Below are 57018 nucleotides of genomic sequence, written 5' to 3' on the forward strand. Positions count from 1 at the left end.
GCGATCCCGCTGAGCATGCTGCCGCACTCGTGGGAGGTGCCGTTCGACCCGCACTCCACCGAGACGGCGGTGCTCGGGCCGCCGACGAAGCACAAGCGCCCGTTCTGGGTCGCGGCCGCGCTGGTCCTCACCCTGCTGATCTTCGGCGGCGGCACGCTCTCGGCCTACCTGCTGCTGCGCGACGCCGAGAGCGGCAAGGGCGCGCCCGACCCGGCCACCGCGGTCAACCGGTTCATGACCGCGGTCTACACCCAGCAGGACCCGGCCGCGGCCGGGGAGGCGGTCTGCCGCGAGGCCCGCGACGAGGAGCAGCTCAAGGCCCGGGTCGACCAGATCAAGGGGTACGCGAACGAGTACGACGCGCCCTCCTTCCGCTGGAACGACCCGGCCGTCTCGGGGCAGACCGACGAGCGGGCCACGGTCGGCGTGCAGCTCACCATGACCACCGACGACGAGAAGACCGCCCAGCAGCAGCTGACCTTCACGGTGATCCGCAAGACCGGCTGGCTCGTGTGCGACGTGACCGGCTGACCGGAGGCCGTACGCTCGATCCTGTGGCTAGCAACGAGTGGCCGGCGCGCCTGCACGTCGTGACCGGCAAGGGTGGCACGGGCAAGTCCACCGTGGCGGCGGCGCTCGCCCTCGCGCTGGCGGCGGGCGGGCACCGGACGCTGCTCGTCGAGGTCGAGGGGCGCCAGGGCATCGCCCAGCTGTTCGGCACCGAGCCGCTGCCGTACGCCGAACGCCGGATCGCGACCCCGATCCGGGGCGACGGCGAGGTCCGGGCGCTGGCGGTGGACGCCGAGGAAGCCCTGCTGGAATACCTCGAGATGTTCTACCGGCTGGGTGCGGCCGGCCGCGCGCTGCGCAAGATCGGTGCGATCGACTTCGCCACCACCATCGCCCCCGGGCTGCGAGACGTCCTGCTCACCGGCAAGGTGAAGGAGGCGACCACGCGCGCGTCGGAGGGCAAGCGGGTCTACGACGCGGTCGTGCTGGACGCGCCGCCGACCGGCCGGATCGGGCGCTTCCTCAACGTCACCGCGGAGACCGCCAAGCTGGCCAAGATGGGCCCGATCAAGACCCAGAGCGACGGGGTGGCCTCACTGCTGCGCTCCCCGATGACCTCGGTGCACGTCGTCACGCTGCTGGAGGAGATGCCGGTGCAGGAGAGCCTGGACGCCATCGGCGAGCTGACCACGCTGGGTATCCCGGTGGGCCGGATCATCATCAACGGCGCCCGGCCGCCGCTGCTGGCCGCCGGCAAGGTCACCAAGGTCGAGCTCAAGCGCGGCCTGGCCGCGGCCGGCCTGCCCACCGACCCGGCCACGGTGAACGGCCTGCACGCCGAGGCCAGGGCCCACCTGACCCGGCGGGAGCTGGAGGAATCGCTGCGCGCCGAGCTGGCCGAGCTGGGCCGGCCGATGCTGGAGCTGCCGCTGCTGCCCGACGGGGTGGACCTCGACGGCCTGCACGAGCTGGCCGCGCAGCTGCTGAGTGTCTGACCCGCCACACGCGGCAGCGCTCCGCGCCGCGCCGGGAGCTACGAGTCAGTACGCTCGGATCGTGGCCGCTGATCAGACCGCCCCTCGCCTGGACGTCGACGCTCTGCTGGCCGATCCGGCCACGCGAATCGTGGTCTGCTGCGGCGCCGGCGGTGTCGGCAAGACCACCACCGCGGCGGCCCTCGGGCTGCGCGCCGCGGAGCAGCACGGCCGGCGCACGGTCGTGCTGACCATCGACCCCGCCCGCCGGCTGGCCCAGTCGATGGGCCTGACCGAGCTGGACAACACCCCGCGGCAGGTCAAGGGCATCGACACCGAGGCCACCGGCGGCGAGCTGCACGCGATGATGCTCGACATGAAGCGCACATTCGACGAGGTCGTGCAGGCGCACACCTCGCCGCAGCGCGCCGCGGAGATCTTCGCCAACCCCTTCTACCAGGCCATGAGCTCGACGTTCTCCGGCACCCAGGAGTACATGGCGATGGAGAAGCTGGGCCAGCTGCGGGCCGGCGACGAGTGGGACCTGATCGTGGTGGACACCCCGCCGTCGCGTTCGGCGCTGGACTTCCTGGACGCCCCGGCCCGGCTCTCGCGCTTCCTGGACGGCCGGATGCTGCGCCTGCTGATGGCGCCGGCGCGCGGCGGCCGCAGCATGTTCAGCCTGGTCACGGCCTCGTTCGGGATCTTCTCCCGGGCGGTGCAGAAGATCCTCGGCGCCCAGCTGCTGACCGACCTGTCCGGCTTCGTGGCGGCGCTGGACTCGATGTTCGGCGGCTTCCGGCAGCGCGCCGATGAGACGTACCGGATCCTGCAGGACCCGCAGACCGCCTTCCTGCTGGTCGCGGCGCCGGAGCGGGACGCGGTCCGGGAGGCCGCGTTCTTCGCCGAGCGGCTGGTCACGGAGCGGATGCCGCTGGCCGGCCTGGTGCTCAACCGCACCCACGAGGCCACGCTCGAGACCGTGACGGCCGCCGAGGCCGAGGCTGCGGCGGCCGCGCTGGACGCGGCCGGCGATCAGCAGACCACCGCGGACGCGCTGCGCATCCACGCGTCGCTGCTGCGGCTGATCGACCGCGAGGTACGGATGGCCGCCGAGTTCACCGACGCGTTCCCCGAGGTGCCGACGGTGGCGGTGACAGCGCAGCCCGCCGACGTCCACGACGTCGACGGGCTGCGGACAATCGGTGCTGCGCTCTCCTGACCGGACGGCAGCACTGACCGGAAATCAGCGGGTGGAGACGAGCACCTTGTCGGCGCCCTTCTCCCGCAGCGCGGCTTCGAACATCTTCCGCCAGCTCGCCACGTGCGGGTGCCGGCGCAGCAGTGCGCGCCGTTCGCGCTCGGTCATGCCTCCCCAGACGCCGAACTCGATCCGGTTGTCCAGAGCGTCGGCCAGGCATTCGTAGCGGACCGGGCAGCTGCGGCAGATCCTCTTCGCCACGTTCTGCTCGGCGCCCTGTACGAACAGTGCGTCAGGGTCGCCACTCTGACACGCCGCCATACTGGGCCAGTCGCTGATCATCCCCATCTGTCCACGTCCCCCCTTGCTTCCCCTGACGTCTGCGGACTCATGTCCCCTCAAGTCACACAGGCGTCGTGCGATAGCTCGCCGGATCATCATGCTCTGTAGTCGGGCGATTACGCAACGTTGTCCCTCAAAAACGTATACCTCGGTAGTTCCGGGCATCTCGGGCTGACCGGACAGCGAGAAATTCACAAAAATTCTGGGAAAACGCCGCGCTCGGCCGATAGAACCGGCAGGATGATTCTGGGCGAACCGTGACCTTCTCGACACCAGTCACGGGTATCTTTCGCGTACCCTGCTCAGGTGACCTCCTGGATGCGCAGACGCGATCACAACATCTTCGCCAATGCGACCTCGCTGCTGATCTGTGGCCTGCTCGCGGGCGTGGTCGTGGCCGCCGCAGCCTTCCCGGCCGTGGCGATGTCCGGCCTCGCGGCCAAGGCCGGCGGTGAGACGTTCGCCAGCCTCCCGTCCGAGCTCAAGCAGGCCAGCGCCCCGCAGATCAGCCGGGCCTTCGCGTCGGACAACAAGACGCAGCTGTCGGTCTTCTACGACGAGTTCCGCAGCGAGGTGCCGCTCAAGGACATCTCGATCAACATGCAGAACGCGATCATCTCGGCCGAGGACCACGAGTTCTACAAGCACAACGGCGTCGACATGAAGGGTGTCGCCCGGGCGTTCGTCAACAACAAGAGCGGCAAGTCCCAGCAGGGCGCCTCCACGCTGACGATGCAGTTCGTCCGGATGTCCCTGGCCTACTCGGCGACCAGCCCGCAGGAGGTCGTCGACGCCACCAAGGACACCCCCAAGCGCAAGATCAACGAAATGAAGTACGCGCTGCAGATCGAGAAGGATCTGACCAAGCAGAAGATCCTCGAGGGCTACCTCAACAAGGCGCCCTTCGGCAACGGCTCGTACGGCATCTACGCGGCCAGCCAGGTCTACTTCAGCAAGAAGCCCAAGGACCTCACGGTCGCCGAGTCCGCCCTGCTGGCCAGCATGGTGAAGGCACCGACCGCGTTCAACCCGACCACCGCCAGCGGCTACCCGCAGGCCCTGGACCGCCGCAACTACGTCATCAACGACATGCTGGAGCTCGGCTTCATCACGCCGGCGGAGGCCAAGAAGGCCACCGCGACGAAGATCAAGCGGACGGTCAAGCGCCCCGGCAACGGCTGCGTCTCGGTGTCGAAGAACAACTGGGGCTTCTTCTGCGACTACTTCTACCGCTGGTGGCTCAGCCAGGACGCCTTCGGCGCGACCACGTACGACCGTGAGCGGCGGCTGAAGAGCGGCGGCTACCGGATCCAGACGTCGATGGACGTCAAGGCCCAGCAGGCCGCCCGCGAGAACATCGGCGACAAGATCTCTCCGAACAACAAGAACGCCCTGCTGCTCGCCGCCATCCAGCCGGGCACCGGCAAGGTCCGGGCGCTGGCCGCGAACCGCAAGTTCAAGCTGGACGACCCCGACAACCCGGTGAACAAGATCTCCTCGGACCCGAAGAAGGCCAAGAAGAAGATCCGCGGCACCTACCCGAACACCACCAACCCGCTGCTCTCCGGCGGCGGTGACATCACCGGCTACCAGGCCGGCTCGGTGTTCAAGATGTTCACCATGGTCGCGGCGCTGGAGAACGGCTACCCGCTCGCATACTCGATCAACGCACCCGCCAAGTACGTCTCCAAGTACCGCATCGCCCCCGGCCCGTCGACGTGCAACGGCATCTACTACTGCCCCAGCAACTCCGGCGGCAAGGGCGGCGGCGTCACCAACATGTGGACGGGCTTCAGCCGCTCGATCAACACGTTCTTCGTGCCGCTGCAGGAACGGGTCGGCGCCGAGAAGGTCGTCGACGTCGCCCAGCGCTTCGGCGTGAAGTTCCGCACCAAGACCGACATCGACCTCGGCTCCACCCGGGCGGCCGCGCACCAGTGGGGCGCCTTCACCCTGGGCGTCTCGTCCTCGACCCCGCTGGAGATGGCGAACGCGTACGCGACCCTGGCCGGCGACGGGATGTACTGCGAGCCGACCCCGGTGCAGCAGATCACCTCGCTGCACGGCGAGAAGATCGACGTCGGCAAGCCGCACTGCACCCGCGCCACCTCGTCCGACGTGGCCCGCGCGGCGCTCGACGCGGCCCGCTGCCCGGTGGGCGACAACGCGCAGCTCGGCAGCTGCGGCGGCAGCCGTACGGCGGGCCGGGCGCACGGGATCATCGGGCACCCGATCTACGGCAAGTCCGGCACCACCGACAGCGACAAGACCGCCGCGCTGATCATCGGCAGCAGCTCGCTCACGGTGGCCGGCTACCTGGTCAACCCGGACTACCAGAACCACCGCGACCGGATGTCCCACGACATCGTCAACCCGGCGGTGTGGGACACGATGCGCGACTACCTCAAGGGCAAGCCCCGGGTCCAGTTCAAGAAGCCGGGCAGCTCCAAGATCTCGATCGGCGACCAGCGCTCGATCCCGGACGTGACCTGCGCGACCATCGCCGGCGCGAAGTCCCGGATCGAGAGCGCCGGCTTCACCGCCTCGATCGGCCAGGAAGTCGAGTCCGACTGCCCCAAGGGAACGGCCGCGGGCACCAACCCGGGCGGCCGCACCATCAAGGGCGGCTACGTGAGCATCGAGATCAGCAAGGGCAAGGCCGACGAGAAGGCCGACAAGCCGAAAAAGCCCAAACCGCCAGGACGGCGCTGACGCCCGGCGGGCGGGTCACCTCAAGGGGTGACCCGCCCGCCGCGTCAGTGGAGCTGTTGACGCCCCCGGCCGCGTCAGCCGAGCTGGTCGCGCACCAGCCGCGTCGGCTGAGCTGTTGACGCCCCGGCCGCGTCGGCTGAGCTGGTCGCGCCCCGGCCGCGTCAGCTGAGCTGGTTGCGCACCGCCGCCGCCACCCGGCCGCCGTCGGCCCGGCCGGCCACGGCCGCCTGGGCCGCCTTCATGGCAGGCCCCATCTGCGCCTTGCCGGTGAAGCCGCCCGCCGCCAGCGCCCCCGCGACCAGCTCGGCGATCTCCTCGTCGGTGAGCTGCGCCGGCAGATACCGGTCGAGGATCTCGCCCTCGGCGCTCTCCTTCGCGGCCTGCTCGCTGCGGCCCGCCCCGGCGAAGGCGGTGGCCGCCTCCCGGCGCTTCTTGGCCTCCTTGGCCAGCACGGCGAGCACCTCGTCGTCGCTGAGCACCTTGGCGGCGTCCCCGGCGGTCTCGGCGTTGCGCACGGCGGTCAACGCCATCCGCAGCGTCGAGGTGGTCAGCTCGTCCCGGCTCTTCATAGCGGCGTGCAGGTCATCGTTCAGGCGGTCTTTCAGCGTTCCCATGGTCGGTCAAACTACTCTGGCCGTCATGCGCAAGCGCCCCTTTATCGCCCTGGCCGCCGGAATCACCGCCGCCGGTGGTGCCGCCTTCGCCTACGCCTCGCTGATCGAACGCAACCTGTTCACCCTGCGCCGCTTCGACATCCCGGCCCTGGAGCCGGACGCGGAACCCCTGCGCATCCTGCACATCTCGGACCTGCACATGATGCCCGACCAGCGCCGCAAGCAGGACTGGGTGGCCGCCCTGATCGGCACCGACCCGGACCTGGTGGTGGTCACCGGCGACAACATGGCGTCACCCCAGGCGATCCCCGGCGTGCTCCGCGCCCTGGACCCGCTGCTCCACCTGCCCGGCGCCTTCGTCTTCGGCTCCAACGACTACCGCGGCCCGGTCTTCAAGAACCCGCTGGAATACCTGCTGCCGGAACGCGAATACGTCCAGGGCGTGGAACTACCGGCCGAGGACCTGCGCGCGGCCTTCGTGGACGCTGGCTGGGCGGACCTGAACAACGCCCGCACGGTGCTGAAGGCAGGCGGCCGCTCGGTGGAACTGGTCGGCGTCGACGACCCCCACGTCGACCGCGACAACTACCCGTCGGTGGCCGGCCCCACCTCCCCCGGCGCCGACCTGCACATCGGCCTGACCCACACCCCGGCCTCCCGGGTCCTGGACGCCATGGCAGCAGACGGCTTCGGCGTACTCCTGGCCGGCCACACCCACGGCGGCCAGGTCTGCGTACCGGGCTACGGCGCCCTGACCACCAACTGCGACCTCCCCCACGCCATGGCCAAGGGCCTGCACCGCTGGCCCGGCTCAGAATCCTGGCTGCACGTCTCGGCGGGCCTGGGCACCCACCCCACCGCCCCGATCCGCTTCGCGTGCCGCCCGGAAGCCACAATCCTCACCCTGATCCCGCGCTGACCTGCGGTTTCACCAACCCCGGATACCGATTTCGCGACGGCGGAAGCGTCGGCTAGTATTGCTGAGCACGCTCGGGGTGTGGCGCAGCTTGGTAGCGCGCTTCGTTCGGGACGAAGAGGCCGTCGGTTCAAATCCGGCCACCCCGACCCTTGAAACACCAGCTCAGGGCTGGTTCTCCTAGCGGAGAACCAGCCCTGAATTGCTTCCCAGCCTGCCTCTGGGAGTGATCTGGGAGTGGATCTTGATTTCTCACTCCCCAACCTCCTGCCGGCGAGCCTCAAGAAGCCGGTCCAGGACCACGACCGGGGAGTGCGACGCCATCGCGAGCCGGGCATCCAAGGCGGCCTTCCACAGCCTCGTCAGTTGGGCGAGGAACTGATGGCGCATGGCCGGCGTGATGTGTGAGTAGCGCGCCTGGACCGAGCCGTCGAAGTGCCCCATCCGGCCGTCCTGAAGTACGGCCGGCACCCCGAGTTCCTGCATCTGCGTCTTGTGACTGTGCCGCAGCCCGTGCGGCGTCAATCCCGAGGCGATCGGCACCCAGCAGGCGTCAGCTCTCTGCGCAGCACCGCGACCCCGAGCAGGTACCCCCGGCCAGGGCTCACCGAGCACCGGAACCGGCCGGGCGTCGTGCGGTGCGACACGCGGATACCGGCCTGAAGCAGCGGGATGGAACAGCCAGGTCGCGAAGCCCGTCCGTCGCCAGTGCGGCGCAAGCTCACCCAGCAGTTGCCCGCCCCGGACGTAACCCAGCTCGGCGGTCGCCTTCAATACCCGGACGCGAGTGGCTTCCGGCACCGACTCCGGACGGTTCAGCACTGCCGAAACAGTTCCGGTCGACACACCAGCGCAGCGGGCCACATCGACCAACTTCGGTCCGACCGCCCGAGCCGCGCCGTTCGCAGGACGATGACCGCTGAAGGCATACGTACGTCCATGGCAGGAGCACGGCCGCGGCTTGGTGGACGCGAGATGCCCGGCGACCAGGCGGTCCAGCCAGTCCGGGGTATCAATCGTCCGGTGAGAGTCGTCCTTCGGCGGACACCGCAGGAACTCACCCGTATCGAGTTCGTATAGCTGCCACTCGACCCGGATGCTCCCCCGCCTCACGAACTCCGTTTCCAGGCCCACGAGTTCGGCCCACCGCATACCCGTGAAGCCCTTGAGCACGACAGCGACGAATTCGTCATCGCGGCCGGACAACAGCGCAGCACGCTCGGCGATGAGCAGGATGCCGAGAGCGTCGGTCACCACCTTCTCCGGACCACGGCTACGAGACCGCCCGGCCCGCTTTCCCCGTCCCCGGCGCCGAGTGGCCGGATTGACCTCGCGCAGGCCTTCCTCCACAGCATCACCGAGGATCAGGTGCAAGGTCCCCCGCCACGTCTTGATGCTCGATTCGGCATAGCCGGCCGCACGCTCGGCCTTCTCCCACGCGGCCACGTCCGACGCGAGAATGTCCGCGACCGCGATGTCCTCGAACGTCGGTAGCAGGTGCTCTTCGATGTGCCGCCGATAGTTCTGCATCGTCGACGCGGCGAGATCCTGCGCGGCGTACCAGCCGCTCGCGTACACGCCAAAGGCCACCCGGCCCGCGCGCGGATCTACCTTCGCGTTACGCGCCTTGGTCTCCGCGTCGCTGGCGGCACGCTCGGCATCGCGCTTTAGCCGGAACTTGACGGTCCTCCCAGCCGCGTCCTTGACCGTCTGCAAATCACCCGGCCGCGCCCAATACCGAGCCCGGTAATAGTCGCCTCGCTTCTCCGCGAACGGCATTAACCCCTCCCCCGCCTACGCCGCAACATTCGAAGTCCGAGCCCGCCGAGGCGGACGAGCTCGCAAAGCCACCGGGGCCTCCACCGATCGAGCCGGCGGACGTGGCCGTGGAGCGGGCATGGCCGTGACGGATGCCTCGCCGTCGACCGCCTGCACCTCGAAACGCCGCAGAATGGCGACGATGTGTTCCTCGGTGAACAGGTAGCCGCCGCCGATCCAGCAGAACGGGATGCGGCGTCGGCGCGCCTGCTCTTTGACCCACCACTCCGAGCAGTGCAGCCGCTCGGCGACCTGCGCAGGTCGGTAGAAGTTCGTGCCTTCCATGCTGCTCATGCACCTCCCGAAGTCACTGATGAGTCATTCACTGCCGAGACATTGGCGGGCGGTGCGTTCGCGCGACGTTGCCGAGCGGCGTTGAGCTGGCCTCTGCGTTGGATTCGCTGGCTGACCATCCGCAGGAGCCGGTGTTCGAGTGGGGGTAGGTCCGGGTCGTCGTGGTGGGCCATCTCCCAGGCGAACGGGGCCGGCTTCGCGGCTTGCGGGTCGCCGGCTGGCGCGGTCGCTGTGTCGTCGCTGACGCCGAGTAGGGCTTTGACCCAGGCGTGTGCGTCGGCCCGGTGGTCGGCGAGGGTCTTGCCGGACCAGTCGCGGGAGACCAGCACGCGTCGGCCGCCGATGCCGAGGGTGGTCTTCTGGTGGACCTTGCCTTTGCAGTGCCCGGCCCGGAGCCGCCCGTGGGCTTTCTTCGGTTGCACGCCGTAGAGCAGCCAGTTCGCGCACCGCTCCGAGCACGGCGTGACGCGCAGCTCGGCCCAGAACCGGTCCAGGTGCTCGCGCTGGCGGTCGCTGGTCACGGCGTGGCAGTCAGCGGCGCTCTTGGTGACGTACTTGGTGATGTAGCCGATCGTGCGATCCACGTCCTGCGCACCGGGGTCGACGCCTTTGGCCTTGACCTGCGGACCGAACCGGGCCACGTGGGCCGGTTCGGCGTCCGGCTCGTCGTCGACGGCGTCCAGGGCCTCAGCCCAGGTCGGCAAGGGCTGGCCGGTGTCCGGGTCGACCCACGACTCCCGCTCGGCGTCCCAGGTCGGCCGGTGGTCGGGGGTATAGCGGATGGTGTCGGCGGCCGGCCACCACACCTGGTGGTAGGTCGCGGCGGCGACCTTCTCCAACATCGCGCGAGGGACGGTGCCCCGGATGGCGAAGTGCGCGTGCGGAGCCAAGCGGCGTTGTGGCTCGACACAGCCGGCGTACTGGACGTTCCAGCCGACCGCGCGGCGCAGGTTCTGCCAGTACCGATCGAGCAGGCGAGGGAAGTGCACAGCGTCCCAGGCCGCCCGCCGGTAGTCGTAGGTGTTCGGATTGACCGGCGTACCCAACAGCGGGTCGTCGTCAGCGTGCCAGCGGCGGCAGACACACGGCCGACCGGCGGGGATGGAATGCACCGGCCCGTAGGTGTCGAGGGTCAGCGTCAGCCACATCGACGGCTGATGCACCCGCCCGTCGGTGCCGGTGTAGGTGCGCCCGACCGTGCGCGGCTCGACCTTCTGCCGAGGCAGTTCGGGGACGTCCTGGCGGCGCTTGGTGGACCGGGTCCGGCGCGGCCGGTCCTCGTCGTCCTGGTCGTCAGCGCCGTTGCCATGCGGAGGGGCGATCCGGCCGCGCAGGCCCTCGGCGGCAATGGCTTCCTCCACCTCGGAGATGGCCTCATCGAGGTCAGCGACCTGGTCCCATTCGGCATCACGTTCGGCGGCGGCCCGGTAGTACTCGAAGTGCGCCCGCAGGCTGATCAGCGCCTTCTGGTCCTCGGTGGCCGGTTCGGGTGCGGGGTTGGGTTCGTCGGTGCGGTGCCAGCCTTCCCGAATCTGGACCTGGCGTAGCCGGCGGGCGCGTGTCGCACACGGCGGGCACTTGGCTTCCAGGGTGGCGCCGCAGGGCAGGTCGATGAGTTCGGTCTGTCCGGTCGTCAGGTCGGTACGGCGTAGCGCGATCGGGCGGATGCAGACGCCGTGGTCGGTGGCGAGTTGCTTGAGCGCGTCCACCGCTCGGGGCAGGGCCAGGCGTGCGGCCCGCGACCCCGGCCGAGGAGCAGTAGCGACAGGGACGGGGACCGGCGAGGGCAGGGGCAGGGTGGGTGCGGTCATCGGGTGGTGGCCTCCGAAGTCGCGGGGGTGCCGTTGAGTCGGGTGAACGCTCCGGCTGGGACCGGGACGACCGCCGTTGGTCGGGTCGCGGGTTCCGCGACGACGGCCGCTGGACGAGGTGCCGGTTCCGGCAGGCGGGTGCTAGCGGCCGGGTGGTCGGCGGCCGAAGTAGCGGCGGTGTCGACGGTCATGGGCGCTCCAGCCGCTGCGTGGCCGATGGTGGGTGTGGTGAGGACGAGCTTGACCAGGGCCATGAACGCCAGCGCGGGTACGGCTGACAGCAGCCACCCGGACGGGCTGGGTTGCGCGACGGCCAGTTGCGCGGCCAGGGACAGGGAGGCGGCGGCGATGAGCAGGGTGAGTGGGTAGCCGATCGGAGCCCCGGCCTTGCGCCGGCGGCGGATGACCAGGAACGCGGCGACGGGGACAAGTTCGCTGATGACGGCGTTGACCCAGCCGAACGCGTCGGGGGTGCCGGCCGGGGCGTGGCGCATGGTCCAGTCGTGCACGTGGGTGAACGACGCCCACCCGGCCGATGCTGCGACGGTCACGACGATGAGGACCAGGACCACGGATTCGGCCCGGTCGGCGCGCTCGTTCATGCCGCACCACCGTCGGTGGCTTCGCCGTCGATGACCCGCAGCCGCCCGTAGGTGTGGGCCATGTCGCGGATGTCCTGGTCGTCGAGGAAGGAGAACCGGACCCGCATCGGTGTCGGGTCGCCCTCCAGCGCGACGTAGCCGACACCGGGTTGGGTTTGCGGGATGCGGTCGCACAGGGCACCGCGGTCGCGCATCCCGTCCCCGAGAACCATGTCGACCTCGGCCGGCTCCGACAGCCGCAGCCCGATCCGGGTCGGGAACAGCCCACGTGCGGGCAGGACTTCCTTACGCGGGTCCTGGATCGCCGCAACCACATGCACCCCGACCGCGCGGCCCTGGGTCAGCACGATCCCGAGCGCGGCCTTGATCCGGTCTTTGAGCTGCCGTTCGGTCAGGTAGGCGGTGAGGTTTGCCAACTCGTCGATGACCAGGACGATCAGCGGTTCGGCCAGGGTGGGGGTGTGTTGGCGGGTTTCGCCGGCCAGGCGTGCGGCCCGGTCCTGCGCCATCGCCGCCGCCTGCTCCAGCATCTGGGCCATCTCGGCGAAGTCGCGGGAGGCGAACCGGGTGAACATCGGCCGGCCGATCCCGAGTTCCATGCCGCCCTTGGGGTCCAGACCCCACAGCTGCACCAGCCCGGTCCCGACCCCGCCGGCCAGCGATCGCACCAGTGACCAGATCACCGAGCCTTTGCCGGAGCCGGTCGCGCCGACGATGAGGACCTGGGTGCCGAACAGCCGCAGCTCATACGGCGCCCCGTCCTCCCGGACGCCGAGGGTGAGTGCGGTGAAGTCCGGGACACCGGTCACGGCCAGGGGTGCGACGGTGTGGTGGAGGGTGTCGCCGCGGAGCAGGACCAGGATGACCGTGCCGAACGCGGTCCCGGCCACGGCTTTGACTTGGCGGACGCCGAAGGTGTGGGCGAGGCGTTCGGAGGCTTTGGCGAAGTCGTCGGGGATCTGCCCGGTCACCATCCGCACGGTCACGACATCGGAACCGGCCCGGCACCGCACCCGCTTGAGCACTGGAATGATCGTCTGCCCGTCGTAGGCCACGGCGAGTTTCGCGGTGACCATCGCCGCGTTCCACCGTCGTCGGTAGACGAATCGCCGCCACCGGGCCAGGACCGGGTAGCAGCCGAACCGCAGACACGACGGCCGATGTGAGAACCACCAGCCACCGCCGACCACCGCGAGCGAGCCGACCAGCATCACCGGCCCCTGCCAGCCGCAACGCAGATACAGCCAGGTCAACAGCGTGACCGGCAAGGTCACGTACCAGAACCGCACATACGCCACGGTCAGCCAGCACAGCGCCTTGATCGCCTGCCAGACCACGAGCAGCCAGATCGGCAGCCGCAACACCGGCGTGCGAACGGTGAACGGTGCGGTCGGGATCGATTCGCCCCGGATCACGTTGATCAGCGGCATCCCCGCGCCCCCTTGCGGTGTGCGGCGTGGAACCGGTCAAGCTCGGCCAGGAACAGGCGGATCTTGTGGAGACGCTCAGCGTCGCTGACGTGGGGCATGTCGGCCCACGCCTTGATCCGGCCCATGGTCGCGGCGTACCGATCAACAACCTCGGTGCGGTCCGGCGCCGACGGCGCGTCCGTGGGCCGGTCGCAGCCGGGACACGTGTCGGCGCCAGGTGGCAGTGCGGAGAGCAGGCCGCGGCCGCCGCAGGTCCGCCACACCGCCCGGCCGGAGGTGGTGATGCGGGCAGCATCGTTTACCGTGGGCATCTCAGCCCCTTTCCTGATGTGAGGGTTTGTGGTTGAGCGCCGGGGGCGGGGGAGTCTCTTGCCGGAGGAATCCCGCCCCCTTGACGCGCGTCGACAGCTCAAGCCGCCTCCGGCTTGACCGCCTGCTGCGGCTGGGTCAGCCCGGACGCGCGGATGGACCACGCCTGCCGTGCCCGGCACTTCGAGCCGTTGCCCTTGCACTTCTGCGAGTCCACGTACGGCGTCAACGTCACGTCGGTGAACTCCACCAACGGCGGATAACCCGGCACCGTCGAGGTCGGCGGCACCGGCTGCTGCGCGGCTACGACCTTGACCTTGAGTTCCTTCGACGCACCGAACTTGCCCGCCTCCGGGTCCAGGTCGAGAACCTTGACCAGCCACACCCGCTCACCGGTCTCCTTGTCCCGCATCTGGTCATCGCCCTGGCCCCGCTTGTCGAAGTCCGTAGCCGGCTCCACGCCCAGGCACAGCGCACCATGCGGCGCGACGTACTCCCACGGCACCGGGATCTTGATCGAGCTGGGAATCATCAAATCTCCTGACCATCTAGCAAAGACGTCTACTCGTCTTATCAAGATGCCTCAGAGATCGATCGATCCGCAACTCTCATCGCCAAGCCACCCAGTGATGCATGTCACTCAACGGCTGCAGGGGGTCGTGACCGGCTGTTCGGCCGCGAGACGACCAGCGCGGACGGGATCCAGCCATCGCCGTGGCTATGTGTGGGAGCGCGCTGCCGACTAGTCCTCGGCGTAATTGCGCGCAATCAGAGTTTGTTTCGGCTTCCGCCGCCAAGGCATCCGCCGCTTCGGGGACACATCCAGGAAGGCGTCGATCGGCTCTTCTCCAGCCTCCTTGGTGAAGTTCGGCTCGAACTCGGCAAACGCGGTATCGGTCATGTCGGCCCTGACCACAAGCGGCGTGTTGGTCGATATTTCGTAGCCATTACCCATCGTGACGACCGCAAGGAGGAGAGTCTGCTTAACACCGTGGTCTCGCATCACACCGTTCAAGAAGCCTTTCATCTGCGTCCGTTCGTGCACCAAGATCGCTTCGTCGCCGGGCTCCAGTCGCTTTGGCAGAAGGTCTCCCCACTGACTTGCGGCAGGCTGCGGCTCGAATTGAAGCCCCGCCCCACCCATAGGTGACAGATACTCGCATCGGCGGATAGTCACGGCAGCACGGCCGCGGTTCTGCACGAAGACCGCGTTGACCGGCTGTTTCGTGTTGTCTCGCGGGTTGAGCTTCGATGCGCCCCTGCGCCTCCGGCTTGGCTTCGGGTCAGGGTGGGCTTTGTTGATCCGCATCACGCGCGTCGCACCGTTTGGAAACGTGACGTTGAGCTGGTCTTGTTGGTCATACACGTAACCCACACCCAGCCTCAGGGCGATGATCGGACCAGAGTGTCGCCAGCTACGAAGCGCCCAAACGATCGTCCACGCTAGCCCTGCGAGAGCAATGACGCCTGTGATGATCGCAAATACGACCTGCTCCTTGGACATAAGCACAATGTAGATGCCATGCGCACTGACGGCTATCACGTTCTCGGTGGCGTGAGGCCCTTGGGGTGTTTCTGTTTCCTCGGACGACGCCAGAGATACCGCCACCTAGAATGGCCAAGACAGAAAGACCCGGTAGCAACAGCCCACCGGGTCTCTCCCTGCCCTACCGCTGTGTCCCTTGATCACCGCCGCCCATGCGTGGCACGCGCGGTGCGCTACGGAGTCGATACCTCAGCGGAGTCCCGCCCAAAGTGCTCGCCAAGCTCGACACCTTCGTGACTGCGTCAGGATCGCTCACCTTAAGTGCAAGGTGATACACGACGCCCAGAGCAGCTATCTGAAATGCGAGCCGACAGAACGGGGTGGCGATGACGGCAGCAGCCGCCCAGACGGCCATGTGCATGGCCTCATCCCTCTCGGCACGCCTGCGAGGTTAGCTGTCGGGTTCGGGCGGGAAATGCCCGGCCACCGCTGGTGGCTTCACCCCGAGGTCTCGGCGGTACGCCGCGAACAGCGCTCCACCGTGAGACCGAATCTGGGTCCCCCGTCCCTGCCCCCGTGTGCCGTTTCTGAATCGCAATTGCGGATGAAGCGCCACCCGGACCGGGGCAGGGCTCGGCGTAGTCCGCGGTGGAGCGAGCGGCGAGCGGGCGCTCGCCGGCACCGTCTTTTCTACACGCCGAAAGCACCAGGTCCAAGAGGAATGAGAACCTGCTTGCAGGACGACGCCAGAGATACCCCACAGCCGCGACGGAGAGACGAGCTGGCGCCCATCGCGTCGGGCGTCCTCTCCGGCGTCAAGACTTCAGGCTGCGGGTCGCGAGGTAATAGATCGCGAAGAGAGGTCAAGTGCGGTCGCCCGAAGGCCGCGCCGTCGCCCCGGCACGGCCGCCAACAGAGTTGACGCCTCCCACCCAAGCCCGCCGGCCCGGCACGAGGCCGACGGAAGGGTACGTAGTTTGACGCGAACATAACCATTTGGCTCAGCGGAGAGGGAAGATGTCCTCCAGCTCGTGCCGACTGGCCGGGATCACGATGTCCACAGCTAGGAGCGGCAACGCGGCTGAGTCGCACACGGTCAGCAGGAGTGTGAGCAGGGCGTCTCGCTTGGGTAGCTCCAGAAGCTTTGCCTCTTGGGCTGTCGCTATGCGGGCAGAGACCCGTTCAACAACGTGGTCCAAGGTGATGCCCGCCCGGTCAGCCAGGTGCGACAGCACACCGCCGGTCAAAGGCTCTGGCGCAGCAACGTCCGAGTCGACGGCCAGGGCGGTCGGCACGTAGACCGTGGACAGCTCGACGGGTCCGACGCCGGCGACACGCATGAGGCGCCTGCGGGCGATGACGGTCGCGCCCTCGGGGAGTCGCAGTGCCGCCGCCGCGCGAGGTGGGGCGGCGACCTCGCCCGCGTTCAGGATGGTGACGTCACCGACCTCCGTGGCGTTCAGGAGGGCGGTTGTGTGCGCGGGGAGGGCGCGTGACTCGGTGACGGGCCGTTCGCGAACGGTCCGTCCTTTGCCGTGTTGGGCGTCAACCCAGCCTTGCTGGCGAAGGATTTCCATCGCCCGAACGACGGTGGGGCGGGAGACGCCGAACTCTTGGACGAGCTGCGATTCGCTGGGCAGCGTGCTGCCGATCGCGTAGGTGCCGTCCTGGATCCGCTGTTGGATCGCATTGATGATGGTGATGTATTTCGGTGGAGTGACCTCGATCGGCACCCGGCCCACCTGCCTGCGAAGTTGAAGAGACGACTGCTTGTCTTAGCAAGAGACTAGGTGGTGTCCCAAGGTTCTGTCGAGCCGGCCGCCGTGCCAGGTGGTACATCGAACTCTGCCCCGACCGCGCTCCGCGGATCCGCCGCAACGACGCGTTGGCCGTCGAGCGCGATGTCGTTGAGCAGGCTCGACACGGCTACACATGGCAGGACGTCCCCGCACTTGCACCGCAGGATTCGTCCGTCGCGGCGTACCTCGTTGTGCCGTTGGGCCACCAGCGAGCGATAGCGGATGACGAGCATGTCTCGCGGGTCAAGGTCGGTTCCGTCGGCATTGCCCTTCACCGCTTTGGTGGATGCTGACGAAGGGCTGACACGCGGACGAGTGCTTCGCGCTCGGGGCCTTCCTGGTCGTGGCCGTAGATCGGCACGCCGATCAAGCGAACCCACTCCAGGCGGGGGACTTCCTGCGGCGTGACGGTCATGGCAGTGACGCGCATTTTCAGCACGCCGACGCCGTAGCAGTAGTCGGCCTCCGGTATCTCGACCAGGTCGCCGACCTGGACCAGCAGTTCCGGACGCTTCCGAGCGCTCATCGCGGCCCGTCCGGCCCGGAAGATCGGCTGCCCGCCGCAGTTGGCGTCGGTCGGACCAGCGGGTGCCGTCGGCCTGCCGTGACCAGGCCGACGATCGCGAGGCGTCGCGCAGCACAGGGGTAAGGACGACAGGGCCGGCAGGTCAGGCAGAAGCCGTCGGCTCCGCGCGGATGGTCGGTGAGCAGCCGACTCGCGAGCCGCCTTATCAGCTCTTGCGCCGACTGAGACATGCGGTACCGCGCTGCGCTGCCGTAGTCGTGAGAATCGAGTCCACTCATGTGGGGCCGCTCCCTGATGGAAGGGCACCGAGGCGGACGGCGATTACCGTCCAGATCGGGGGATTGGCTGGCTACGCAGCGTCCGCCCCGGTGCCGGCTGGACGGATCGGCGCTGTCACGGGAACCCCGGCGCGCGGATCCGTTGCGTCTCATGAGTGAGGGCCGGTCGGCCGATCTGCGACCTTTCCCGTCCCGGCGCAGTCCAGGCAGCCGCCCTGTGCCACGGCAACAGGCCGCTCGGCCACAGGGACCACGCGGAAGGCGGTCACGACCTTCCACCCCCTGCCCTCGCAACCAGGGCATCGGCTCGCGGACGGGGACCTTCCGGGATCCTCATCGCGGAACAAGAACGAGACATCGTCCGCTCGTGAGGTACTCGGCGTAGCCCCGTTGTCACTCATGCCACGAGAGTGGCCCACTCCACATGGGACAAGAAGGCCACTGAGAGGACTTAGAGAGGACTTTTCTACGGCAAGAATGCCATCCTGCGGGATCGGAGTCCTCGATGAGGACGGTTCTGTTCTACCGTGGTGGAGAGTTGATCCCCCACAGAGGAGGCACAGGACATGACTCAGTCCTCCGGCAACACCCGTCTCAAAGCTGCCCGGCAGCACGCCGGCTACGCCTCTCAGCAGGCGTTCGCCAACGCTCTCACCCAAGCTGCCCCACGCATCGGCCTGGGCTCGATGGAGGTGAGCGTGCGCCAGATCCGCCGGTGGGAGTCTCCCGCTCCGCCCTGGCCGCGAGCCGACCACCAGCGGCTCCTCGTTCACCTCCTGCAAATGCCGGTCGAGCAACTCGGCTTCACCCCGCCATGGCAGGTCTCCGAGCGGGCAGCCGGTCAAGCCGCCCCCGCCGGCCGGGACACTTCAACCCCTGTCCCGGCCGGTCTTCCGCTGCCTCAGCCGACCGCCGCAGTGCAGCCGCCCACCATCGGCGCCGACTACACCACCATCACGGTTGCTCACCGCCGGCTCTACTGGAGCGTTCAACCCGCGCACCTGCACCCCACGGTCGCTGAGCACACGCGACTCGGCCTTCACCTGCTCGCGGAGACAACAGGCGTCGCCCGGCGTGTGCTTGCCACCGCCTTGGCCGAGTCGCTGCTGCTCGCTGGACGCATCGAGTTCTTCGACCTCCGCCAGCCCGACGAAGCCGACGCCACCTACGTGCGCGCGCTGCAAGCCGCCGGCGAAGCCAACGATCCGCTCCTGGGCGCCGCGATCCTCGCTCACGCTGCCTTCATCCCCGGCTGGGCACAGCGCCGCGACGAGGCAGCCGAACGCCTCCGGGCCGCCCGCACCTACGCCCGGCGCGGTCCGGCCTCAGCCGAGTTCCTCGCCTGGATCGACGCCGTCGAGGCCGAGTGCGACACCCGCTGCGGCCACCCCAAGGACGCCCTCCGCGCCATCGCCCACGCCGAGAGCGTCCTCACCACCGGCAGCGAGCACCACTCGCCCGAGTGGTTCACCTGGTTCTCCCCGGTCCGGCTGGCCGCGTTCAAGGGCAACACCCAGCTCAAGGCCGGGCGTCACGCCCAGGCCCACGACACCCTCAGCGCGGCCCTGGAAGCGCTGCCCGCCGACGAGGGCAAACAGCGCACCGTCATCCTCGGCGACCTGGCCGCCGTCGAGGTCGCCCGCAAACACCCCGACGAAGCGTGCGCCCACGCTCAGGCAGCACTCGACCAACTCGGGATCACCTGGTATGCCACGGGAATGGAACGCATCCGCGACGTCCGCCAGGGCCTGCAACCGTGGGCCGACACCGACTGCGTCCGCCAGCTCGACGACCGCCTCTACGGCTGGCAGACCACGCTCAGCGCGCTTCGCCGTTGAACGCCGCGATCCGCTCAGGCAACTCGGCCAGCGACATGATCCGCATCGTCGCCAACCGGTCCGCCTCCGGGTCGTTCTGCTGGATCGACGCCCACGGACCCCGAAGGATCAAAGCCGTCTTGAAGCCCGCCGCGACTGCGGGTCGGATGTCGTTGTCCAGCCGGTCACCGACGTACAACGTCTCTTCCGGCCCGCACGGGGTCTCCTTCGCCACCGCATCGAAGAAACCAACGTCCGGCTTCGACACGCCCCAGTCGTCCGACGTTGCGATCATATCGCTGGGCAGATCCATCGACCGCAGCAGACCGCCGGCCCGCACTGTCTGGTTGCCCGCGATCCCCACCCAAAGACCGGCCTTCCGCAGAGCAGTCAACGCCGGCCGCACATCCGGGTAGAGGTCGTCCTCACCGAACCACTCCGGCTTACCCGCAGCCGCCCGCACCTCCCGCTCCTCGGTCAAATCGAAGCCGGGCCGGAACACCTGGAACGTCTCGCGGTAGTCCTGACCCCGCGCGATCACCGCACCGAACACTGCCGAGAAGGTGTGACGAGGCACCCCGAGCCAATCAGCCCAGGTGCCGTACTCCCGGGCCTCATTGACCAGACACTCACCGACGTCGAATACTACAGCTCGGATCATGGCGCCGATCTTAACTCGCCCGGTGGCTGGCGAGTCAGCCGAGAACGCTCGATGCAACGGCCATTAGTGGGCCCCGCCGGGCCGTCGATCTCATTCAAACATTCCGTAAGTCTTCAAGGCGGCCCGAAGCGGGCCGCTCACGCCGCCGCCTGGGGCGAGCCCGTGCCGCCGCTGTCACTCTGGCCCAGACATGCAACCAGCCCGTTGGCTGGCGTGTAACAGCGGGAGGTCGGGCCGCGGCGACACGACAGAGACGGTGTTTGGGGGTTAAGGGGCCTGCACGGCAGCCAACCGGCCCGGCCTGGGCGACGCGACCGAGCTGCCCACATGGCCGTAGCGCGTGTGACAGGCCGATGGCTGGCTGCGTTACTACGCCTCCGGCGGGGCTCTCTAGTTCCTGGCGCACCTGCGTAACGGCGCCATCTACACGCGCTTCGCCGTCGGCTCGAGACCGGCGTCGCGACTGCCTGGCGCTACGTCAGAGCTAACTAACGCGCCACCCCCCGTATGCGCTGCAGTTTGACAAATCCCTGGTCCTGTTGGCCGTCGATCATCGGCAGCCTTATCGCAATTTTGGCCAGAGAGAGTGCCTGACGACCTCGTGGTAGTTGTTCGAGGCCGTCACATAGTGAAAGCTCCCATGGCTCGAACTCGTGACACTCGTCGTCGAGGACTGCACAGTAGAAAATATTCAGGTTCAGGTACTCGGCCAACTTGTGGTAAAAGTTGTACTCTCGTTGCACGGCGGGGACCATATCCTGCGAGTCAATCGTGGTTAGCTTCGCATACTTTAGTACAAGGCGCCCCGCAACATAGGCGACGAAGTCGGCAATCTGCACGATTCGGGAGTCTTTGCTATCGACGTACTCACAGATCGGGTTCGAAATTGGCTGCAAATCCGGGCCGAAATCCTGGCTCAACCCTCTCGATATCCCTCCCCTCTGAGTGGGGCGAGTCAATTTAACGCCGTCCCCTTTGTCAAGTTGAATCTTGTTAGATTCTCCTATCACTTCTCCGTGTTTTATGGACAACCAAATATTCGTTTGAGAAGTCACTTCGGTCAGGAGCTCGCCAACTCGGTAGCCCTTAGTTTCGGCTTGAGCCACTCGTCTTACCCCAGCCACGCTGAACGGCACATATTTCTTAATACTACGAGCTAGATCGAGCAAGAAGGCTTGCAGCTTGAGCTGTGTATCAAGCTCATGATACTCCGACTTCACTCTCGACTGGCCGCTCGTCAACTGCTTCAGGTGTATTTCTGCGGTTCTCTTATCCGCGGCCGGCGCATGCCGGGAGATGGAACGTTGAATCACTTTCTCAAGCTTCCCGAAATCGGCTACGCGACATGCGCTCATTCCGAACGATGCGATTTTATGATCAGCTCCCATCTCACTGTAATCAGCGCCGATAGCGAAGTTGCCCTCGGTTGCTCCCTTCAAGCTCGCGAGTCCGCCATTAGGATCCATCCATTGCACCGCACTGCGCTCGGGATAAGTTGGGTCTCGGCGAGATGACATGATTTATACCGCCTTTCCGGCATGGTCTCCTGGGCTCCGCTTGGGGCCTCGCTCCGTCAACGTTATCTGTATGGGCACCTAGTGGGAATGATGTATTCAGTCGCCCGCGGATGAGGAATGGGCGACCCGCGTTGGGGAAGTATCCGATATCGCTGCAGCGTGCGGGCAGCGCCAGTTACTGGACGTTAATGCCCAACCGGCACAGGATCACACTAGCTGACAGGAACACTCGCACCCTACGGATCAGAAGGTTAGCCTCGATCACCCTGACGAACGCGTGTCGCACATCAATCGACGGGACATCGCGAGATCACGCGAGATCACGACGCGAGATCACGACTGTCTAGTCCCACCTGATGCTTGACGTTTCCGTCCCAGCTCTGGCTTGACGGTTGGTCTAGGTTTTGGGGTCGGCCTTGCGGGGCCGGTGGGCTTTGATGCTACGGATCGGCTGCTGGTTGGTGCGTCGGACGGTTTGTGGCCCGGCGTCGGTGTGGATGGCCAGGTCGGTGTCGGTGACCTCGATCGTGACGGTCTTTCCGGCGTTGACGCGGCCGAGGGCGACCTTTTGCCCGACGACCATGACCACGCCGGAATTCGACGCCCGGCGCTGGACCTGGACCGGTCCGGTCGCGGGTTGAGGTGGTGGGCCGGCGGGGCGGACACCGCGTAGGCGGCTGATGTCGGCCGGGGTGAGCGGGTTCGGCCGGGTCCGTAGTAGCTGGCGGGTGTCGAGGTCGAAGAAGGTCAGGGTGGCCGGCTCGATCCGGATGCCGACCCGGCGCCCGCCGAGGATCTCCGCGGCCAGGATCAGGTGCTGGCCCAGCGACACGGTCCCGGCCCGGTTCACCGTCCGGTCCACCTCGACCGCCGCACCAGGCTCGGTCGGGGGCAACGGCGGCGGGCCGGCGGGTCGGCCGCCCTGACGCAGCAGAGCGGCGAGGTCGTTGACCGACAGATGCGATCGCATCGACTTGATCCGGGCACCAGCGATCAGCAGGTGGATGACGTCGGTGTCGGCCCAGAACGTCACCGTGACCCCGGAACGGGCCGGGCCGAGCCAGAACTGCCGCTGGCAGACCATCAGGTTCCCCGACGGCGGCACCACCCGGTCGAACTCGACCGCCTCACCCGACCACGTCGTCGCCGGCAGCGTGATCGCCTGCAGTTGCGGTGTCGGCGCCGGCACCGGTTCGGCCGAAACCGCCAGCGAGGCCGGCAGTTTGACCGGCACCGGGCTCGGCCCGGCCGGGCGGAACCGGTCGGCGGGGAACGCCATGTCGAGGGATTGGTGCGGCCGGTCGGTGTTGTATTCGTGTCGGAACACGTCGATCGCCGCCTGCACCTGGTCGATGTCGGTCCAGGTCGCCACATCGTCCAGCAGCTCTCGCCGCAGGGTCTGGTGGAATCGTTCGACCTTGCCGGTGGTGGTCGGAGTCGCCGGCTGGGTGAGCCGATGGATGATGCCGTTCTCCCGGCAGATCCGGTCGAACATCACCTCACCGCCGTTACCGAACCGGGCGGTGAACTGCTTGCCGTTGTCGGTCAGCACCTCCTCCGGCACCCCGAACTGCTGCAACGCCCCGGCGAAAGCCAGACAGACCGCCCGGCCGGTGGCCCGACGGGTCACCGAGGCGATCACGCAATAGCGGGAATGGTCGTCGACGCCGGTCACGACCTTGACCTCGGTCCCATCGGCCAGGAAGATCCCACCGACGATGTCCATCTGCCACAACTCCATCGGCCGGTCCCGTTCCCAGCGCACGTAGTCCTTGCGGCCCCGCCGCCGTCGGGCCGGGGTCATCAACCCGTGACGGATCAGGATCCGATAGACCGTCATCCGCGACGGCACCTCACCAGGGCAGCCATGACGGCCGAGCTCGAAGGCGATCCGGCGTGACCCCCACTTCGGGTGGTGCCGGCGCAGCTCACACACCAACGCCTCCACCTCCGGCGACGCCTGATGAGCACAGCTCTCAGGCCGGTGAGACCGGTCCTGCAAACCGGCCAGACCCTCCTCGGCATAACGGCGCAACCAGGCATGCACGCTCTGCCGCGACACCCCCACCTTCGCCGCTATCTCCACGACCGGATCACCGGCCAGGACCGCCATCACGGCCTGATACCGCTGTTCCACGATCGACATTCCCACCAGTGCCAATCCCGGCCCCCAGATGCTCGTGCTGCCGCAACAAACACGAGATCAAGAAGCCGAACGGTGATCATGTCAAGCATCAGGTGGGACGCGAGTGTCAAGCATCAGCCGTGACGGGACACGCGAGATCACGACCTACTGCCGAATAGATCTTTTCTGAATCAAGGCGCCGCGCAAGCGCGGCGCGGCCGGACGCGCTCGGCCTGCTGGCGGCCTCCGGCCGGCATCGGCCGGCGCACCGGCCAACGCTCTCGGATGGCGCCAGATCCAGTCCCTGCCTCCGGCGGGGGCTCTTCAAGCTTCTGGGATTCCCCTCCGCCGTCGATCCAGGCCAAGCCGAGCAGGCCTGGCCCAGGGCGCCAAGGTCGTACGTCCGGTAGGGCGCTCCACCTTGGCGCCCTGGGCCAGGCCTGCTCCCCGGTGGGTGGGTCGACGGCGGACGGGATGGCAACGGTTTACTGATCCGGCTTCGCAAGGGTTGAGTCGCTTGTCGGCGAACAGACGGCAAAATTCGGCCGGGCCTATCTACGAAGATTCGTCCATCTCTTGTAGATTGCAGGCATGTTCTCTTCTCTCATCGCCGCCGCCTCGGAAAACACTGCCGATTGGTCGTCGAGCAAGCTAATTACTCCCGTAATAGCTGCGCTTCTTGGATTTGTGAGCGGGTATTTTTTAGAAATAGTCAAGTCGAGACGCGGCTTGCGGACCATATTGGCGTGGGATCTAAAGTTAGAAGAGCCGGAACTTAGTTATGGCGCAACACAGGCTGGCCGAATAAAGATAAGCTACCAAGGCCGCGAAGTCGACCGCCTAGTTAGCTTGCGTTACACGATCACCAATGCCGGCAACATGTCTATCAAGAATCAGACTGTACGGTTCGAATTTCCTGACGATGCCGAGATCTTGCAGCGCGAAATAGACCCCAGCCCCGATCCGGAGATGGGGGTGCAGGACATCACAAATAAAGATCCGGCATTCGCGGGCCCGCGATACAAAGTCAGTCAGCTAGACCCTGGTGAATCCATCTCGTTTGCCTTCGCGGCGAACGGAGGCACTTGGCACAACTGGAAGGGTGCCAAGCTTCGCAACGAAGACAGTAATGTCATCTACCAACGTCGGGACGTCGCATTGCGCCGCGATGATCAGACACATGTGGTGCCATTCTTGTTCGGCCTTACGGCTATGTTGATTATAGCCACGCTGGCAGGAGCGGGATCACTGGCCATATGGATTGTGGGCAAGTTCTACATCACAGATTTGGCGTACTTTACGATCATCATTCTGCTAACTCTCCTATTTGCGACCGTGGCTGCATACCTTCTATCGCATGCGCGCCACGCTATAAGATCCATTGCGCGAAGGTCAGCGACTGGCGGTCGTAGTAGCGACGCCTCGTTGGTGGCCCACGGTGAAAACGCTTGGTTCGCATACGCACCTAATGGCGTCGTTCGGATAACGCCATCGAAACCTAGCTCAGCGAATGACGATTCCTTGTGAGTTTTTGATGGAGCACGCGGACTTGCCAGTAGCGAGTCGCTACTGAATTGGCCGCGTAGAAGGCGTCTCAGCCGCGAGGGAACACCTCGTGCCGGAGCTGCAGTCGATGGGGCCTCCAAGGCCAGCCGCCGCTGGCATCCTGGGAGTGATCTGGGAGTAGATCTTGAGAGGTCTACCTTCACAGGCTTGATCATCCCGACGCACACCAACGCCGTGACCTGGCCTTCTGGGTAGAGCGCGGGATGCCGGCTGATCATGATCCTAATTCGGGACGAAGAGGCCGTCGGTTCAAATCCGGCCACCCCGACCCTTGAAACACCAGCTCAGGGCTGGTCCTCCACGCGGAGGACCGGCCCTGAATTGCTTCCAGCCTGCTCTGGGAGTGGATCTTGTTTCTCACTCCCCGACCTCTTTCCGGCGAGCCTCAAGAAGCCGGTCCAGGACGACGACCGGGGAGTGCGACGCCATCGCGAGCCGGGCATCCAAGGCGGCCTTCCACAGCCTCGTCAGTTGGGCGAGGAACTGATGGCGCATGGCCGGCGTGATGTGGGAGTAGCGCGCCTGGACCGAGCCGTCGAAGTGCCCCATCCGGCCGTCCTGGAGTACGGCCACCTTGTGGCTCGTCAAATGCTGAAAGTCAGGCTCCGGCAAGTCGGGAGGACGCCAGCGCGTTCAGCGAGACCCCCTGCTCTGCGGCGCGTATCGCGAGGCGGCGGTGGACTTCTTCGGGAACGCGGACCTGGAACTTTCCTGAGTAGCGCTTGTCGGCGATGGCGACGGGGGGTTCTTCACCCGACGTCTGCATGTCGGCGACGATCTCCTCGGCCACGCGCTGAATGCCGATGAAGGCTTCCATGCGGTCCTCGGCCAGCCACGACACTGACGGCAGCTCAGCCACGGTGCCGAGGTACTCACCGTCTTCCGTCGACCAGTGAACTCGGTAGGTGTAGTGATCCGCCACGCTCACGATCGTTCCTCCAACTTCTTGATCGCGGTCAGGACCTGTTTGACCTGGTAGGGCTTCGCCTTCCCACCCTTGTCCTGGATGTTGACCCGAGGGTCGCCAGGCCACGGCATCTTGAACACGTAGTGCGACGTACCTTGCGATCTGGGTTCCCCGAAGTAGTGCCGACAGACGAACAGCAGGTCTGCGAATCGGACATTGTTGGGGATGTCGGCGGATCATGATCCTAATTCGGGGCGAAGAGGCGTCGGTTCAAATCCGGCCACCCGTCCAGCCCAGGGGCCACTTTCAGTCTTGGAAGTGACCCCTGATGCTGTCTGTCGTGCACCGCGCCCGGGCGGCCGGCTCAGTGCAGGCAGTTGGTCATGCAGGCCGTTTCGCCGCCTCCGATACTGCAGCACTTGAGGTCTGGTGGGCAGCAATGCGACCCGCACGGCCGCCACCCCGTTTGGCACATCACCTGCGGCGGGGGCGGAGGAGGCGGCTTGGGTATGAAGCATCCGCCGTGGCCGTCGCAATGGCTGAACGGGGGACAGCAGGTGCCGTCGGGGCACACATGCGACGGATATGAGCACCAGCCCCCTGCCGTGCACGTCCCGGTTGAGGGGTCGTGACACTCGCCGGCGCAGCACACCTCGCCCTTGGCGCAACAGGAGCCGGCGCAGACTGCCTGGTCGGCCGGGCAGCAGCCGTGCCGCGAGTTCGGGTCGTCCTCGGCCACGCAGTGCTCTCCCGCGTCGCAGCAGCCGCCGCCGAGGTCGAAGACGTTGGGCACGCCGGAGCAGTGGTGCGGGCAGCACTCCGAGGCGGCGCACTCCGAGGAGCAGACGGCGGAGACTGCGTCGCAGCTCGCCTGTGCGAGGGCGGCGGCAGTGATGACGGCTGGGCAGGCGGGCGGGAAGATGCAGCCGGCCACGATCGCGGCCGCGCCCGCGGAGCAGTAGCCGAGGTTCTTGACGCAGCCGTTGACGCAGTCATTGCACTCGGCCATCGGCCCCGCGGTCGGGTGGTAGGCCAGTCCGACGCTGCCGCTGCGGCGGCTCCGGCCGGGTCCTGAGGACCGGTACCGGCGTGTGCTGGTGTACAGCGATCTCTCGGCCGTCATGGGGGGAACGCGCATCAGCATCTCCATCTCCGCTAGGCGTGGAAGTAGGCGCCCAGCCCGGTCACGAGGAACGGGAACTCCTCGGTGACGTCCACCCGCGCGGACCACTTCTCGACAAAGTTCGTGGAGCGGTTCCGGAAGGAGAAGATGACGTCCATGAGGTTTCTCGTCATCCCCGCCCCGGACGGCTGGACGTCAAGAGCGTCGAGGGTGACTCCCGCCGCGAACAACTCGTATGCCTTCGCGTACAGGGCCGGATAACGCAGCGCGAGATAGTTGATCGCTCGGTGCTCGTCCAGATTGCCGACGTTGTCGGCCATCCTCAGAACCCGGTCGAGGATCTCCTCGACCGCGCCGTCAAAGGCCTTCTCGTTGACCTTCGCCGGCTTCGGGACGGCTGCGACGAACGAGTCGTAATCAAAAGAGTAGATCTGGGTGAAACCGACGAGCGGCACCATCAGCCCATTGCACACCTCGGGCGGTGCGACGGGTCCCCGGATACCGACCACCACATCAACATCGGTGGGGCGTGGCCGTGATCGCAGCGAGGCCACCAAGACCTCCATGTCGACCGGATTCCGCGGATACAACAGATAGGTGTCGAGATCGGAGATGGTGAACACCCAGCACAACTGGTTGGCGAGGTAGCGATTCTCCGGGCGGGAGAGAACGGACAGGAACAGCTCTCTGTCGGTCAACCCTTCCGATGAGGTCCGGCCGGCGGCCTGGGTGAACTCCTTCTCGAGGCTGAGCAGTGGAAAACGTGGTTCGATTCTGCCCATCGCGTAGACGTACGAAGGGGACGCCACAGCTCCGGCGTGATCGCCGCATGAAGGGCAGGTGGATGGCGGGCGGGCGGACGACACGTCTGCCGAGGCGGTGTCAGCGGACATCTCGGCTCCCGGTGGGCGAGGAGTGCGAAGTGGGCGCGTGGCGTGGCGCCAGCTGCACACGCCGGTTCAGTGCTGCCGCTCTGCGCCTGCAGCCGCCGCACGGTGTGAAACCGAACGCGCGGGTGGCGCGTGAGATCACGTCACCGAGTCCGACCTGCTCCTCGATCAGGAACCCGGGCAGGCGCACTGTTCTCGTCGGCACGCCGGGGGCGACGTTTTTGTCCTGTTCGGTCATTGCCCCTCCAACTCCTTCTGGACTGCGGACATGTCGAGCAGCGCGGGAACGGCACGCGGTGCTTGACGACTCTGGATCGATACGGCCCGGCGGATGCTCGCCGCCGAGCGGTCGGGATACGCCGACCAGAGCAGGGCCAGCGCCGCTGACACATAGGCCGTCGCGACGCTCGTCCCGCGCAGCATCTGGTAGCCGCCGGCGAGGTCCAGTCCGAGGGTCGGCCAGCCCGGTGCCCCCACTCCCTGGCATCCGAGGGTGCTCCCGACGTGAGTCCGGTTCGTCGGCCTGCCGTCGGCGAGATAGGCGATGACCCGGATCGGCCAGGCGTGCTGCCGCGCCAGGCCGCCGGACGTGGTGGCGTCGTTTCCCGTTGCCCGGACGACAAGAACGCCTTGTGCTGCGGCGTAGTTCATGACGTCGGCAAAACGGCGCTCGATGCGCGGACCGGGGCGGACGAGTTCAATGCTGAGGTTGACGATCATCGCCCCGAGACTGACGCAGCTCTCGATCGCTGTCAGCATCGAGTCGGCGTCCAGTTCATCGGGCGAGCCCGCACGCCGCGCGGCAACCGGGTAATTCAGGATGTGGGCATTCGGGCAGATCCCCGGCACCCGCGACCCCGCATTCGCGCAGATGACGCCCGCCACGAAAGTCGCATGCGACGACCCCATACCTCGGGGCACTTCACCAAGGGGGCCGATGGTGCGAATGGCGGAAGTCGTCAGGTCGGGGTGCTGCGCGTCGACAATGCCGTCAACCACCCCAATACGGACCGGGGTGCGCGCAAAACGTGAGGAAAGTAGGGGCGACAGCCGCATTTTGTCGATCGCGAGGTCGCGATCGGACGATTCAGCGGCCGTTGGCTGACCCATCAACAAACACTACCGCCGGACAACGCGGAAATGGCCGCGAGTTGCGGCAACCGGTGAATCGCGCACACCTCACCGGTGGGCGAAGGCGAAGCCACCCTCGATGTGCGGGGCCGGGTGATGGGTCATCTCGGCCTCGACCGTGAACCCGGCCGCCGTCAGCCGGCCCGCGACCTGAGCCGTCGAGCGGCGATGGACATAGACCTTCATCGGGTGGCCTCCGTACCCCTCGGTTTTGAGCACTTTTCCCGCACCCGCGTGGAAGCCGAGCAGCAAGGCCCCGCCCGGCCGGAGCACCCGGAAGAACTCACTCAGGACCTTGGGCACCTCGTCGTCCGGCACGTGGATCAGGGAGAACCAGGCCAGCAGGCCGGTCACGGACTCGTCGGGCAGGTCGAGCTCCGTCATGGAGCCGACCTCGAAGCGCAGCCCGGGATGGTCCCGCCGGGCGACCTCGATCATCGCGGGTGACAGGTCGATGCCGAACGCGTCCAGGCCGATGCCCCGCAGGTATCCGGTGATCCGGCCCGGGCCGCAGCCGATGTCGGCGACCGGCCCGTTTCCCCGGGCGCGTACCAGCTCGGCGAAGAGCCCCAGAAGGCCCCGCTGGAACGGCTCGCCGGCGAGCGCCTCGCGCAGCAGGCCGGCGTAGCTGACGGCCACGGTGTCGTAGGAAGCCCGGGTGTCGTCGAGCCAACCGGCAGCACGCATGCGGAGCACGATAACGCCCTGTGCGATCCTCGGCGGCATGACCGTGTCGGACCCGAAATCGGATCTCGCCCACTACCTCCGGCTCGCCCGGGAAGCCCTGCTCTGGAAGCTGGACGGGCTTTCCGAGTACGACGTGCGCCGCCCGCTCGTCCCGACCGGCACCAATCTGCTCGGTCTGGTCAAGCACGTCGCCGGCGTCGCCGCGGGGTATTTCGGGGCGACCTTCGGGCGGCCGTTCGGTGAAGCGCTGCCGTGGCTGGACGAGGGTGCCGAGCCGAACGCCGACATGTGGGCCACCGCCGAGGAGTCGCGGGACAGCATCGTCGGCTTCTACCACCGGGTCTGGGCGCACGCGGACGCTACCATCACCGCACTCCCGCTGGACGCCCGCGGGCGCGTGCCGTGGTGGCCGGCCGATACCAACGAGGTCACCCTGCACCAGATCCTCGTGCACATGACCGCCGAGACCAACCGGCACGCGGGCCACGCCGACATCGTTCGCGAGCTCATCGACGGGGCGGCCGGCGCCGGGGCGGGCAGCGACAACATGCCGGGCTTCGACCAGGCGTCGTGGGGCTCCTATCGGGACCGCCTCGAAGCCGCCGCGCGGGAGGCGTCCGCCACCGACGGCTGAAGTCCCATTGTGGACACCGGACCTTGCCGGGATGGCGTATCTTGTCGGCCAGTCGACGCCGCCATGGGGGAAACGTATGCGTGACAAAGCCCTGCCAGCCCTGGGATTCAGCGCCATGCTGGGCCTCGGATCCCTGCTCCTCGCCGCACCCGCGCAGGCCGCCGCCACCGGCACCGTGGCCGTGGGCACCTACCTGCAGTACAAAGCGGCCGACGGCAAGAAGAACCAGCTGGTCGTCACCCGCTCCGGCACCACCATCACCTTCGACGACACGGTTTCGCTCAAGGCCGGCAAGGGCTGCCGGGCCGTCTCCGGGCACAAGACCGTCGTCACGTGCACGGTCGCCAACCCCGGCACGGTCATCGTGACGCTCGGCGACCAGAACGACTCCTTCGTCAACCGGACCGGCCTGCGGTTCAACGTGTACGGCGGCTCCGGCAACGACAAGCTGACCGGCGGCGCGGCCATCGAGCTGCTCGACGGCGGCACCGGCGCCGACAAGCTGTACGGCAACGCCGGCGACGACACGCTCCGCGGCCGGGCGGGCAACGATCTGCTCGACGCCGGCGACGGCGGTGACCGCCTCGAGGGTGGCGACGGCAACGACACCCTGGTCGGGCGCACCGGCAACGACACCATCGACCCCGCCGCCGGCAAGGACACGGTCTGGGCCGGCGCCGGCGAGGACCACATCTACGACGGCGTGAAGTCCGCCGACGTCTTCCACGGCGGCACCGGCTTCGACTGGCTCGCCTACGGCAACCGCACCAAGGCGATCATCGCGGACGCCGACGGGCGCAGCGGCGACGACGGCGAGAGCGGCGAGCACGACAGCATCGGCCTCGACGTGGAGGGCCTGGAGGGTGGCCCCGGCAACGACCGGCTGACCGGCAACGCGTCCGCCAACGCCCTCAACGGGTACGGCGGCAACGACGTGCTCGCCGGCCTGGGCGGCAACGACCTGCTCAAGGGCTGGAACGGCAAGGACACTGTCGATGGTGGCGCCGGCGACGACGAGGTGTACGGCGGCTTCGACAACGACACCCTCTTCGGCGGCACCGGCGCCGACCTGGTCGTCGGCGGCGACGGCTTCGACAAGGTGTCCGGCGGGCCCGGCAACGACAAGCTGTACGGCTGGACCGTGCCGGTGGTGCCGGACGGCGGCCCGCCCGTCGAGCAGGACCCCGACGACGACCGGGTCGGCGGCGACCTCGACGGTGGCCCGGACGACGACCTCTGCCTCCCGGGCGAGCCCGGCAGCTACGTCAACTGCGAGCTCTGAGCCGTGCCCGGCGAGCAGGTCTGCGAGGTGGTGATCACCGCCGCCGACGCCGATTGGCTGGCCGGCTTCACCCGCCGGCTCGTCGAGGACCGGCTCGCCGCCTGCGGGCATCAGACCGCCGCGATCCGCTCCGTCTACCGCTGGGAGGGCGCGGTCCACGACGAGCAGGAGGCCCGTGTCGCCCTGCACACCCGGGTCACGCTGGTCGAACAGATCGTGGCGCGGGCCGACGCCGAGCACCCGTACGACGTGCCGTGTGTGCTCGCCGTACCGGTGCTCGGGGGGAATCCCGCCTACCTGGAGTGGGTCCTGGCTATGACAGATCGGCGCGGGTGAGCAGCGCCCGCAGCCGGATGCCCTCCTGGGCCAGCGCCTCGGCGCCGCCCTCCTGCCGGTCGATCACGCACAGCGCGTGGTCGACGTGCGCGCCGAGCTTGCGCAGCTCGCCGGTCGAGATGACCACCTGGCCGCCGGAGGTGACGACGTCCTCGACCACCAGCACCCGGCGGCCGGCCACCTCGGCGCCCTCGGCGAGCCGGGCGGTGCCGTACTGCTTGGCCTGCTTGCGGACGAACGCGCACGGGAGTCTGGCGTGCCGGCCCAGCGCGGTCACCACCGCGATGCCGCCCATCTCCAGCCCGGCCAGCACCTCGGTGCCCTCGGGGATCAGCACCGCCATCTGCTCGGCGAGCCGGTCCAGCAGCACCGGGTCGGCCTCGAACTGGTACTTGTCGAAGTATTCCGTGGCGGTGCGGCCGGAGCGGAGCACGAACTCGCCGGTCAGCCGGCTCACGTCGCGGACCTGCCGCGCAAGGTCAGAGTCAGTCACGCACCCAGCCTGTCAGGACACGACGAGAAGAACTCAGTTGGGGGGCGCGGCCTGCCGATCGGGAGAACGTGCAGACTGTCAAAGGGCGGTGGTTCGGCGCCGGCCACAGCGCCGCGCCGGATTCCGTGAAGGCCGGCGCCGAGGCTGTGGCCACGGCGCTCGGTGGGCGTACCGCCAAGGCTGTTTTCGTTTTCTGCTCCACCGGCCATGACCTGACCGCGCTGCTCGCCGCGGTCCGGTCCGAGGCGGGCCCGGCGGCGGAGATCATCGGCTGTACCACCCTGGGCGAGCTGTCGTCCACGGGCGGCGCGACGCTGGGCTCGGTCGCGGTCATCGCGCTGGGCGGTGACGGCTTCACGGTACGAACCCGGGCGGCGCAGGTCGGTGCGCACGGGCACCGGGCGGCCGGGGCGGACGTGGCCGCGGCGATGACCGGCATGGACCGGCCGTACACCACGCTGATGCTGCTCTGCGACGGCCTGACCGGTGACCCGCACGAGGTCGTCCGGGGCGCCTACTCCGTGCTCGGCGCGGCGGTGCCGCTGGTCGGCGGCTTCTCCGGTGACGATCACGGCTCGCGGCGCTCCTTCCAGTTCCAGGGCGACCAGGTGCTGTCCGGCGCGGTGGTGGGGATCGCGCTCGGTTCCGACGCGCCGCTCGGGGTCGGCATCGCGCACGGCTGGCAACGGACCGAACCGGCGATGGTGGCCACCCGCAGCGACGGCGGCCGGGTCTTCGAGCTGGACGGCGAGCCCGCTCTCGACGTGCTGCTGCGCCGACGGGGCGCGGCCACGGCCGCCGACCTCTTCGAGGGAGACGCCTCCCTGCTGGCGCTGGGCTTGTCCCGGCGCAACGGCGAGGACATCCGGGTGCTGCACGGCGGCGACGAGAACGACCGGTCGCTCCTCGCGTCGGCGCCGGTACCGCAGGAAGCGGTCTGCTGGCTGATGGACAGCGAGTACCAGGCGATGATCGGCGGGGCCGCGCAGTCCTGCGCCCAGGCGGTCGACGCGCTCGGCGGAGCGGCGCCCCTGGGCGTCTTCACCTTCGACTGCGGCGGCCGGCGCGGCGAGCTCGGCCCGGACGGCACCCGGGAGGAAGTCGCGGCCATTCGTGGCGTGGTGGGCGGTGCGGTGCCGTTCGGCGGTTTCTACACGATGGGCGAGGTCGCGCGGGTGCGGGGCTCATCCGGCGCCCACGCCCTCACGCTCGTGACGCTGGCCCTGGCCTGACCATGGTCTCCTGGTCGATGCACCAGCTCACGGACTACTTCGCTGTGGTGACCGCGGCGGCGGACGAACCGACGGCGATCGCGCTGGCGGTGGAGCGGGCCGCCGAGCTGGTCGACGCCGAGGTGGGCGCCGTGGTGCTGCACGAACAGGTATACGGCGCGTGGGGCTTCGGCGCGGACGTACCGGTCCAGGCGCTGCTGGCCATCGCGCCGGCGCCGGGCGTGCTGACGGTCACCGGCCTGGGCGACCTGCACGCGGTGCCGAACGACCTCGGCGCGGACCTCGGCGGTGCACTGATCGTGGCGCGGCTGGACGAGCCGCTGAACGCCGAGGAGCGGCAGGTGCTGCGGGGCATGGCCAGGGTGCTGGGCCTGGCCCTGCGGAGCATCCGGGTGCTGGGCGCGGAGCGGACGGTCCGGGCCGAGCGCGAACGCGAGGCCGCCGAGCGTCTGGTGCTGCTGGAGCAGGCGCGGACGCGGGGGATGCTGGTCGAGGCGCTGCTGACGATCCAGCGGGAGATCTCCAACCGCAAGCCGCTGCCGGAGATCCTGGACGCGGTCACCAGCGGCACGGCGGCCCTGCTCGGCGGCGTACCCGTGGCGCTCGTCCTGGCCGGGACGGATCGCAACCCGCGGCTCACCGTGGCCTCGGCCTCCGGTCCCGACGGCGCCGGCGGCGCCGACCCGGAGGGAACGCACCCCGCCGCCCGGGAGGCGATGACCACCGGCACCGTGCTGATGCGCCCGGCCGACCCGGACCGGCCCGGCCACGGCACGGTCATCGCCGCGCCGTTCCGGGTGACCGGCGAGGTGGCCGGCAGCCTGATCGCCCAGCTGCCGGGCGCCGTCGACCGGTACGCCGAGCAACGCGACCAGCTCGCCGCCTTCGCCCAACAGGTCAGCCTCGCGCTCACCGACGCCCGTACGGTCGAAGCGGTCCGCGAGGCGCACCACGACGCGGTGACCGGTCTGCCGAACCGCGGCCTGTTCCTGCAGATCTTCCACCGGGTGCTCGCCTCCCGCACCGCGACGACCGGCCCGGCCAGCGTCCTCTTCATCGACCTGGACCGCTTCAAGGCGGTCAACGACAGCCTCGGCCACGAGGCCGGTGACCAACTGCTGGCCGCGGTGGCCGGCCGGCTGCGGGGGTGCGTCCGGGCCGGCGACACCACCGCCCGCCTCGGCGGCGACGAGTTCGCCGTGCTGATGACCGACTCGCCCGGCGAGACGGCCGTCGAGGTGGGCGAACGGGCCATCGCCGCGATCAAGGCGCCGTTCCGGATCTCGGGCCGGGACGTCTTCATCGGGGCGAGCATCGGGGTGGCCGCCTGCGGGTCGGCCACGGACCCCGACGTGCTGCTGAACCAGGCGGACGTGGCGATGTACCGGGCCAAGAAAGAGGGACCGGGCAAGGTCGTCGTCTACGAGCCGCACATGCACGCCGAAGCGCTGGACTACCTGAGCCTGCGCGGCGATCTGTGCCAGGCCCTGCCGGGCGGCGAGTTCCAGTTGCAGTACCAGCCGTTGGTGCGCCTGGACACCGGCGAGATCACCGGGGTGGAGGCGCTGATCCGCTGGCACAGCCCGGCTCGCGGCCTGGTCCTGCCGACCGACTTCATCCCGGCCGCCGAGGAATCGGGGTTGATCGTGGAGATCGGACAGTGGGCGCTGGAGACCAGCACCGCCCAGGTGGCGGCGTGGCGCCGGGTGCATCCCGGACTCAACCTCAACGTCAACGTCTCGGGCCATCAGCTGATGCATCCGCGGTTCGCCGCGGACGTGACCCGGGCGCTGGCCGTGGCGGGGCTGCCGTCGAGCGCGATGACGTTGGAGCTGACCGAGTCGGTGTTGATGAGCGACCCGCGGGCGGCGGTGGCGTCCCTGGCGAGCCTGCGCGAGCTGGGGGTGCGGCTGTCCATCGACGACTTCGGTACGGGGTACTCGTCACTGGCGTACCTGCGGCAGCTGCCGGTCGACGAGCTGAAGATCGACCGGGCGTTCATCGCGCGGACGGAGCTGACCGACGAGGATCTGGCCCTGGTCCGGACCATCGTCGAGCTGGGGCACATCCTCGGCCTGCGGGTGATCGCCGAGGGGATCGAGAATGCCGCCCAGCTCGACGCGTTGCGCCGGCTCGGATGCTGCTACGGCCAGGGATACCACCTGTGCCGGCCGACGGATGCCGCCGATCTGCCGGGATTGTTCAGAGACCGGTCCCCGGTGCAGGCCGCCTGAAACAAGGGGTCACCCGAACGCGTAGTTGACTCGCGGCCACGCATGAACGCTGTCCTTTTTGGGCTATTTTGCGGGCTGTAGGCCGTCAACAATCGCTGAAAGGCTTGTCGTGACACCCTTCGCGCTGCTCTTCCTACTCGCCCTCGCCGGCTCTACCTGCTTCGCCCTCGGCCGCGCCCTCGGCCGTGGCGAACGCTACGAGAAGGGCTACCGCGAGGGCTTCCGCGACGGCGAGACGGGCTCGCTCGCCCGGGCCGCGCGGCTCATCCAGATCAACGAGCGGCGGCCGATCGCGCCCGCCCTCGAATCGATGCTGGTGCCCAGCACCGTGCCCCAGCAACTGCCCGCCCGGTCGGTCAGCCCGGCCGTCGTCGGGGTCCCGGCCCGGCCGCAACTCGCGCTCTAGACCCAGGCAGAGGGGGTACGGCCGCAGCGACCGCACCCCCTCCCGCCCCTGAGAAACGATCAGCAGGACAGGTTGCCGCCCGGGCTCACACCGAGGATGCCGGCGAACCGGTTGTAGGCGTCGATCCGGCTCTGCACCTGAGCGGGGTTGCCGCCGTTGCATTCCAGCGAGCCGTTGATGCTGCGGATCGTCTCGCCGAAACCACGGCTGTTGACCATGGCGTCGTGCGGGGTCATCGTGCCCGGGCCGCGCTGGGTCATCCAGTACCAGACGGCGGTCTGGTAGGCGATCGACGCCTCGTTCTTGACCCGGTCCGGGTTGTTCAGCAGGTCGATGCCGAGCGCGTCGCCGGCCGCCTTGTAGTTGAAGTTCCAGCTCAGCTGGATCGGCCCGCGGCCGTGGTACGCGTTCTGCCCGGCCGGGCAGCCGTAGGACTGGGAGCGGTCGCAGTAGAGCGGCCAGTTCGCCTGGTTGATCTCCTCGACGTAGACCAGGCCGCCGGACTCGTGGTTGACGTTCGCCAGGAAGGCCGCGGCCTCCTGCTTCTTCACCGTGTCACTGCCCGTGGTGGTGAACGCCGGGTACTTCTTGACCGCGTCGATCAGGCCGGCGTACGAGTAGAACGGGATCCGGCTCGGGAACATCTGGTTGAACTGCGACTCGCTGACCGGGAAGCTGCCCGATCCGCCGCCGGGCGGCGGGGTGGTCGTGCCGCCACCGCCGTTGCACGCGAACGGCTCCCAGAACCAGGTGCTGATGATCGGGTCGTAGCCCGGGTTCTCGTACTTGGCCCGGTAGTAGTTGCCGTTGGTGTACTTCACGATCGAGCCGGCCGGGTAGAAGGTGCCGGCCGCCCAGTTCGGGTAGTTGCAGGTCGTGCCGCCACCGGGGGGCGGCGTGGTGCCACCGCCGCAGGCGCCGTTGTCGGCCCAGACGCCCGAGCCGCCGGTGCTCGGCGCCTCGCCCTGGGTCCACCACTTGGCGGTCCAGTTCCGGCCGTTGTACGAGGCGCGCATGCTCCCGGTGTAGACCGTGGAGTTGTTGTAGGCGGCGACGCAGGCCTCGGCCGCGTTCGAAACCGTCATCGGCAGCAGGGCCGCGGCGGTGCCCGCCAGGGCGACGCTGATTGTGGCCACGATCGATAGGAGCCGTTTTTTGGACATGGCTCACCTTCCGTGCGTCGGGGGACGCGCACTGGCGCGAGGGGAACGGGGAGTTACATCGACTCAACTAGATACGGCCGTATTTGTAAAGAAACTTCAAGAATTAATCTCGGCCACGGCAACGGAGGCGCTACTCGCGAACACCGGCGGCGGCACCGGCGGCGGGACATCCTGATCGAGGACCCCGCTCTGTGAAAGGTGCACCGATGAGCATGCTCGGCCGTCTTGTCCCCCAGGTCACCCTGTCGGACCAGGCCTTCGCCGCCCGGCACCGGGTGCTGCGGTTGCTGTTGTGGCTGCACGTACCGGTGATCCTGGTGCTCGGTTTCTTCACCGGGGAGCTCGGTCCCGGCCGGCACGCCACGATGCTGCTGGCCGTGCTCGGCGCGGTGCTGGTCTGCGGCGTGGTCTCCGGCACGGCGGCGACCCAGCTCGGCCGGGCCCTCTGGACCAGCATCGGCTTCCTGCTCGCCACCGACGCCGTGGTGCACGCCGGCGGCGGCGCGATCGACCTGCACTTCCACTTCTTCGTGGTGATCGCGCTGATCAGCCTCTACCAGGAGTGGATCGCGCTGGCGGCGGCCGTGGTGCTGGTCGCGGTGCACCACTTCGGCATCGGCCTGATCGCCCCCGAGCTGGTCTTCGCGCACGGCGCGCACTCCACCGGCGACATCCTGGGCCGGGCGCTGCTGCACTCCTTCTTCATCCTGGCGATCTCGGCCGCCCAGATCACCTACTGGCACTTCGACGCCGTCGCCCGCCGGGAGAACGAGCGTCAGCAGGCCGAGCAGGCCGAGCAGAGCGCGAATCTGCTGCGCGCCGCCGCCGACGAGGCCGCGCGCCGGGAGGAGACCGCCCGCGCCGAGGCCGCGTCCCAGCTCGACCGGGCCGAGCAGATGGCCGTCCGGCTGGAGAGCGTCCTGCAGCACACCAGCGAGACCGGCGCCCGCCTGCGCACCGACGCGGACGAGGCCCTGGGCGGCTTCGAGTCCGCCCTGTCCGACGTGGCCCGCACGGTCGAGCACGCCAGCGACCAGGTCGGCACGACCCTGACGGACGCCGACCTGGCGCTGAAGTCCCTCGAGGAGCTGCGCACCTCCGTGGCCGACATCGCGACGATCGCCGGCCTGATCCAGGCGGTCGCCGACCAGACCAACCTGCTGGCCCTGAACGCGACGATCGAGGCGGCCCGGGCCGGCGAGGTCGGCAAGGGCTTCGCGGTCGTGGCCAGCGAGGTCAAGCAGCTGGCCGGGCAGACCGCGGAGGCGACGGCCCGGATCGAGGCCACCGTCAACGACGTCACCACGGGCGCGGCCGCGGTCGGCGCGGCGGTGTCGGGGATGACCAGCCGGCTCAGCTCGGTGGCCGACGCCCAGCGCCTGGCCTCCGCCGTGATGGGCGAGCAGGTCACGCTGGCCGGCCAGACCCGCGGCCTGGTCACCTCGGCCGCGGACGAGGTGGCCCGCTCCGCCTCGGCGGTCAGCGTCCGCTGAGCGCGGGAAACCTCAAGACGACGGTACGGCCACCGATAGTAGGCGCATGCAGACCATCAACGAGGCGGGGAGCCCCCACGGGCATCCCCGCCTCGTTCATGTCGCGTTCGCCGTGAGCACGGTGGTCGCCTGCGTGCTGTACCTGCTGGGCCCGCAGTGGGTGCGGCTCGGGATCGTGACGGTCGTGAGTGCCGTACCGATCGCCGCGATCGCCGTCGGGATCCGGATCAACCAGATCGACCGGCGCGGCACCTGGCTCATCCTGTTGCTCGGCTCCGGCCTCTTCACGATCTTCAACTATCTCTGGTTCATGGATCTCGGCCTGGGCGTGCCGGTCGGCGCCGCCGGACCGGGCAACCTGCTCGTTCAGGTCGCCGCCTACCTGTGCGTGCTCGGTGCGGCCCTGATGGTGGTGGTCCGGCACGGCGCCGGCGACCGCGGTGGCATCCTCGACGCCGCGCTGATCGCCATCGGCATGATCACGCCGGTGTGGGAATTCCTGCTCCGGCCGCACCTGCTCCAGATCGGCTCACCCGCCGCCTCCCAGGCGGCCTATCTGATCAAACTGCTGCTGCTGACGGCGACCCTGGGTGCGCTGCTGCGGATCGCCGGCACCGCCGGCACCGCCCGCACCGCGATGAACTACTTCTTCGTCAGCCTGGCCACGGCCGTCGTCAGCGTGGTGGCCTCGCTGCTGACCACCAGGATCGACAGCGACTACTACTCGCCGCTGGTCGACCTGTGCGCGATGATCGGCTACCTCGGCGTGGCCGCGGCGGCCCTGCACCCGAGCGCGAAGGACTTCGCCCACGCCATCGGCTGGCGGCGCCGCGAGCTGACCCCGGTGAGCCTGCGCAGCCTCGGCCTGGTGCTCGCGCTGGTGCCGGTGGTCGGCAGCCTGCCGCTGCTGTTCGGCCGTGAGCCGGACACGCTGCTGCTGTCGCTCGGCACGCTGCTGGTGATCCCGCTGGTCATCATGCGGATCGGCCTGCTGCTGGCCCAGCGCACCGCCGACCAGGAGGCGCTGCGCTACCAGGCCCACCACGACGAGCTGACCGGCCTGGTCAACCGGCGGCGCTTCTTCGCCCTGCTCGACGAGGCGGTCCTCCGCTGCCGCCGCGGCGAGCTGCCCGGCCTCGCGGTCCTCTACTGCGACCTGAACAAATTCAAAATCATCAACGACCAGTACGGCCACGAGGCGGGCGACCAGGTCCTGCGCACCTTCGCGGAACGGCTGACCACGGCGATCCGCCCCGGCGACCTGGCCGCCCGGATCGGCGGCGACGAGTTCCTGATCCTGTGCCCGTCGGCCGGTCCGGGTGAGGCCGAGGTCCTGCGCCGGCGCGTGGAGGAGCTGGCGGCCGAGCCGGTGCGATGGGCCGGCCACGAGTTCGGCATCGGCGCGGCGGTCGGCGTGGCCACCGGCACCGGCGCACACCTCTCCGGCGATACCTTGGTCACCGCCGCCGACGCCGAGATGTACTCCCGCAAGGCGTCCACGTCGGTCTCGCACCACTGACCTTCCCGCCGAACGCCGTCGCTCTTCCGGCCGATGTCCGCGCCGACCGGCTCGGCTGCGCAGACGTTCTTCGCCCGCCGGATCGCGTTCGTCTCGATCACGTCGGCACCCGGCCGACTTCCCGTCGCGCCTACGGCGTGTCGGACCGCGGGACACCCATGGTGAGCCGGCGGCCGGGTTTCTTGGACTGGGGCTCGGCCGCGCACCAGTCCTCGTCCCGGTCCGCCAGGAGTCACCCCATGTCGTACGACCCGAATCAGCCTTACCAGCCGCCGGTGGCCCCCGGATACGGCCCGCCGCCGGGGCACCCGATGGCCGGACCACCGCCCGTGGCGAAGAAGGGCAACGCCAAGCTGATCATCGGCATCGTGGGCGGGCTGCTGGGCCTGTGCTGCGTGGGCGGCACCATCGCCGCCGTCGCGAGCGGCGACGACAAGCCGGACGTCACGGTGGACGAGGTCGCCGCGCCGCTCGCCGAGCAGGACGCCGCCGGGACGAAGCCGGCGCCGGCGAAGAAGACCACCGCGGCCCCCGCTCCCAAGGCCGGGCCCGGCCTCGGCGACCCGGTGCGCGACGGGAAGTTCGAGTTTGTCGTGTCGAAGGTCGACTGCAGCAAGACCAAGGTCGGCAGCACCTACCTGAACAAGAAGGCGCAGGGCAAGTTCTGCCAGGTCAGCGTGAAGGTGAAGAACATCGGTAAGGAAGCCCAGTACTTCGACGGCTCGTCGCAGAAGGCGATGGACGCCAAGGGCACCGAGTTCTCCAACGACGGCACCGCGGAGCTGTACGCCAACGAGGACAACGCCACGTTCCTCAACGAGATCAACCCGGGGAACAGCGCGAAGGGCCGGCTCATCTTCGACGTGCCCAAGTCGGTCAAGCTGACCGCGGTCGAGCTGCACGACAGCCCGTTCTCGGGCGGGGTCGAGGTCAGCCTCTCCTGACGCGGAGCGCGCCGGGCGTCCTCGCCACCGGGGCGCCCGGGGTCAGCCCTTGCTGATCTCCGCGGCCAGCAGCTCGGCGATCTGGACCGTGTTCAGGGCCGCGCCCTTGCGCATGTTGTCGCCGGTGATGAAGAGGTCCAGCGCCCGGGGGTCGTCCATCGCGCGGCGGATCCGGCCCACCCAGGACGGGTCGGTGCCGACCGCGTCGATCGGCATCGGGTACTCGCCCGCTTCCGGGTCGTCGACCAGGATCACCCCGGGGGCGTTGCGGAGCACCTGGCGGGCACCCTCCGCATCCAGCTCCGAAGCGAAGACCGCGTGCACCGCGATGGAGTGACCGGTCACCACCGGGACCCGGACGCAGGTGGCGGAGACCTTCAGCGACGGCAGGCCGAGGATCTTGCGGGACTCGTTGCGGAGCTTCAGCTCCTCCGACGACCAGCCGTCCGTGGCCAGCTCGCCGGACCACGGCACCACGTTCAGCGCCATCGGGGCGGTGAACGGGCCGAGGTCGTCGCCGACCGCCTGCCGGACGTTGCCCGGGCGCGAACCCAGGGTGCGGTCGCCGGCCACCTTCATGAGCTGGTCGTGCAGGGTGTCCACGCCGATCTGCCCGGCGCCCGACACCGCCTGGTACGAGGCCAGCACCAGCTCGCGCAGGCCGTACTCGCGGTGCAGCGGGGCGATTGCCATGATCATCGCCATTGTGGTGCAGTTGGCGTTGGAGATGATGCCGCGCGGGCGGTGGCGCAGCTCGTCCTTGTTCACCTCGGGCACGACCAGCGGGACGTCGGCATCCATCCGGAACGCGGACGAGTTGTCGACCACCGTGGCGCCGTGCGCGACGGCGACCGGCGCCCAGGCCAGCGACACGTCGTCGGGCACGTCGAACATCGCCACGTCGACGCCGTCGAAGACCTCGGGGGTCAGCTCCCGCACCACCAGCTGCTCGCCCCGGCAGGACAGCTCCTTGCCGGCCGAGCGCGCGGACGCGATCAGCCGGATCTCGCCCCAGACGTTGCGCCGCGAGCTGAGCAGCTCACGCATGACCGTGCCGACGGAGCCGGTGGCTCCGACGACAGCCAGCGTGGGCTGCTGCTGCGGCATGCGCTGCTTACCGGCCGGTCCCGGCGTAGACCACGGCGGTCTCGTTGCCGCCGAGCTCAAACGTGTCGTGCACGGCCCGGACCGCCGTGTCGAGGTCGCTGTCGCGGCAGACCACCGAGACCCGGATCTCCGAGGTCGAGATCATCTCGATGTTGACGCCGGCCTCGCCGATGCAGGCGAAGAACGAGGCCGCGACACCCGGGTGCGAGCGCATCCCGGCGCCGATCAGCGACACCTTGCCCACGTGGTCGTCGAAGAGCAGCGACTTGAAGCGGGTCTTCTCCTTGATCTTGTCAAGGGCGGCCATCGCCGTCGGGCCGTCGGCCTTGGGCAGCGTGAACGAGATGTCGGTGCGCCCGGTGCCCTCGGTCGACACGTTCTGCACGATCATGTCGATGTTGATCTCCGCCTGGGCGACCGTCTCGAAGATGCGGCCGGCCGCGCCGGGCTCGTCGGGCACACCGACGATGGTGATCTTCGCCTCGCTGCGGTCGTGGGCGACCCCGGTGATCAGCGCTTGTTCCACTCCCGCGTCCTCCATCGATCCGGTGACCAGCGTGCCCTGCTTGTTCGAGTACGAAGAGCGTACGTGGATCGGCACCTTGAAACGGCGGGCGTACTCCACGCATCGCAACATCAGCACCTTCGCCCCGCCCGCGGCCAGCTCCAGCATCTCCTCGTAGGTGATCTGCTTGATGTGCCGGGCGTTGGAGACGATCCGCGGGTCGGCGGTGAACACCCCGTCGACGTCGGTGTAGATCTCGCACACGTCGGCGTGCAGCGCGGCGGCGAGCGCGACGGCGGTGGTGTCCGAGCCGCCGCGGCCCAGCGTGGTGATGTCCTTGGTGTCCTGCGAGACGCCCTGGAAGCCGGCCACGATCGCGATCGCGCCCTCGTCCAGCGCGGTGCGCAGCCGGCCCGGGGTCACGTCGATGATCCGGGCCTTGCCGTGCACGCTCGTCGTGAGCACACCGGCCTGCGACCCCGTGTACGACCGGGCCTCGTAGCCCAGGTTGTGGATCGCCATCGCCAGCAGCGCCATCGAGATGCGCTCGCCGGCGGTCAGCAGCATGTCCAGCTCGCGGCCGGGCGGCAGCGGGCTGACCTGGTTGGCGAGGTCGAGCAGGTTGTCCGTGGTGTCGCCCATCGCGGACACCACCACGACCACGTCGTCGCCGGCCTTGCGAGCCGCCACGATGCGTTCCGCCACGCGCTTGATGCGCTCGGCATCACCCACGGACGAACCGCCGTACTTCTGCACCACGAGGGCCACGGCAGCCGGCTCCTTTCCACCCCGTACGTGCCGACGCCGCCTGGCCAAGATCGGGGCCGGCGGCGCCAGTCGGTCAATCGACACCCAGACTAGCCGCGGGCGTCCCGATCACTGACACGCGATCCCAGAATCCGGCCGACGGGCCCGGGCGACACGCCGGGAAAGGTCTCCGGTGCCCGCAACGACCGGTCCGGGCACCGAGAGGCGAGAATGTCTCGATGCGCTCCCGCCCCGCCAAGCGTGTACTGCCCGCGCTGGCCACCGCCCTGCTGACCGTCGGCGTCGCCGCCTGCGGCGACTCGGCGCCTGCTCCGGAGCCCACCCCGTCCGCGTCAGTGTCCGCGCCGCCGGCGGACCAGGACGCCCGGGTCGCGCTGGCCGCGCGGGCTGCGCTGGCCGAGGACCACCGGTTCTCCGCGATCTACACCCTGGAGTCGCGCGGCTTCGCCCCGCGCTCGGTGCTGGCGACGGTCGCGACCGACGGCAGCTGGCGGGTGGACATCCCGGCCGGCGCCCTCGGCGGTACGGCCGACGTGTCCATCGCGCAGCTCCCGGCCGGCGTGTTCCAGTGCGCGATCCCCTCGGCGACCAACCCGGTCAGCCCGTCCTGCGTCCGGGTGGCCGAGGCGGGCAAGCGCGTCCCCCGGTCGTACGACCCGAAGGTCCAGCGGGTCTTCCGGCAGTGGCTGCCGGTCTTCACCGACCGCCAGGCGGCCCTGTCGGTGACCGCCGCCCAGCCGCTCGCCGGCTCCTCCGGCAGTTGCTTCTCGATCGACACGATCTCCGCCTCGCTGTCCGCGCCGGTCGACGTCGGCATCTACTGCTACGCCGACGACGGCCTGCTCACCGCGGCCCGGGTCAAGTTCGGCACGCTGACCATCGCCGGCGCGCCGGCCGCGGCGCCCGCGACGGTCGACCTGCCCGGCCCGGTGACCGGCGGCGAGCCGATGGGCCTGGACGCCCCGCCGCCCCCGCCGACGACCGAGCCGCCGGCGGCGCCCTCGGGTGCCGCGCCCTCCGCCCCGTCCGCGTGACGCCCGCCGCCTGACCTCCCACTTCCCAGCATCCGGGCGTAGGGTTGGGTTCGTCCGAGTTGATCACGTAGGGTGACGTTCGACATGTGGCAGGCGCTTCTCCTTCGCTGCCGCGACGAGGCCCCATTCCAGGCCGGCACCTCGTCGCGGAGTTGACGCGCGCCGGTCGTTCCTCGGAACTGACCACTTTTCAGGAGCCCTCACCATGTCTTCCACCGCTGATGTAACCGGCGACCCGATCGCGCGCCAACGCCCGAGCCGGATGCCGTTCGAGCGCTACCAGCCCTACCAGCAGCAGTTCACCGTCGACCTGCCGGACCGGCAGTGGCCGGCCCGGCGGATCGAGGCCGCGCCCCGCTGGTGCGCCGTCGACCTGCGCGACGGCAACCAGGCCCTGATCGACCCGATGTCCCCCGAGCGCAAGCGCCGGATGTTCAACCTGCTGGTCGGGATGGGCTACAAGGAGATCGAGGTCGGCTTCCCGGCCGCCAGCCAGACCGACTTCGACTTCGTCCGCCAGCTCATCGAGCAGGACCTGATCCCGGACGACGTCACGATCCAGGTGCTGGTGCAGTGCCGCGAGCACCTGATCGACCGCACGTTCGAGTCGATCCGCGGCGCCAAGCGAGCCATCGTGCACTTCTACAACTCGACCTCGACGCTGCAGCGCCGGGTCGTGTTCGGCCTGGACAAGGCCGGGATCACCGACATCGCGACGACCGGCGCGCGGCTCTGCCAGAAGTACGCGGAGATCCACACCCCGGACACCGAGATCTTCTACGAGTACTCCCCGGAGTCCTACACGGGCACCGAGCTGGAGTACGCGCTGGAGATCTGCTCGGCGGTCATCGACGTCATCGACCCGACGCCGGACCGCCCGCTGATCATCAACCTGCCGGCCACGGTCGAGATGGCCACCCCCAACGTGTACGCCGACTCGATCGAGTGGATGCACCGGCACCTGCCGCGCCGCGAGAGCATCATCCTGAGCCTGCACCCGCACAACGACCGGGGCACCGCCGTGGCCGCCGCCGAGCTGGGCGTGCTGGCGGGCGCGGACCGCGTCGAGGGCTGCCTGTTCGGCAACGGCGAGCGCACCGGCAACGTCGACCTGGTCACGCTGGGGCTGAACATCTTCTCCCAGGGCATCGACCCGATGATCGACTTCTCGGACATCGACGAGATCAAGCGCGCGGTCGAGTACTGCAACCAGCTGCCCGTGCATGAGCGTCACCCGTACGTGGGCGACCTGGTCTACACGGCGTTCTCCGGCTCGCACCAGGACGCGATCAAGAAGGGCCTGACCGCACTGCAGGAGGACGCGACCGAGGCCGGCGTCGACGTGGACGCGTTCACCTGGGGCGTGCCGTACCTGCCGATCGACCCGAAGGACGTGGGCCGCAGCTACGAGGCGGTCATCCGGGTCAACTCGCAGTCCGGCAAGGGCGGGGTCGCGTACATCATGAAGTCCGAGCACAAGCTCGACCTGCCGCGCCGGCTGCAGATCGAGTTCTCCGGCGTGGTGCAGCAGTTCACCGATACCGAGGGCGGCGAGGTCGGCCCGCAGCAGATGTGGGACATCTTCGCCGGCGAGTACCTCATCGATCACCAGGACTTCGGCGTCGTCGACCTGGAGCGCTACAGCACGGCCACGGTGGACGGCAAGGTCGAGATCGACGTGGAGATCCGGCACCGCAACACCCGCCGGCCGATCGCCGGGGTCGGCAACGGCCCGATCGACGCGTACGTGCAGGCGCTGCAGCCGCTGGGCATCCAGGTCCGGGTGCTGGACTACGCCGAGCACGCGCTGTCGTCCGGTGGCGACGCGCAGGCCGCCGCGTACGTGGAGTGCGAGGTCAACGGCCAGTCGGTCTGGGGCGTCGGCCTCGACGCGAACATCGTCACCGCCTCGATCAAGGCCGTGACGAGCGCGGTCAACCGCGTCCGCTGAGCATTTGTTCCGCGCGCCGCCAGGTTCACCCTGGCGGCGCGCGGAACGATTCAGGCACGGATGACGACCCGCGCGAAGCGGGCGTAGGGGGCATACCCTGAACGGGTGCCCCCTCGTACAACTCCCTTGTGGACCTTGCGTGCCGCCGCCGCCCTCCTCACCCTGACCGTCGCCGCCGGCTGCGAACTGCCCGCCGAAACCGGCGGAGGCTCGGGAACCGGCTCTGACTCCGGCTCCGACTCGGGCGCGGGCTCGGACTCGACCACCGGTGGCACCGCGACCACCGACCCCACCGCCGCCCGGGCGAAACTCAAGAAGCTGAAGGTCGTCACCAAGACCGGCTCGATGCGCGGCTACAGCCGGGAGAAGTTCCCGCACTGGAACAGCACGGGCAGCAACTGCGACATCCGCGACTCGGTCCTCAAGCGCGACGGCACCAAGGTCAAGGTCTCCGGCTGCAACGTCGTCGCCGGCACCTGGATCAGCGTCTACGACGGCGACAAGATCACCGACCCGTCGAAGGTCGACATCGACCACGTGGTGCCGCTGGCCAACGCCTGGCGCTCGGGCGCGAACGCCTGGACCACCGACCAGCGCGAGGAATTCGCCAACGACCTCAAGGATCCCCAGCTGGTGGCGGTTTCGGCGGCGTCCAACCGGTCAAAGGGTGATCAGGACCCGTCCACGTGGAAACCCGAGCAGACCGAAGCCTGGTGCCAATACGCTCAGGACTGGATCGTGGTGAAGAGCCAGTGGAAGCTCACCGTGACCACCAAGGAGAAGTCTGCGCTGACCGCGATGCTGAGGACCTGCTGATGACAACCCCCAACCCCACCACCGAAACCGCGCCGGAACCGGCCGAACCCACGCCCAAGACCCGACGCTCATCCCACAAAAAATCATCCACCACGGCGACACCCGAGGCCGCGCCCGCCGCCGCTGCACCTGCCGACCCCGCGCCCGCCGCCGCTGCACCTGCCGACCCCGCGCCCGCCGCCGCTGCACCTGCCGACCCCGCGCCCGCCGCCGCTGCGCCTGTTGAGGCCGTGGCCGCCGAAACCACGCCTGCCGAAGCGCCCGCGTCGGCAGCCACCAGCAAGGACACGGACATCACAGCAGGCCAGGGTGGAGTGATGACCGACGAGGTAGGCGTCGTCACCGGCGACCTGACCCTGCGGACGGAACTCTCCGGCGACCAGGTCACGGTCCGCGTGCAATACAAGGACGCCGACGAGTGGTACGCCGTGACAGGCGCAAAGGCAACCCTCAAGAACCCCGCGGACCTCGAAGCGGTCCACGCCATCGCGGTCGGCATCCTCAACCGCCCCGAGGGCTGACCCACCCCGTCGGCCAAGCAGCCCGAAGCCGGACCAGCCACAGCGCAGGTCCGGCCCATGACGCCGCAGCTCGGCCGAAACAACGAGTCGGTGGACGGTGTGGACTAATGGTCAGCTCCGCACCCCAGCGCTACAAGATCGCGCGAGAAACCCCCAGCCGGGCAGCCGGGGAAGGGGAAAGGGTGACCACCACAGGCTGGGGGCGGGGATGACCCACGCAGGGACCAAGCCTGATCGCCCGGAGTGGGTCATCCCCGCCCCCAAGCCCACCATGCAACCACCAGGCAGCGGATAGAACATGCAACCACCCTGCGTTCGGCGGGAGCGACGGTCAGCACCATGCAACCACGCACGACCGGATCTTGATTTGGATCTTGAGAGCTAAGCCGACGTCCCGGCCGGCGACCGCCCCACCACGATCTCTTCCTTGGCAACCGGGAAGTGGCAAGCGGTCTGGTGCGACTCGGGGTCGTCCAGGCGCGGCACCAGCGGGGGTTCCTCGGTCGCGCAGATCTCCTGCGCCTTCCAGCACCGGGTGCGGAAGCGGCATCCCGACGGCGGGTTGATCGGGCTCGGCACGTCGCCGGTGAGCAGCACCCGCTCGCGCTGGGCGCGGTCGCGTCGCGACGGGTCCGGCACCGGTACGGCCGACATCAGCGCCACCGTGTACGGGTGCCGCGGGTTCTTGTAGAGCTCCGTGCGGTCGGCGATCTCCACGATCTTGCCGAGGTACATGACGGCGACCCGGTCGGAGATGTGCCGGACCACCGACAGGTCGTGGGCGATGAAGACGTAGGTCAGGTCGAATTCGCGCTGCAGGTCGTCGAGGAGGTTGACGACCTGCGCCTGGATCGACACGTCCAGGGCGGAGACCGGTTCGTCGGCGACGATGAGCTTGGGGCGCAGGGCGAGCGCGCGGGCGATGCCGATGCGCTGGCGCTGGCCGCCGGAGAACTCGTGCGGGTAGCGGTTGTAGTGCTCCGGGTTGAGGCCGACCAGCTTGAGCAGGTCCTGCACCGCGGTCTTGACGCCCTTCGGCGTCGGGATCTTCTGGATCTGCAGCGGCGCGGCGATGATCGAACCGACCGTGTGCCGCGGGTTCAGCGACGAGTACGGGTCCTGGAAGATCATCTGTACGTCGCGGCGCAGCGGGCGCATCTTCTCGGTGTTCAGGTGGCTGATGTCCTGGCCCGCGAAGACGATTTTGCCGCCGGTCGGCTCCAGGATGCGGGTGAACAGCCGGCCTGCCGTCGACTTGCCGCAGCCGGACTCGCCGACCAGGCCCAGGGTCTCGCCCTGGCGCACCGACACGTCGATGCCGTCGACCGCGCGCACCGCACCGACCTGGCGCCGGAACACGCCCTTGGTGATGGGGAAGTGCTTCTGCAGCCCGGTGACCTCAAGCAGGTTTTCGGTCATCTTCTTCTCACTCCCGCTCTCGCTCACAGACTCGGAGCGACTTCCTGCTCGAAGATCCGCCGGCGATCCTCCGGCGGCAGGTGACAGGCGACCGCGTGTACGCCGCCGCGCAGCTCGGGCACCTCGGTGAACGACCGGTCCCCGGTGCGGCCCGCGTACGGGCAGCGGGGGTGGAACGAGCAGCCGGACGGCAGGTTGATCAAGCTCGGCGGCGAGCCCTTGACCGGGTTGAGCCGCTCGCGGACGTCCCGGTCCAGCCGGGGCATGGAGCCGAGCAGACCCCAGGTGTACGGGTGCTGCGGGCTGTGGAACACGTCCGCCGCCGGGCCCCGCTCGATGATCTTGCCGCCGTACATGACCAGGACGTCGTCGGCCAGCTCCGCCACCACGCCCAGGTCGTGCGTGATCATGATGACCGCCGAGCCGAACTCCTCCTGCAGGTCCCGGATCAGGTCCAGGATCTGCGCCTGCACGGTCACGTCGAGCGCCGTGGTGGGCTCGTCCGCGATCAGCAGCTTGGGGTCGTTCACCAGGGCCATCGCGATCATCGCGCGCTGGCGCATACCGCCGGAGAACTGGTGGCCGTAGTCGCTGAACCGCTTCGCCGGCTGCGGGATGCCGACCCGGGCCAGCATGTCGATGGTTCGTTCCCGGGCCTCCTTCTTGGAGGCCTTAGGGTTGTGCACCCGGTACGCCTCGACGATCTGCGACCCGACCGTGAAGTACGGGTGCATCGCGCTCAGCGGGTCCTGGAAGATCATCGCCATCTTGCCGCCGCGCAGCTGGCGTACCTGCTCGTCGGTCGCCGTGACCAGCTCCTGGTCGTCCAGCCAGACCTGGCCCTCGACCTTGGCGTTGCTGCGGGTGCGGTGCAGGCCGAGCACCGCGAGCGAAGTCACGCTCTTGCCCGAGCCGGACTCACCGACGATGCCGAGCGTCTTGCCACGGTCGACGGAGAAGGACGAGTTCGAGACGGCCTGCACGATCCCGTCGTCGGTCTCGAAGCGGACGGTGAGGTCCTTGACCTCGAGGAACGGTCGGGTGGTGCGGTCGCCCGGCATGGTGAGGCCGGCGAGCGAGTCGGTAGACATGTGGTTCTCTCCTCAGCCCAGCCGGACCCGCGGGTCGATGAGGCCGTACAGCACATCGACGATGAGGTTGATGAAGACGATGAAGAACGCCGCGATCAGCGTCACGCCGATGATCACCGGCAGGTCGTTGCCGCGGATCGCCGTCAGTGCCTGGTAGCCCAGACCACGCAGGTTGAAGACCGCCTCGGTGAGCACCGCGCCGCCCAGCAGGGCGCCCAGGTCCAGGCCGAAGACGGTGACGAGCGGGGTCAGGCCCGAGCGCAGCGCATGCTTACCGATGACCGTGCGCTCCCGCAGGCCCTTGGCGCGGGCTGTCCGGATGTAGTCCTCGCCCAGGGTCTCCAGCATGTTGGCCCGGGTAAGCCGGGCGTACGTGGCGGCAAAGAGGAAGGCCAGGGTCACCCAGGGCAGGATCAGGCCCGAGGCCCAGGCGAACGGATTGTCGATGAACGGGGTGTACTCGGCGTTGGGCAGCCAGCCCAGCCAGTACACGAAGATGCTCAGGGCCAGCAGACCGGTGAAGTAGATCGGCAGGGAGACGCCGGCCAGGGCGCCGGTCATCACCACCCGGTCCAACAGCGAGCCTCTTCGCAGTGCGGAGATGACGCCGGTGGAGACCCCGATGAGCACCCACAGCACCGCGGCTCCCAGGGCCAGCGACATGGTCACCGGCAGGTCGCCCATGAGCAGGGGGAAGACTTCCTGGTCCGTCTTGAACGAGTAGCCCATGCAGGGCGCGGGGCAGTGCGTGACGTCGTTTCCGTTGGCGTAGTCCCGTCCGGCGACGAGACCCTTCAGGAACTTGCCGTACTGCACGATGACCGGGTCGGCCAGGCCCAGCTTGGTCCTGATGCCCTCCACCGAGGCGGCGTCGGCGGTCTTGCCGATGTAGAGCAGGGCGGGGTCGCTGCCGGTGATCTTGGGCACCATGAAGAAGATGCCGAAGGTGACCAGCGTGACCACCAGGAGGGTGAGCACGGCGTTGACTCCCCGCCGGATGAGATATGCCAGCACGACGTTCGGCCGGACAGGGAGCGGGCGCCGTTTCCTCGCGGAACCGGCGCCCGCCCGCTGCGGGCGGCCTTCACCTGCCCTTCGGTGCTAGAAAGATCGACTACTTGCCGTCGCTCAGGCCGATGGCCTGGAAGTCGATCATGCTCAGGGCCGAGTGCTCGTAGACGTTCGTCAGCCGCGGGTTGCGGTAGTTGAGCGCCTTGTCGACGACGAAGGGCAGGTAGTACGCGCCCTCCATGATCTTCTGGTTGATCTGCTTGTAGATGTCGGCAGCCTTGACCGGGTCGGTCTCGCCGGCGGCCTGGTCGTACAGCGCGTCGATCGCGGGGTCCTTGATCTCCGGCAGGTTGTAGTTGCCGTTCTTCGGGATGAAGCGGCTGTCCGACAGCGGCTGCATGAAGCCGGCGCCGGTCGGGTAGTCGGCGCCCCAGCCGCCGATGATGATCCCGTAGCCCTTCTTCTTCACGTTGTCGGGCGAACCGGTGATCGAGGCCTGCTGCGCGCCGTCGTACTGGTCGATCTTGGCGTTGATGTTCGCGGCCTTGAGTGCGGCCTGCAGCGCCTCGGCGCTCTTGACCTCAGCCGGCTTGTTGTTGCGGACCGCGATGGTCACGTCGAAGCCGTTCGGCATGCCACAGGCGGTCAGCGCCTCCTTGGCCTTGTCCAGCTGCGGCTTGCCCTGCAGCCGGTTGAACGGGTCGTACGACGGGTCGGCACCCGCGATGTTCGGCGGCAGCATGTTCGTGCCGATGTCGCCACCGGCGATCGGGCCGCCACGGGCGGTCTGCAGCGACGTCGGGTCCGCGGCGTAGATGACGGCCTTGCGGCAGTCGATCTTGTCCAGCGGCGCGACCGAGGTGGCCAGGCCCGCGTAACGCAGGAAGCCGGTGGTCGGGGCGTCGGAGTTCGCCTTGAGCTTCTCGTCCTGCAGGATCTGGGTACGCGCCTGCGTCTGCACGCCGGTCTGACCGGCGTCGAGGTCCACGGTGCCGTCGATGAGACGCTTGTCCATGTCGTCAGCGTTCGTGGTGATCGTCAGGTTGATCGCGTCCGGCAGCGCCTTACGGATCGGGTCGGACGCCTGGTCCCAGTTGGGGTTGCGCACGAACGACACGCTCTTGCCGGGCACAACAGCGCCCGCCTTGAGCATGTACGGGCCGGAGGAGGCCGGGGCGGAGCCGTACTGCGCTCCGGTGTCGCGCGCCTTGGGCACCGGGCCGGAGCCCGGCATCGCCAGCAGGTAGAGGAAGTCCGAGAACGGCTTCGCCAGCTTGAAGACGATGGTGGTGTCGTCCGGCGTGGTGACGGACTTCAGCCCCAGCTTGTCGGGGTCGGTGTCCTTGTAGGGGCCCGGGTAGTTCTGGCCCTGGTCGAGGACGCCGGGCAGGTAGACCGGGCCGCCGGAGATGACGTCGGCCGCCCAGACCCGCTCGATGCCGTACTTGATGTCCTTCGACGTGATCGGTGCGCCGTCGTCGAACTTGAGGCCGCTACGCAGCTTGAAGGTGTAGGTCAGCTTGTCGGCGCTGATCTCGGGCTCGGCCGTCGCCAGGTCGGGGACCAGCTTGAGGCCGTCCTTGCCGGGAGCCGCGGCGTAGTCCACGAGCTTGCGGGTGTAGAGCCGGTTCAGGTTCCAGACGAACGCGTAGTAGGCGCGCGCCGGGTCCATCGAATCGACGTCCTGGGCGGACATCAGGTTCAGCGTGCCGCCCTTCTTGTCACTCGGGTTGACCACACCGGTGATCGCGGCGTTGTAGCCGGACGCACCGGTCGTCGTCGTGCCCTTGTCGGAGTCGCTGTCGGCCGTGCCACCGCAAGCGGCGGTGAGGCCCAACGCGACGGCGAGCCCTGCGGCCGCCACCACCCTAGTCTTGCTAACCACCTGTAACTCCTACCTCCTAGACAGCGAACCCGAGGGCCGCGGAACATGCATGTGGTGCAAAGACCCCTGTGTCAGCGGGCCTTGGGATCGAGCGCGTCACGCAGGCCGTCACCGAAGAGATTGAAGGCCAGCACGGTAATGAAGATCATCCCGCCCGGAACGATCATGTACATCGGGTCGTAGCGGTAGAAGTTCACCGCGTCCGAGAGCATGCCGCCCCACGACGGGTTCGGCGGCGGGATACCCACGCCGAGGAAGCTGAGGGCGGCCTCGGTGAGGATGTTGGTGGGGATGATCAGGGTCGTGTAGACGAGGATCGGCGCGGCCAGGTTCGGCAGCAGCTCCCGGCCCAGGATGCGCGGTGAACGGGCGCCGAGGCTCTTGGCGGCCTCGACGAACTCACGCTCGCGCAGCGACAGCGTCTGCCCGCGCACGATCCGGCCGATGTACGGCCAGCCGAAGAAGCCGATCACGCCGACCAGCACGAAGACCCGGGACCAGCGGTCGCCGAGCCCGAGCATGGAGTCGGGCAGCACCGACACCAGGGCGATCGCGAAGAGCAGCTGCGGGAAGGCGAGCAGGAAGTCCATGATCCGGCTGACCACCGCGTCGACCCAGCCGCCCAGGTAGCCGGCCGAGAGACCGAAGAGCACACCGAGGATGGTGGAGAGGAACGCCGACAGGAAGGCGACCGTCAGCGAGGTCTGGGCGCCGTAGACGATGCGGCTGAAGATGTCCCGGCCGGAGACGGGCTCGACACCGAGGATGAAATCCCTGCTGATGCCGCCCCAAGGACCGATCGGGGTGCCGAGCGTGGGGTCGATCTGGTCGCCGTGGAACTCGTCGATCGGGTGGCCGAACAGCTTGGTCAGCACCGGCGCGAGGACCGCGATGAGGACCAGCACGCCGACGACCACGGCACCGGCGAGCGCGACCTTGTCCGCCTTGAGCCGGCGCCACGCGATCTGCCGCAGCGACCGGCCGGCTATGGCCTGTTCACCGGACGCCCGCTCGATGGCGGGGTCGTCGGTGGGCGCCGACCGCTCGTCGGTAATCGACGCCTCTGGGCCGATCGACATGTATCCGCCGGTCCTTTCCCCGGCCGCCGACCACAGGTTTCCACAGCCGCGGTGACGGGCACCAAGCCCGGAAACCGGCGGTTATGGCTCCCGCAGCGCCCGGCAACCGATCGGTTATCGCAAGCCTCGAGTGCCGTTCCCCCGGGAAACCGGTCAGGTCCGACCGGCGCCACGAGGGCACGCGACAGCGGGTGTGCCGCCATCGTTAGGAACATTCACCTACCGCGGGGGTGCGGTCAAGGCCATCACCGGCACGCGCGTGCTTCCGTGTCTCCCCCGTGATGTGACCGTTACCTGCGGACCCGCCAAGACGGAAAACTACCGGCTACATGACGCTGAAGTACCGCAAAGCGGGCAAAATGCGCCGGTATGGCTACACGGCGCGGCGGCCCTCGAAAGCCCTGCCCAGGGTGATCTCGTCGGCGTACTCAAGATCGCCGCCGACCGGCAGCCCGCTGGCCAGCCGGGTGACGGCGATGCCCATCGGCTTCACCATGATGGCGAGGTAGGTAGCCGTGGCCTCGCCCTCGGTGTTCGGGTCGGTGGCGAGGATCAGCTCCTTGATCTCGCCGGTGCCGAGCCGGATCAGCAACTCCCGGATCCGCAGGTTGTCCGGCCCGATGCCCTCGAGCGGGTTGATGGCGCCACCCAGGACGTGATAGCGACCGCGGAACTCGCCGGTCCGCTCGATCGCCACGACGTCCTTCGGCTCCTCGACCACGCAGATGACCTCGTTGCTGCGACGGGTGTCGCGGCAGACCCGGCACTGCTCCGACTCGGCGACGTTGAAGCAGGTCGTGCAGAAGCGGACCAGCTCCTTCACCTTGCGCAGGGTGTTGGCCAGCCGGTTGACGTCGGCGGGATCGGCGGACAGGACGTGGAAGGCGATCCGCTGGGCACTCTTCGGGCCGACGCCCGGGAGCCGGCCCAGCTCGTCGATCAGGTCCTGGATGGCGCCCTCGTACACAGGCTCAGAATCCCGGGAGGGACAGGCCGCCCAGGCCGCCGGTGGCCGGACCCATCTTCTGCTCGGTCAGCTCCCGCACCGCCTCGGACCCGTTGTGGATGGCGGCGAGCACCAGATCCTCCAGCGTCTCGACGTCCTCAGGGTCGACCGCCTTCGCGTCGATCTTGATGGACTTGAACTCGCCCAGTCCGGTGACGACCACGGTGACCAGGCCACCGCCGGCCGTACCGGTGACCTCGGTCTCGGCGAGCTCGGCCTGCGCCTGCGCGACCTGCTGCTGCATCTTCTGCGCCTGCTTCATGATCTGCTGCATGTTCGGCTGTCCACCGGGGCGCATCGCATTGCTCCTTAAAACGGGGGTAGTCACAACCATTGTCCAGTGCCCCGCACAGGGGGCACGGAACCGGGTCAGGACTCGCTGATCTTCTCCGCCCCGAGAGCGTCCCGAAGCAGCTGAACGGCCTGCTGCTCACTGCTCTGCCGAGCGGTCTTCTCGTCGATCACGTCATCCAGCGGCTCGTCGCCGGGGTCGAATCCCTCGAAGGCAGGGCCACCGTTCGCGGGAGCACCGTTCGCAGGAGCACCGTTCGCGCGGCCAGCGGCGGCTGCGCGGGGCGGGCCGTCGTATTCGGGGTCGTAGGGTGCTTCCTCGGTGGGCGAGCCGTCGGCCCAGGCGCTGGTCTTGGCGGCGTTGGTGCCGCGGCCGGCTCCGGCGGCGGCGGCTCGGGCGGCGGCCAGGCCGCTGGAGGGTGCCCGTCCGCCGGGGGCGGATGCTCGGCCGCCGGTGGGGGGTGCCGCGGCGGCCGCGGGTGCGCTGTTGCGGGAAGCGTTGCGGTCAGCGGTAGTGCCGGGGTCGGTGGCCGGGCCGGGGTGACTTGACGTCGGGTTGGCGGCGTTCGACGTGGCCGGGGCGCTGCCCTGGCTTGCCGGTCCGGTGCCTGCACCGGTCGCGCTGCCCTGGCTTGCCGGACCGCCGCCCGCACTGCCCTGGCCGCCGCCCGCACTGCCCTGGCCGCCGCCCGCACCGCCGGCACCGCCGTGGCCGCTGCCCGCGCTGCCCTGGCCGCCCGCTATGCCCGCGC

The 57018-nt window shown here is 68.6% G+C and carries 52 protein-coding genes, 1 tRNA gene and 1 riboswitch (2 of these 54 running past the window's edge); of the genes, 21 read left to right on the forward strand and 32 right to left on the reverse strand.

Annotated elements, in window-relative coordinates:
* The 3 genes in view from ACIBQZ_RS17405 to ACIBQZ_RS17415 are tightly spaced (at most 58 nt apart) and all read left to right on the forward strand, a layout consistent with a single transcriptional unit that may run on beyond the window.
* On the forward strand, positions 1-531 hold the 3' portion of the coding sequence (locus ACIBQZ_RS17405) for a hypothetical protein (protein WP_396089654.1). 411 nt of this gene lie to the left of the window's left edge; only the last 531 of its 942 coding nucleotides appear in the window; its start codon lies beyond the left edge, outside the window; it ends in the stop codon at positions 529-531.
* Between the two features lie 23 nt (positions 532-554).
* A complete protein-coding gene (locus ACIBQZ_RS17410) occupies positions 555-1505 on the forward strand; it encodes an ArsA family ATPase (protein WP_396089655.1) in 951 nt (316 codons plus the stop codon).
* Positions 1506-1563: 58 nt separating this feature from the next.
* Positions 1564-2706: an ArsA family ATPase gene (locus ACIBQZ_RS17415; RefSeq protein WP_396089819.1), complete on the forward strand. Its 1143-nt coding sequence runs from the start codon at positions 1564-1566 to the stop codon at positions 2704-2706.
* Positions 2707-2730: 24 nt separating this feature from the next.
* Here ACIBQZ_RS17415 and ACIBQZ_RS17420 read toward each other — a convergent pair whose 3' ends face one another.
* Positions 2731-3033, reverse strand: coding sequence for a WhiB family transcriptional regulator (locus ACIBQZ_RS17420; protein WP_041832981.1), 303 nt, complete (start codon positions 3031-3033; stop codon positions 2731-2733).
* A gap of 312 nt (positions 3034-3345) precedes the next feature.
* On the opposite strand from ACIBQZ_RS17420, the gene ACIBQZ_RS17425 reads away from it, so the two are divergent.
* A complete protein-coding gene (locus ACIBQZ_RS17425) occupies positions 3346-5739 on the forward strand; it encodes a transglycosylase domain-containing protein (protein WP_396089656.1) in 2394 nt (797 codons plus the stop codon).
* 161 nt (positions 5740-5900) lie between these two features.
* Here ACIBQZ_RS17425 and ACIBQZ_RS17430 read toward each other — a convergent pair whose 3' ends face one another.
* A complete protein-coding gene (locus tag ACIBQZ_RS17430; protein ID WP_396089657.1) occupies positions 5901-6353 on the reverse strand; it encodes a GatB/YqeY domain-containing protein in 453 nt (150 codons plus the stop codon).
* Between the two features lie 25 nt (positions 6354-6378).
* On the opposite strand from ACIBQZ_RS17430, the gene ACIBQZ_RS17435 reads away from it, so the two are divergent.
* Together ACIBQZ_RS17435 and ACIBQZ_RS17440 are read left to right on the forward strand one after the other, a co-directional pair.
* Positions 6379-7272 carry a metallophosphoesterase gene (locus ACIBQZ_RS17435; protein WP_396089658.1) on the forward strand — a complete coding sequence of 298 codons (894 nt, stop codon included), beginning with the start codon at positions 6379-6381 and terminating at the stop codon, positions 7270-7272.
* Positions 7273-7344: 72 nt separating this feature from the next.
* Positions 7345-7418 (forward strand) — tRNA-Pro (locus tag ACIBQZ_RS17440).
* A 103-nt stretch (positions 7419-7521) separates the two neighbouring features.
* On the opposite strand, the gene ACIBQZ_RS17445 is transcribed toward ACIBQZ_RS17440, so the two are convergent.
* The 10 genes from ACIBQZ_RS17445 to ACIBQZ_RS17490 all read right to left on the reverse strand — a co-directional run bounded on the left by ACIBQZ_RS17445 (position 7522) and on the right by ACIBQZ_RS17490 (position 17344).
* Positions 7522-9048, reverse strand: coding sequence for a LacI family DNA-binding transcriptional regulator (locus ACIBQZ_RS17445; protein ID WP_396089659.1), 1527 nt, complete (start codon positions 9046-9048; stop codon positions 7522-7524).
* A gap of 15 nt (positions 9049-9063) precedes the next feature.
* Positions 9064-9381 (reverse strand): helix-turn-helix domain-containing protein, encoded by a 318-nt coding sequence (locus ACIBQZ_RS17450; protein ID WP_396089660.1) that lies wholly within the window; start codon positions 9379-9381, stop codon positions 9064-9066.
* Positions 9378-11192 (reverse strand): replication initiator, encoded by a 1815-nt coding sequence (locus ACIBQZ_RS17455; protein WP_396089661.1) that lies wholly within the window; start codon positions 11190-11192, stop codon positions 9378-9380. The genes ACIBQZ_RS17450 and ACIBQZ_RS17455 overlap by 4 nt, the downstream gene beginning before the upstream one ends.
* A complete protein-coding gene (locus ACIBQZ_RS17460; protein ID WP_396089662.1) occupies positions 11189-11794 on the reverse strand; it encodes a DUF2637 domain-containing protein in 606 nt (201 codons plus the stop codon). The genes ACIBQZ_RS17455 and ACIBQZ_RS17460 overlap by 4 nt, the downstream gene beginning before the upstream one ends.
* On the reverse strand, positions 11791-13224 hold the full coding sequence (locus ACIBQZ_RS17465; protein ID WP_396089663.1) for an FtsK/SpoIIIE domain-containing protein: 1434 nt from the start codon (positions 13222-13224) through the stop codon (positions 11791-11793). Before ACIBQZ_RS17465 ends, ACIBQZ_RS17460 begins: the two co-directional genes overlap by 4 nt.
* Positions 13215-13535 (reverse strand): hypothetical protein, encoded by a 321-nt coding sequence (locus ACIBQZ_RS17470; RefSeq protein WP_396089664.1) that lies wholly within the window; start codon positions 13533-13535, stop codon positions 13215-13217. The genes ACIBQZ_RS17465 and ACIBQZ_RS17470 overlap by 10 nt, the downstream gene beginning before the upstream one ends.
* 98 nt (positions 13536-13633) lie before the next feature.
* Positions 13634-14065: a hypothetical protein gene (locus ACIBQZ_RS17475; protein WP_396089665.1), complete on the reverse strand. Its 432-nt coding sequence runs from the start codon at positions 14063-14065 to the stop codon at positions 13634-13636.
* A gap of 210 nt (positions 14066-14275) precedes the next feature.
* Positions 14276-15037 carry a hypothetical protein gene (locus ACIBQZ_RS17480; protein ID WP_396089666.1) on the reverse strand — a complete coding sequence of 254 codons (762 nt, stop codon included), beginning with the start codon at positions 15035-15037 and terminating at the stop codon, positions 14276-14278.
* Between the two features lie 408 nt (positions 15038-15445).
* A riboswitch (cyclic di-AMP (ydaO/yuaA leader) is annotated at positions 15446-15613 on the reverse strand.
* A 407-nt stretch (positions 15614-16020) separates the two neighbouring features.
* The gene (locus tag ACIBQZ_RS17485) at positions 16021-16752 is read right to left on the reverse strand and encodes a GntR family transcriptional regulator (RefSeq protein ID WP_396089667.1); all 732 of its coding nucleotides are present in this window, start codon (positions 16750-16752) and stop codon (positions 16021-16023) included.
* 337 nt (positions 16753-17089) lie between these two features.
* The gene (locus ACIBQZ_RS17490; protein ID WP_396089668.1) at positions 17090-17344 is read right to left on the reverse strand and encodes a hypothetical protein; all 255 of its coding nucleotides are present in this window, start codon (positions 17342-17344) and stop codon (positions 17090-17092) included.
* Positions 17345-18188: 844 nt separating this feature from the next.
* Here ACIBQZ_RS17490 and ACIBQZ_RS17495 point away from each other — a divergent pair.
* Positions 18189-19460: a hypothetical protein gene (locus ACIBQZ_RS17495; RefSeq protein ID WP_396089669.1), complete on the forward strand. Its 1272-nt coding sequence runs from the start codon at positions 18189-18191 to the stop codon at positions 19458-19460.
* On the opposite strand, the gene ACIBQZ_RS17500 is transcribed toward ACIBQZ_RS17495, so the two are convergent.
* The 3 genes from ACIBQZ_RS17500 to ACIBQZ_RS17510 all read right to left on the reverse strand — a co-directional run bounded on the left by ACIBQZ_RS17500 (position 19441) and on the right by ACIBQZ_RS17510 (position 23763).
* Positions 19441-20100: an HAD family hydrolase gene (locus tag ACIBQZ_RS17500; protein WP_396089670.1), complete on the reverse strand. Its 660-nt coding sequence runs from the start codon at positions 20098-20100 to the stop codon at positions 19441-19443. The genes ACIBQZ_RS17495 and ACIBQZ_RS17500 overlap by 20 nt on opposite strands.
* A 488-nt stretch (positions 20101-20588) precedes the next feature.
* Entirely contained in the window at positions 20589-21617 is a 1029-nt protein-coding gene (locus ACIBQZ_RS17505; RefSeq protein WP_396089671.1) for a DUF3800 domain-containing protein, read from the reverse strand.
* 397 nt (positions 21618-22014) lie between these two features.
* Entirely contained in the window at positions 22015-23763 is a 1749-nt protein-coding gene (locus tag ACIBQZ_RS17510) for an IS481 family transposase (RefSeq protein ID WP_396089672.1), read from the reverse strand.
* Between the two features lie 570 nt (positions 23764-24333).
* Here ACIBQZ_RS17510 and ACIBQZ_RS17515 point away from each other — a divergent pair.
* Positions 24334-25269, forward strand: coding sequence for a hypothetical protein (locus ACIBQZ_RS17515; RefSeq protein WP_396089673.1), 936 nt, complete (start codon positions 24334-24336; stop codon positions 25267-25269).
* A gap of 396 nt (positions 25270-25665) precedes the next feature.
* Here ACIBQZ_RS17515 and ACIBQZ_RS17520 read toward each other — a convergent pair whose 3' ends face one another.
* The 5 genes from ACIBQZ_RS17520 to ACIBQZ_RS17540 form a co-directional block, all read right to left on the reverse strand.
* Positions 25666-25881 carry a hypothetical protein gene (locus ACIBQZ_RS17520; RefSeq protein ID WP_396089674.1) on the reverse strand — a complete coding sequence of 72 codons (216 nt, stop codon included), beginning with the start codon at positions 25879-25881 and terminating at the stop codon, positions 25666-25668.
* Between the two features lie 25 nt (positions 25882-25906).
* Positions 25907-26236: a type II toxin-antitoxin system HicB family antitoxin gene (locus ACIBQZ_RS17525; RefSeq protein WP_396089675.1), complete on the reverse strand. Its 330-nt coding sequence runs from the start codon at positions 26234-26236 to the stop codon at positions 25907-25909.
* Positions 26237-27370: 1134 nt separating this feature from the next.
* Positions 27371-28231, reverse strand: coding sequence for a hypothetical protein (locus ACIBQZ_RS17530; RefSeq protein WP_396089676.1), 861 nt, complete (start codon positions 28229-28231; stop codon positions 27371-27373).
* A 231-nt stretch (positions 28232-28462) separates the two neighbouring features.
* Positions 28463-29338 (reverse strand): S8 family peptidase, encoded by an 876-nt coding sequence (locus ACIBQZ_RS17535; protein WP_396089677.1) that lies wholly within the window; start codon positions 29336-29338, stop codon positions 28463-28465.
* A gap of 69 nt (positions 29339-29407) precedes the next feature.
* On the reverse strand, positions 29408-30046 hold the full coding sequence (locus ACIBQZ_RS17540) for a class I SAM-dependent methyltransferase (protein ID WP_396089678.1): 639 nt from the start codon (positions 30044-30046) through the stop codon (positions 29408-29410).
* Positions 30047-30083: 37 nt separating this feature from the next.
* Here ACIBQZ_RS17540 and ACIBQZ_RS17545 point away from each other — a divergent pair, with 37 nt between their 5' ends.
* The 3 genes from ACIBQZ_RS17545 (at position 30084) to cutA (ending at position 32298) form a co-directional block, all read left to right on the forward strand.
* Positions 30084-30680, forward strand: coding sequence for a DinB family protein (locus tag ACIBQZ_RS17545; RefSeq protein WP_396089679.1), 597 nt, complete (start codon positions 30084-30086; stop codon positions 30678-30680).
* A gap of 115 nt (positions 30681-30795) precedes the next feature.
* Entirely contained in the window at positions 30796-31962 is a 1167-nt protein-coding gene (locus ACIBQZ_RS17550) for a calcium-binding protein (RefSeq protein WP_396089680.1), read from the forward strand.
* 3 nt (positions 31963-31965) lie between these two features.
* Positions 31966-32298: a divalent-cation tolerance protein CutA gene (gene cutA, locus ACIBQZ_RS17555; RefSeq protein ID WP_396089681.1), complete on the forward strand. Its 333-nt coding sequence runs from the start codon at positions 31966-31968 to the stop codon at positions 32296-32298.
* On the opposite strand, the gene pyrE is transcribed toward cutA, so the two are convergent.
* On the reverse strand, positions 32276-32791 hold the full coding sequence (gene pyrE, locus ACIBQZ_RS17560; RefSeq protein WP_396089682.1) for an orotate phosphoribosyltransferase: 516 nt from the start codon (positions 32789-32791) through the stop codon (positions 32276-32278). The two genes, cutA and pyrE, sit on opposite strands and share 23 nt — an antisense overlap.
* Positions 32792-32859: 68 nt before the next feature.
* Between pyrE and ACIBQZ_RS17565 the strand changes: the two genes are divergently transcribed.
* The 3 genes from ACIBQZ_RS17565 (at position 32860) to ACIBQZ_RS17575 (ending at position 36663) form a co-directional block, all read left to right on the forward strand.
* Positions 32860-34023, forward strand: coding sequence for an FIST signal transduction protein (locus ACIBQZ_RS17565; protein ID WP_396089683.1), 1164 nt, complete (start codon positions 32860-32862; stop codon positions 34021-34023).
* A gap of 17 nt (positions 34024-34040) precedes the next feature.
* Positions 34041-36257: a putative bifunctional diguanylate cyclase/phosphodiesterase gene (locus ACIBQZ_RS17570; RefSeq protein ID WP_396089684.1), complete on the forward strand. Its 2217-nt coding sequence runs from the start codon at positions 34041-34043 to the stop codon at positions 36255-36257.
* 109 nt (positions 36258-36366) lie between these two features.
* Entirely contained in the window at positions 36367-36663 is a 297-nt protein-coding gene (locus tag ACIBQZ_RS17575; RefSeq protein WP_396089685.1) for a hypothetical protein, read from the forward strand.
* 59 nt (positions 36664-36722) lie between these two features.
* Here ACIBQZ_RS17575 and ACIBQZ_RS17580 read toward each other — a convergent pair whose 3' ends face one another.
* The gene (locus tag ACIBQZ_RS17580) at positions 36723-37826 is read right to left on the reverse strand and encodes a glycoside hydrolase family 19 protein (RefSeq protein WP_396089686.1); all 1104 of its coding nucleotides are present in this window, start codon (positions 37824-37826) and stop codon (positions 36723-36725) included.
* Positions 37827-38032: 206 nt separating this feature from the next.
* On the opposite strand from ACIBQZ_RS17580, the gene ACIBQZ_RS17585 reads away from it, so the two are divergent.
* The 3 genes from ACIBQZ_RS17585 to ACIBQZ_RS17595 all read left to right on the forward strand — a co-directional run bounded on the left by ACIBQZ_RS17585 (position 38033) and on the right by ACIBQZ_RS17595 (position 41782).
* Positions 38033-39319 (forward strand): methyl-accepting chemotaxis protein, encoded by a 1287-nt coding sequence (locus tag ACIBQZ_RS17585; protein ID WP_396089687.1) that lies wholly within the window; start codon positions 38033-38035, stop codon positions 39317-39319.
* A gap of 46 nt (positions 39320-39365) precedes the next feature.
* The gene (locus ACIBQZ_RS17590; protein ID WP_396089688.1) at positions 39366-40838 is read left to right on the forward strand and encodes a GGDEF domain-containing protein; all 1473 of its coding nucleotides are present in this window, start codon (positions 39366-39368) and stop codon (positions 40836-40838) included.
* Positions 40839-41077: 239 nt separating this feature from the next.
* A complete protein-coding gene (locus ACIBQZ_RS17595) occupies positions 41078-41782 on the forward strand; it encodes a DUF4352 domain-containing protein (protein ID WP_396089689.1) in 705 nt (234 codons plus the stop codon).
* A 42-nt stretch (positions 41783-41824) separates the two neighbouring features.
* Here the strand turns inward: ACIBQZ_RS17595 and ACIBQZ_RS17600 are convergent, their stop codons facing one another.
* Together ACIBQZ_RS17600 and ACIBQZ_RS17605 are read right to left on the reverse strand one after the other, a co-directional pair.
* Positions 41825-42889, reverse strand: coding sequence for an aspartate-semialdehyde dehydrogenase (locus tag ACIBQZ_RS17600; RefSeq protein ID WP_396089690.1), 1065 nt, complete (start codon positions 42887-42889; stop codon positions 41825-41827).
* 7 nt (positions 42890-42896) lie between these two features.
* Positions 42897-44162, reverse strand: a complete 1266-nt coding sequence (locus ACIBQZ_RS17605) for an aspartate kinase (RefSeq protein ID WP_396089691.1) — start codon at positions 44160-44162, stop codon at positions 42897-42899.
* Positions 44163-44380: 218 nt separating this feature from the next.
* Between ACIBQZ_RS17605 and ACIBQZ_RS17610 the strand changes: the two genes are divergently transcribed.
* The 4 genes from ACIBQZ_RS17610 to ACIBQZ_RS17625 all read left to right on the forward strand — a co-directional run bounded on the left by ACIBQZ_RS17610 (position 44381) and on the right by ACIBQZ_RS17625 (position 48484).
* Complete coding sequence (locus ACIBQZ_RS17610) at positions 44381-45196, forward strand: hypothetical protein (RefSeq protein WP_396089692.1); 816 nt, start codon at positions 44381-44383, stop codon at positions 45194-45196.
* A 205-nt stretch (positions 45197-45401) separates the two neighbouring features.
* Positions 45402-47147, forward strand: a complete 1746-nt coding sequence (leuA, locus tag ACIBQZ_RS17615) for a 2-isopropylmalate synthase (protein WP_396089693.1) — start codon at positions 45402-45404, stop codon at positions 47145-47147.
* 186 nt (positions 47148-47333) lie between these two features.
* Positions 47334-47963: an HNH endonuclease family protein gene (locus ACIBQZ_RS17620; RefSeq protein ID WP_396089820.1), complete on the forward strand. Its 630-nt coding sequence runs from the start codon at positions 47334-47336 to the stop codon at positions 47961-47963.
* Positions 47963-48484, forward strand: coding sequence for a hypothetical protein (locus tag ACIBQZ_RS17625; RefSeq protein WP_396089694.1), 522 nt, complete (start codon positions 47963-47965; stop codon positions 48482-48484). The genes ACIBQZ_RS17620 and ACIBQZ_RS17625 overlap by 1 nt, the downstream gene beginning before the upstream one ends.
* A 381-nt stretch (positions 48485-48865) precedes the next feature.
* On the opposite strand, the gene ACIBQZ_RS17630 is transcribed toward ACIBQZ_RS17625, so the two are convergent.
* From ACIBQZ_RS17630 to ACIBQZ_RS17665, 8 genes are all read right to left on the reverse strand, one after another.
* Positions 48866-49903 carry an ABC transporter ATP-binding protein gene (locus tag ACIBQZ_RS17630; RefSeq protein WP_396089695.1) on the reverse strand — a complete coding sequence of 346 codons (1038 nt, stop codon included), beginning with the start codon at positions 49901-49903 and terminating at the stop codon, positions 48866-48868.
* A 23-nt stretch (positions 49904-49926) separates the two neighbouring features.
* Positions 49927-50994: an ABC transporter ATP-binding protein gene (locus ACIBQZ_RS17635; RefSeq protein WP_396089696.1), complete on the reverse strand. Its 1068-nt coding sequence runs from the start codon at positions 50992-50994 to the stop codon at positions 49927-49929.
* A 12-nt stretch (positions 50995-51006) separates the two neighbouring features.
* A complete protein-coding gene (locus tag ACIBQZ_RS17640; RefSeq protein WP_396089697.1) occupies positions 51007-52008 on the reverse strand; it encodes an ABC transporter permease in 1002 nt (333 codons plus the stop codon).
* 100 nt (positions 52009-52108) lie between these two features.
* On the reverse strand, positions 52109-53890 hold the full coding sequence (locus ACIBQZ_RS17645; protein WP_396089699.1) for an ABC transporter substrate-binding protein: 1782 nt from the start codon (positions 53888-53890) through the stop codon (positions 52109-52111).
* Between the two features lie 71 nt (positions 53891-53961).
* Positions 53962-54969, reverse strand: a complete 1008-nt coding sequence (locus ACIBQZ_RS17650; RefSeq protein ID WP_396089701.1) for an ABC transporter permease — start codon at positions 54967-54969, stop codon at positions 53962-53964.
* Between the two features lie 373 nt (positions 54970-55342).
* Positions 55343-55936 carry a recombination mediator RecR gene (recR, locus tag ACIBQZ_RS17655; RefSeq protein ID WP_396089702.1) on the reverse strand — a complete coding sequence of 198 codons (594 nt, stop codon included), beginning with the start codon at positions 55934-55936 and terminating at the stop codon, positions 55343-55345.
* Between the two features lie 4 nt (positions 55937-55940).
* Complete coding sequence (locus ACIBQZ_RS17660; RefSeq protein WP_396089821.1) at positions 55941-56249, reverse strand: YbaB/EbfC family nucleoid-associated protein; 309 nt, start codon at positions 56247-56249, stop codon at positions 55941-55943.
* A 95-nt stretch (positions 56250-56344) separates the two neighbouring features.
* On the reverse strand, positions 56345-57018 hold the end of the coding sequence (locus ACIBQZ_RS17665; RefSeq protein ID WP_396089703.1) for a DNA polymerase III subunit gamma and tau. It continues 2857 nt past the right edge of the window; 674 of the gene's 3531 nt are visible here — the last part of the coding sequence; its start codon lies off the right edge, out of view; its stop codon occupies positions 56345-56347.

The sequence above is a fragment of the Actinoplanes sp. NPDC049599 genome, from assembly GCF_044465625.1.
Taxonomy (GTDB): Bacteria; Actinomycetota; Actinomycetes; order Mycobacteriales; family Micromonosporaceae; genus Actinoplanes.

Excerpts from the sequence above, each read along its gene's own strand:
- ACIBQZ_RS17420 (WP_041832981.1), bottom strand. The coding sequence starts at position 3,033 with ATGGGGATGATCAGCGACTGGCCCAGTATGGCGGCGTGTCAGAGTGGC.
- ACIBQZ_RS17425 (WP_396089656.1), top strand. The coding sequence starts at position 3,346 with ATGCGCAGACGCGATCACAACATCTTCGCCAATGCGACCTCGCTGCTG.
- ACIBQZ_RS17430 (WP_396089657.1), bottom strand. The coding sequence starts at position 6,353 with ATGGGAACGCTGAAAGACCGCCTGAACGATGACCTGCACGCCGCTATG.
- ACIBQZ_RS17435 (WP_396089658.1), top strand. The coding sequence starts at position 6,379 with ATGCGCAAGCGCCCCTTTATCGCCCTGGCCGCCGGAATCACCGCCGCC.
- ACIBQZ_RS17445 (WP_396089659.1), bottom strand. The coding sequence starts at position 9,048 with ATGCCGTTCGCGGAGAAGCGAGGCGACTATTACCGGGCTCGGTATTGG.
- ACIBQZ_RS17450 (WP_396089660.1), bottom strand. The coding sequence starts at position 9,381 with ATGAGCAGCATGGAAGGCACGAACTTCTACCGACCTGCGCAGGTCGCC.
- ACIBQZ_RS17455 (WP_396089661.1), bottom strand. The coding sequence starts at position 11,192 with ATGACCGCACCCACCCTGCCCCTGCCCTCGCCGGTCCCCGTCCCTGTC.
- ACIBQZ_RS17460 (WP_396089662.1), bottom strand. The coding sequence starts at position 11,794 with ATGAACGAGCGCGCCGACCGGGCCGAATCCGTGGTCCTGGTCCTCATC.
- ACIBQZ_RS17465 (WP_396089663.1), bottom strand. The coding sequence starts at position 13,224 with ATGCCGCTGATCAACGTGATCCGGGGCGAATCGATCCCGACCGCACCG.
- ACIBQZ_RS17470 (WP_396089664.1), bottom strand. The coding sequence starts at position 13,535 with ATGCCCACGGTAAACGATGCTGCCCGCATCACCACCTCCGGCCGGGCG.
- ACIBQZ_RS17475 (WP_396089665.1), bottom strand. The coding sequence starts at position 14,065 with ATGATTCCCAGCTCGATCAAGATCCCGGTGCCGTGGGAGTACGTCGCG.
- ACIBQZ_RS17480 (WP_396089666.1), bottom strand. The coding sequence starts at position 15,037 with ATGTCCAAGGAGCAGGTCGTATTTGCGATCATCACAGGCGTCATTGCT.
- ACIBQZ_RS17490 (WP_396089668.1), bottom strand. The coding sequence starts at position 17,344 with ATGAGCGCTCGGAAGCGTCCGGAACTGCTGGTCCAGGTCGGCGACCTG.
- ACIBQZ_RS17495 (WP_396089669.1), top strand. The coding sequence starts at position 18,189 with ATGACTCAGTCCTCCGGCAACACCCGTCTCAAAGCTGCCCGGCAGCAC.
- ACIBQZ_RS17500 (WP_396089670.1), bottom strand. The coding sequence starts at position 20,100 with ATGATCCGAGCTGTAGTATTCGACGTCGGTGAGTGTCTGGTCAATGAG.
- ACIBQZ_RS17505 (WP_396089671.1), bottom strand. The coding sequence starts at position 21,617 with ATGTCATCTCGCCGAGACCCAACTTATCCCGAGCGCAGTGCGGTGCAA.
- ACIBQZ_RS17510 (WP_396089672.1), bottom strand. The coding sequence starts at position 23,763 with ATGTCGATCGTGGAACAGCGGTATCAGGCCGTGATGGCGGTCCTGGCC.
- ACIBQZ_RS17515 (WP_396089673.1), top strand. The coding sequence starts at position 24,334 with ATGTTCTCTTCTCTCATCGCCGCCGCCTCGGAAAACACTGCCGATTGG.
- ACIBQZ_RS17530 (WP_396089676.1), bottom strand. The coding sequence starts at position 28,231 with ATGTCCGCTGACACCGCCTCGGCAGACGTGTCGTCCGCCCGCCCGCCA.
- ACIBQZ_RS17535 (WP_396089677.1), bottom strand. The coding sequence starts at position 29,338 with ATGGGTCAGCCAACGGCCGCTGAATCGTCCGATCGCGACCTCGCGATC.
- ACIBQZ_RS17540 (WP_396089678.1), bottom strand. The coding sequence starts at position 30,046 with ATGCGTGCTGCCGGTTGGCTCGACGACACCCGGGCTTCCTACGACACC.
- ACIBQZ_RS17545 (WP_396089679.1), top strand. The coding sequence starts at position 30,084 with ATGACCGTGTCGGACCCGAAATCGGATCTCGCCCACTACCTCCGGCTC.
- ACIBQZ_RS17550 (WP_396089680.1), top strand. The coding sequence starts at position 30,796 with ATGCTGGGCCTCGGATCCCTGCTCCTCGCCGCACCCGCGCAGGCCGCC.
- ACIBQZ_RS17570 (WP_396089684.1), top strand. The coding sequence starts at position 34,041 with ATGCACCAGCTCACGGACTACTTCGCTGTGGTGACCGCGGCGGCGGAC.
- ACIBQZ_RS17580 (WP_396089686.1), bottom strand. The coding sequence starts at position 37,826 with ATGTCCAAAAAACGGCTCCTATCGATCGTGGCCACAATCAGCGTCGCC.
- ACIBQZ_RS17585 (WP_396089687.1), top strand. The coding sequence starts at position 38,033 with ATGAGCATGCTCGGCCGTCTTGTCCCCCAGGTCACCCTGTCGGACCAG.
- ACIBQZ_RS17590 (WP_396089688.1), top strand. The coding sequence starts at position 39,366 with ATGCAGACCATCAACGAGGCGGGGAGCCCCCACGGGCATCCCCGCCTC.
- ACIBQZ_RS17595 (WP_396089689.1), top strand. The coding sequence starts at position 41,078 with ATGTCGTACGACCCGAATCAGCCTTACCAGCCGCCGGTGGCCCCCGGA.
- ACIBQZ_RS17600 (WP_396089690.1), bottom strand. The coding sequence starts at position 42,889 with ATGCCGCAGCAGCAGCCCACGCTGGCTGTCGTCGGAGCCACCGGCTCC.
- ACIBQZ_RS17610 (WP_396089692.1), top strand. The coding sequence starts at position 44,381 with ATGCGCTCCCGCCCCGCCAAGCGTGTACTGCCCGCGCTGGCCACCGCC.
- leuA (WP_396089693.1), top strand. The coding sequence starts at position 45,402 with ATGTCTTCCACCGCTGATGTAACCGGCGACCCGATCGCGCGCCAACGC.
- ACIBQZ_RS17625 (WP_396089694.1), top strand. The coding sequence starts at position 47,963 with ATGACAACCCCCAACCCCACCACCGAAACCGCGCCGGAACCGGCCGAA.
- ACIBQZ_RS17630 (WP_396089695.1), bottom strand. The coding sequence starts at position 49,903 with ATGACCGAAAACCTGCTTGAGGTCACCGGGCTGCAGAAGCACTTCCCC.
- ACIBQZ_RS17635 (WP_396089696.1), bottom strand. The coding sequence starts at position 50,994 with ATGTCTACCGACTCGCTCGCCGGCCTCACCATGCCGGGCGACCGCACC.
- ACIBQZ_RS17650 (WP_396089701.1), bottom strand. The coding sequence starts at position 54,969 with ATGTCGATCGGCCCAGAGGCGTCGATTACCGACGAGCGGTCGGCGCCC.
- ACIBQZ_RS17660 (WP_396089821.1), bottom strand. The coding sequence starts at position 56,249 with ATGCAGCAGATCATGAAGCAGGCGCAGAAGATGCAGCAGCAGGTCGCG.